Source organism: Pseudomonas syringae, assembly GCF_001698815.1.
GTDB lineage: Bacteria > Pseudomonadota > Gammaproteobacteria > Pseudomonadales > Pseudomonadaceae > Aquipseudomonas > Aquipseudomonas syringae_A.
Genome location: NZ_LGSI01000005.1, coordinates 1 through 56,706, shown reverse-complemented (window position 1 = coordinate 56,706; position 56,706 = coordinate 1). Strand labels below are relative to the sequence as shown.

The 56,706-nt window shown below is 58.7% G+C and carries 50 protein-coding genes, 1 tRNA gene and 2 pseudogenes; 22 read left to right on the top strand and 31 right to left on the bottom strand.

Features of this window, described 5'->3' with window-relative positions:
- Nucleotides 1–61 precede the first annotated feature (61 nt).
- Nucleotides 62–1,840, top strand: coding sequence for an acyl-CoA dehydrogenase C-terminal domain-containing protein (locus AFK24_RS01210; RefSeq protein WP_065831505.1), 1,779 nt, complete (start codon nt 62–64; stop codon nt 1,838–1,840).
- A gap of 267 nt (nt 1,841–2,107) precedes the next feature.
- On the opposite strand, the gene AFK24_RS01205 is transcribed toward AFK24_RS01210, so the two are convergent.
- On the bottom strand, nt 2,108–3,019 hold the full coding sequence (locus AFK24_RS01205; protein ID WP_065831504.1) for a LysR family transcriptional regulator: 912 nt from the start codon (nt 3,017–3,019) through the stop codon (nt 2,108–2,110).
- Nucleotides 3,020–3,200: 181 nt separating this feature from the next.
- Between AFK24_RS01205 and AFK24_RS01200 the strand changes: the two genes are divergently transcribed.
- The 3 genes from AFK24_RS01200 to AFK24_RS01190 all read left to right on the top strand — a co-directional run bounded on the left by AFK24_RS01200 (nt 3,201) and on the right by AFK24_RS01190 (nt 5,546).
- Complete coding sequence (locus AFK24_RS01200; protein ID WP_065831503.1) at nt 3,201–4,412, top strand: aminotransferase class III-fold pyridoxal phosphate-dependent enzyme; 1,212 nt, start codon at nt 3,201–3,203, stop codon at nt 4,410–4,412.
- A 180-nt stretch (nt 4,413–4,592) separates the two neighbouring features.
- Nucleotides 4,593–4,754 carry a YqaE/Pmp3 family membrane protein gene (locus AFK24_RS01195; RefSeq protein ID WP_020290879.1) on the top strand — a complete coding sequence of 54 codons (162 nt, stop codon included), beginning with the start codon at nt 4,593–4,595 and terminating at the stop codon, nt 4,752–4,754.
- Between the two features lie 531 nt (nt 4,755–5,285).
- Nucleotides 5,286–5,546, top strand: a complete 261-nt coding sequence (locus tag AFK24_RS01190; protein ID WP_065831502.1) for a DUF3077 domain-containing protein — start codon at nt 5,286–5,288, stop codon at nt 5,544–5,546.
- 231 nt (nt 5,547–5,777) lie between these two features.
- Here the strand turns inward: AFK24_RS01190 and AFK24_RS01185 are convergent, their stop codons facing one another.
- The 11 genes from AFK24_RS01185 to AFK24_RS01140 form a co-directional block, all read right to left on the bottom strand.
- On the bottom strand, nt 5,778–7,613 hold the full coding sequence (locus AFK24_RS01185; protein ID WP_065831501.1) for a S9 family peptidase: 1,836 nt from the start codon (nt 7,611–7,613) through the stop codon (nt 5,778–5,780).
- Nucleotides 7,579–8,766, bottom strand: coding sequence for a pyrroloquinoline quinone biosynthesis protein PqqE (gene pqqE, locus AFK24_RS01180; RefSeq protein ID WP_170826273.1), 1,188 nt, complete (start codon nt 8,764–8,766; stop codon nt 7,579–7,581). The genes AFK24_RS01185 and pqqE overlap by 35 nt, the downstream gene beginning before the upstream one ends.
- Nucleotides 8,738–9,013: a pyrroloquinoline quinone biosynthesis peptide chaperone PqqD gene (gene pqqD, locus AFK24_RS01175; RefSeq protein ID WP_065831500.1), complete on the bottom strand. Its 276-nt coding sequence runs from the start codon at nt 9,011–9,013 to the stop codon at nt 8,738–8,740. The genes pqqE and pqqD overlap by 29 nt, the downstream gene beginning before the upstream one ends.
- Complete coding sequence (gene pqqC / locus AFK24_RS01170) at nt 9,010–9,765, bottom strand: pyrroloquinoline-quinone synthase PqqC (RefSeq protein ID WP_020290883.1); 756 nt, start codon at nt 9,763–9,765, stop codon at nt 9,010–9,012. Before pqqC ends, pqqD begins: the two co-directional genes overlap by 4 nt.
- A gap of 139 nt (nt 9,766–9,904) precedes the next feature.
- Complete coding sequence (gene pqqB, locus AFK24_RS01165) at nt 9,905–10,816, bottom strand: pyrroloquinoline quinone biosynthesis protein PqqB (RefSeq protein WP_065831499.1); 912 nt, start codon at nt 10,814–10,816, stop codon at nt 9,905–9,907.
- Between the two features lie 97 nt (nt 10,817–10,913).
- A complete protein-coding gene (gene pqqA, locus AFK24_RS29635) occupies nt 10,914–10,985 on the bottom strand; it encodes a pyrroloquinoline quinone precursor peptide PqqA (protein WP_008365141.1) in 72 nt (23 codons plus the stop codon).
- 155 nt (nt 10,986–11,140) lie between these two features.
- The gene (gene pqqF / locus AFK24_RS01160) at nt 11,141–13,468 is read right to left on the bottom strand and encodes a pyrroloquinoline quinone biosynthesis protein PqqF (protein ID WP_065831498.1); all 2,328 of its coding nucleotides are present in this window, start codon (nt 13,466–13,468) and stop codon (nt 11,141–11,143) included.
- A 226-nt stretch (nt 13,469–13,694) separates the two neighbouring features.
- Nucleotides 13,695–14,300 (bottom strand): nitrilase-related carbon-nitrogen hydrolase, encoded by a 606-nt coding sequence (locus AFK24_RS01155; protein WP_065831497.1) that lies wholly within the window; start codon nt 14,298–14,300, stop codon nt 13,695–13,697.
- Nucleotides 14,301–14,316: 16 nt separating this feature from the next.
- On the bottom strand, nt 14,317–15,996 hold the full coding sequence (locus tag AFK24_RS01150) for a flavin monoamine oxidase family protein (RefSeq protein WP_065831496.1): 1,680 nt from the start codon (nt 15,994–15,996) through the stop codon (nt 14,317–14,319).
- Between the two features lie 199 nt (nt 15,997–16,195).
- Entirely contained in the window at nt 16,196–16,657 is a 462-nt protein-coding gene (locus AFK24_RS01145) for an Lrp/AsnC family transcriptional regulator (RefSeq protein ID WP_065831495.1), read from the bottom strand.
- 33 nt (nt 16,658–16,690) lie between these two features.
- On the bottom strand, nt 16,691–17,770 hold the full coding sequence (locus AFK24_RS01140) for an FUSC family protein (RefSeq protein WP_065831494.1): 1,080 nt from the start codon (nt 17,768–17,770) through the stop codon (nt 16,691–16,693).
- Between the two features lie 194 nt (nt 17,771–17,964).
- Between AFK24_RS01140 and AFK24_RS01135 the strand changes: the two genes are divergently transcribed.
- From AFK24_RS01135 to AFK24_RS01100, 8 genes are all read left to right on the top strand, one after another.
- On the top strand, nt 17,965–18,585 hold the full coding sequence (locus AFK24_RS01135) for a YjfI family protein (RefSeq protein WP_065831493.1): 621 nt from the start codon (nt 17,965–17,967) through the stop codon (nt 18,583–18,585).
- Between the two features lie 16 nt (nt 18,586–18,601).
- On the top strand, nt 18,602–19,309 hold the full coding sequence (locus AFK24_RS01130; protein ID WP_065831492.1) for a PspA/IM30 family protein: 708 nt from the start codon (nt 18,602–18,604) through the stop codon (nt 19,307–19,309).
- Between the two features lie 82 nt (nt 19,310–19,391).
- The gene (locus tag AFK24_RS01125; RefSeq protein WP_065831491.1) at nt 19,392–19,949 is read left to right on the top strand and encodes a rhomboid family intramembrane serine protease; all 558 of its coding nucleotides are present in this window, start codon (nt 19,392–19,394) and stop codon (nt 19,947–19,949) included.
- A gap of 59 nt (nt 19,950–20,008) precedes the next feature.
- The gene (locus AFK24_RS01120; RefSeq protein WP_065831490.1) at nt 20,009–20,689 is read left to right on the top strand and encodes a DUF2491 family protein; all 681 of its coding nucleotides are present in this window, start codon (nt 20,009–20,011) and stop codon (nt 20,687–20,689) included.
- Nucleotides 20,690–20,704: 15 nt separating this feature from the next.
- On the top strand, nt 20,705–21,130 hold the full coding sequence (locus tag AFK24_RS01115) for a DUF350 domain-containing protein (protein WP_065831489.1): 426 nt from the start codon (nt 20,705–20,707) through the stop codon (nt 21,128–21,130).
- A gap of 26 nt (nt 21,131–21,156) precedes the next feature.
- Complete coding sequence (locus tag AFK24_RS01110; RefSeq protein ID WP_065831488.1) at nt 21,157–21,894, top strand: DUF1190 domain-containing protein; 738 nt, start codon at nt 21,157–21,159, stop codon at nt 21,892–21,894.
- A gap of 14 nt (nt 21,895–21,908) precedes the next feature.
- Nucleotides 21,909–23,066 (top strand): glutathionylspermidine synthase family protein, encoded by a 1,158-nt coding sequence (locus AFK24_RS01105; RefSeq protein ID WP_065831487.1) that lies wholly within the window; start codon nt 21,909–21,911, stop codon nt 23,064–23,066.
- A gap of 322 nt (nt 23,067–23,388) precedes the next feature.
- Entirely contained in the window at nt 23,389–24,564 is a 1,176-nt protein-coding gene (locus AFK24_RS01100) for an MFS transporter (protein WP_065831486.1), read from the top strand.
- 5 nt (nt 24,565–24,569) lie between these two features.
- On the opposite strand, the gene AFK24_RS01095 is transcribed toward AFK24_RS01100, so the two are convergent.
- Nucleotides 24,570–26,201 (bottom strand): methyl-accepting chemotaxis protein, encoded by a 1,632-nt coding sequence (locus tag AFK24_RS01095; RefSeq protein ID WP_065831485.1) that lies wholly within the window; start codon nt 26,199–26,201, stop codon nt 24,570–24,572.
- Nucleotides 26,202–26,415: 214 nt separating this feature from the next.
- On the opposite strand from AFK24_RS01095, the gene AFK24_RS01090 reads away from it, so the two are divergent.
- Entirely contained in the window at nt 26,416–26,664 is a 249-nt protein-coding gene (locus AFK24_RS01090) for a hypothetical protein (RefSeq protein WP_065831484.1), read from the top strand.
- A 163-nt stretch (nt 26,665–26,827) separates the two neighbouring features.
- On the opposite strand, the gene AFK24_RS01085 is transcribed toward AFK24_RS01090, so the two are convergent.
- Complete coding sequence (locus tag AFK24_RS01085) at nt 26,828–27,070, bottom strand: hypothetical protein (RefSeq protein WP_065831483.1); 243 nt, start codon at nt 27,068–27,070, stop codon at nt 26,828–26,830.
- A gap of 205 nt (nt 27,071–27,275) precedes the next feature.
- Here AFK24_RS01085 and AFK24_RS01080 point away from each other — a divergent pair.
- The 3 genes and pseudogenes from AFK24_RS01080 to vapB form a co-directional block, all read left to right on the top strand.
- Nucleotides 27,276–27,518 (top strand): annotated as a pseudogene (locus AFK24_RS01080) (DUF2442 domain-containing protein); the annotation flags it as partial.
- Nucleotides 27,519–27,640: 122 nt separating this feature from the next.
- On the top strand, nt 27,641–28,345 hold the full coding sequence (locus AFK24_RS01075) for a CatB-related O-acetyltransferase (protein WP_065831481.1): 705 nt from the start codon (nt 27,641–27,643) through the stop codon (nt 28,343–28,345).
- An 86-nt stretch (nt 28,346–28,431) separates the two neighbouring features.
- A complete protein-coding gene (gene vapB / locus AFK24_RS01070; protein ID WP_065831480.1) occupies nt 28,432–28,662 on the top strand; it encodes a type II toxin-antitoxin system VapB family antitoxin in 231 nt (76 codons plus the stop codon).
- Nucleotides 28,663–28,841: 179 nt separating this feature from the next.
- Here vapB and AFK24_RS01065 read toward each other — a convergent pair.
- From AFK24_RS01065 to rpsU, 5 genes and pseudogenes are all read right to left on the bottom strand, one after another.
- Nucleotides 28,842–28,918, bottom strand: a tRNA-Ile gene (locus tag AFK24_RS01065).
- Nucleotides 28,919–28,933: 15 nt separating this feature from the next.
- Nucleotides 28,934–31,891, bottom strand: a pseudogene (locus AFK24_RS01060) (sensor domain-containing protein); the annotation flags it as partial.
- 408 nt (nt 31,892–32,299) lie between these two features.
- Nucleotides 32,300–34,150, bottom strand: a complete 1,851-nt coding sequence (gene rpoD / locus AFK24_RS01055) for an RNA polymerase sigma factor RpoD (protein WP_065831479.1) — start codon at nt 34,148–34,150, stop codon at nt 32,300–32,302.
- Nucleotides 34,151–34,217: 67 nt separating this feature from the next.
- The gene (gene dnaG / locus AFK24_RS01050) at nt 34,218–36,173 is read right to left on the bottom strand and encodes a DNA primase (RefSeq protein ID WP_065831478.1); all 1,956 of its coding nucleotides are present in this window, start codon (nt 36,171–36,173) and stop codon (nt 34,218–34,220) included.
- A gap of 529 nt (nt 36,174–36,702) precedes the next feature.
- On the bottom strand, nt 36,703–36,918 hold the full coding sequence (gene rpsU, locus AFK24_RS01045; protein WP_002551877.1) for a 30S ribosomal protein S21: 216 nt from the start codon (nt 36,916–36,918) through the stop codon (nt 36,703–36,705).
- 198 nt (nt 36,919–37,116) lie between these two features.
- Here rpsU and tsaD point away from each other — a divergent pair, with 198 nt between their 5' ends.
- Entirely contained in the window at nt 37,117–38,142 is a 1,026-nt protein-coding gene (gene tsaD / locus AFK24_RS01040) for a tRNA (adenosine(37)-N6)-threonylcarbamoyltransferase complex transferase subunit TsaD (RefSeq protein WP_065831477.1), read from the top strand.
- Between the two features lie 40 nt (nt 38,143–38,182).
- Here the strand turns inward: tsaD and plsY are convergent, their stop codons facing one another.
- The gene (plsY, locus tag AFK24_RS01035; protein ID WP_065831476.1) at nt 38,183–38,752 is read right to left on the bottom strand and encodes a glycerol-3-phosphate 1-O-acyltransferase PlsY; all 570 of its coding nucleotides are present in this window, start codon (nt 38,750–38,752) and stop codon (nt 38,183–38,185) included.
- 75 nt (nt 38,753–38,827) lie between these two features.
- Here plsY and folB point away from each other — a divergent pair, with 75 nt between their 5' ends.
- Together folB and folK are read left to right on the top strand one after the other, a co-directional pair.
- Nucleotides 38,828–39,181 (top strand): dihydroneopterin aldolase, encoded by a 354-nt coding sequence (folB, locus tag AFK24_RS01030; RefSeq protein WP_020290907.1) that lies wholly within the window; start codon nt 38,828–38,830, stop codon nt 39,179–39,181.
- Entirely contained in the window at nt 39,172–39,708 is a 537-nt protein-coding gene (gene folK / locus AFK24_RS01025; protein ID WP_065831475.1) for a 2-amino-4-hydroxy-6-hydroxymethyldihydropteridine diphosphokinase, read from the top strand. The genes folB and folK overlap by 10 nt, the downstream gene beginning before the upstream one ends.
- Nucleotides 39,709–39,837: 129 nt before the next feature.
- Here the strand turns inward: folK and AFK24_RS01020 are convergent, their stop codons facing one another.
- From AFK24_RS01020 to AFK24_RS00970, 11 genes are all read right to left on the bottom strand, one after another.
- Nucleotides 39,838–41,067, bottom strand: coding sequence for a multifunctional CCA addition/repair protein (locus AFK24_RS01020; RefSeq protein WP_065831474.1), 1,230 nt, complete (start codon nt 41,065–41,067; stop codon nt 39,838–39,840).
- 108 nt (nt 41,068–41,175) lie between these two features.
- Nucleotides 41,176–42,735, bottom strand: coding sequence for a SpoVR family protein (locus AFK24_RS01015; protein ID WP_065831473.1), 1,560 nt, complete (start codon nt 42,733–42,735; stop codon nt 41,176–41,178).
- Entirely contained in the window at nt 42,732–44,003 is a 1,272-nt protein-coding gene (locus AFK24_RS01010) for a YeaH/YhbH family protein (protein ID WP_065831472.1), read from the bottom strand. Before AFK24_RS01010 ends, AFK24_RS01015 begins: the two co-directional genes overlap by 4 nt.
- Before the next feature lie 122 nt (nt 44,004–44,125).
- The gene (locus AFK24_RS01005) at nt 44,126–46,048 is read right to left on the bottom strand and encodes a PrkA family serine protein kinase (protein WP_065831471.1); all 1,923 of its coding nucleotides are present in this window, start codon (nt 46,046–46,048) and stop codon (nt 44,126–44,128) included.
- Between the two features lie 288 nt (nt 46,049–46,336).
- On the bottom strand, nt 46,337–46,657 hold the full coding sequence (gene glpE, locus AFK24_RS01000) for a thiosulfate sulfurtransferase GlpE (RefSeq protein WP_065831470.1): 321 nt from the start codon (nt 46,655–46,657) through the stop codon (nt 46,337–46,339).
- A gap of 30 nt (nt 46,658–46,687) precedes the next feature.
- Nucleotides 46,688–47,569, bottom strand: a complete 882-nt coding sequence (locus AFK24_RS00995) for a symmetrical bis(5'-nucleosyl)-tetraphosphatase (protein ID WP_065831469.1) — start codon at nt 47,567–47,569, stop codon at nt 46,688–46,690.
- Nucleotides 47,569–47,949, bottom strand: coding sequence for a Co2+/Mg2+ efflux protein ApaG (gene apaG, locus AFK24_RS00990; RefSeq protein ID WP_020290915.1), 381 nt, complete (start codon nt 47,947–47,949; stop codon nt 47,569–47,571). The genes AFK24_RS00995 and apaG overlap by 1 nt, the downstream gene beginning before the upstream one ends.
- 104 nt (nt 47,950–48,053) lie before the next feature.
- Nucleotides 48,054–48,860 carry a 16S rRNA (adenine(1518)-N(6)/adenine(1519)-N(6))-dimethyltransferase RsmA gene (gene rsmA / locus AFK24_RS00985; RefSeq protein ID WP_065831468.1) on the bottom strand — a complete coding sequence of 269 codons (807 nt, stop codon included), beginning with the start codon at nt 48,858–48,860 and terminating at the stop codon, nt 48,054–48,056.
- Complete coding sequence (gene pdxA, locus AFK24_RS00980; protein WP_065831467.1) at nt 48,857–49,846, bottom strand: 4-hydroxythreonine-4-phosphate dehydrogenase PdxA; 990 nt, start codon at nt 49,844–49,846, stop codon at nt 48,857–48,859. Before pdxA ends, rsmA begins: the two co-directional genes overlap by 4 nt.
- Complete coding sequence (locus AFK24_RS00975; protein ID WP_065831660.1) at nt 49,843–51,165, bottom strand: peptidylprolyl isomerase; 1,323 nt, start codon at nt 51,163–51,165, stop codon at nt 49,843–49,845. Before AFK24_RS00975 ends, pdxA begins: the two co-directional genes overlap by 4 nt.
- Nucleotides 51,146–53,923 carry an LPS-assembly protein LptD gene (locus AFK24_RS00970; protein WP_065831466.1) on the bottom strand — a complete coding sequence of 926 codons (2,778 nt, stop codon included), beginning with the start codon at nt 53,921–53,923 and terminating at the stop codon, nt 51,146–51,148. Before AFK24_RS00970 ends, AFK24_RS00975 begins: the two co-directional genes overlap by 20 nt.
- 129 nt (nt 53,924–54,052) lie before the next feature.
- Between AFK24_RS00970 and AFK24_RS00965 the strand changes: the two genes are divergently transcribed.
- Genes AFK24_RS00965 through AFK24_RS00955 form a run of 3 tightly spaced genes read left to right on the top strand, consistent with a single transcriptional unit; the run spans nt 54,053 to nt 56,577 of the window.
- Nucleotides 54,053–55,078, top strand: coding sequence for an aminoglycoside phosphotransferase family protein (locus tag AFK24_RS00965; RefSeq protein WP_065831465.1), 1,026 nt, complete (start codon nt 54,053–54,055; stop codon nt 55,076–55,078).
- 60 nt (nt 55,079–55,138) lie between these two features.
- Nucleotides 55,139–55,810: an N-acetylmuramate alpha-1-phosphate uridylyltransferase MurU gene (murU, locus tag AFK24_RS00960; protein ID WP_065831464.1), complete on the top strand. Its 672-nt coding sequence runs from the start codon at nt 55,139–55,141 to the stop codon at nt 55,808–55,810.
- Entirely contained in the window at nt 55,810–56,577 is a 768-nt protein-coding gene (locus tag AFK24_RS00955) for a TerB family tellurite resistance protein (protein WP_065831463.1), read from the top strand. The genes murU and AFK24_RS00955 overlap by 1 nt, the downstream gene beginning before the upstream one ends.
- Nucleotides 56,578–56,706 lie beyond the last annotated feature (129 nt).

Sequence of the window (56,706 nt, the reverse complement as noted above, 5' to 3'; positions counted from 1 at the left end):
CCGCACAGCGTCTGCGGATCACTCTTTCAGGCGTACTGCTCCTGTTCTTGCGAGGTTTGCCATGGCTGACTACAAAGCTCCGCTGCGCGATATGCGTTTCGTCCTCAACGAAGTCTTCGACGTTTCCCGCCTCTGGGCGCAGCTCCCGGCCTTGGCCGAAACTGTCGATGCTGAAACCGTCGAAGCGATCCTCGAAGAAGCTGGCAAAGTCATCAGCAAGAGCATTGCGCCACTGAGCCGCAATGGCGATGAAGAAGGCTGCCACTGGAAGGACACCGTGGTCACCACGCCAGCCGGATTCGTGCAGGCCTATCAAACCTATGCCGAAGGCGGTTGGGTCGGCGTTGGCGGCAACCCGGAATTCGGCGGCATGGGCATGCCCAAGGCGGTCTCGGCCCAGGTCGAGGAAATGCTCAACTCCGCGACCCTGGCGTTCGGCCTGTATCCGATGCTGACCTCCGGTGCCTGCGTGTCGATCAACGCCCACGCCACTGAAGAGCTGAAGGCTACGTATCTGCCCAACATGTACGCGGGCATCTGGTGTGGTTCGATGTGCCTTACCGAGGCCCACGCCGGCACCGATCTGGGGATTATCCGCACCAAGGCCGAACCGCAAGGCGATGGTTCCTACAAAGTGACCGGCAGCAAAATATTTATTACCGGCGGCGAACACGACCTCACCGAAAACATCATTCATCTGGTGCTGGCCAAACTTCCGGACGCACCGGCTGGCCCGAAAGGCATCTCGCTGTTCCTGGTGCCCAAGTACATGGTCAACGCCGACGGCAGCCTCGGCGCGCGCAACACCGTTGCCTGCGGTTCCATTGAACACAAGATGGGCATTCAGGCATCCGCCACCTGCGTGATGAACTTCGATGACGCGGTTGGCTACCTGATCGGCGAGCCGAACAAAGGCCTGGCGGCGATGTTCACCATGATGAACTACGAGCGTCTCGGCGTTGGTATTCAAGGGTTGGCGTCCGGCGAGCGCTCTTATCAGAACGCTGTCGACTACGCCCGTGATCGCCTGCAAAGCCGTTCACCCACCGGCGCGCAGCAAAAGGACAAGATCGCCGACCCGATCATCGTCCACCCGGATGTGCGTCGCATGTTGTTGACCATGAAAGCCAGTAACGAAGGCGGCCGGGCTTTTTCGACCTATGTTGCGAACCAGTTGGACATCGCCAAGTTCAGCGAAGACGACGCTGCCCGCCAGCGCGCTGACGATCTGGTCGCCCTGCTGACACCGGTGGCCAAGGCCTTCCTGACTGATCTGGGTCTGGAAACCACGATCCACGGCCAGCAGGTTTTCGGCGGCCACGGCTATATTCGCGAATGGGGCCAGGAGCAACTGGTGCGCGACGTGCGCATCACGCAAATCTACGAAGGCACCAACGGTATTCAGGCCCTGGACCTGATGGGTCGCAAGGTCGTCGCCAACGGCGGCGCGTATTACCAACTGTTCGCCGATGAAATCCGCCAGTTCATTGCCGGCTCCGACGCTTCCCAGAGCGAGTTCACCCAGCCATTGAGCGCCGCCCTGGATACGCTGGACGAACTGACGCATTGGGTCGTGGATCGCGCGCGTACCAACGCCAACGAAATCGGCGCGGCGTCGGTGGAATACCTGCATGTATTTGGTTACACCGCCTATGCCTACATGTGGGCGATGATGGCCAAGGCCGCGTCGGGCAAAGAGGTTCAGGACGACTTCTACGCCAGCAAACTGGGTACCGCACGCTTCTATTTTGCCCGTCTGCTGCCGCGTATTCATTCGTTGAGCGCGTCGGTAAAAGCAGGCAGCGAATCGCTGTTCCTTTTGGAGGCGTCGCAATTCTGACGCAGCCTACAGCGTGTAAGCATTTGCTTACATGTCCTGGTGCTGATTGGCCATATCGCCCAACTGGATCCAAAGTTAATCTAAATCCATGGACGTAGCGCAGGAAGCGCACCAAGACATAACAGGGACACGTAGGGATGCCTGCCAGGATGGCGGGAAGAAATGGATGTCAGGGAAACAGTCTGTAAAGCCCCGCTTCGGCGGGGTTTTCTTTTTCAGGTCATTTGAAAACTACTACGTTCTTCAAACAACCTGAATGTCCGCAATTCAGTGCTCGCCGGGCGTCTCGCCACGATTGGTCTGCAACGCCTCTGCCAATACCCTCTGCAACAACTCCAGCGTGGCCTGTTGCCGCTGTGCATCGCGATACACCAGCCCGACTTTGAGCGGCACGCGTGGTTCGCTCAGGGGTTTCCACAGCAGCTCGGTGTTTTCCTGAAGGTGCTGCGCTCTGCCCGGTAATACCGTCACCAGTCTGGTATGCGCCAGGCTGTCGAGAATCCCCGTCATATTGTTCAACTCGGCCTGCACATGTGCCCGTCGCCCGAGGTTGGCCAGTTGTGTCTGCCAGATCTGTCGCACCTGAAACTCTTCGCCGAGCAGCAACATCGGCAGCTCTGCGGCCTGGGCCAGTGAGACTTTCTTGAATTCGCGCAGTGGATGATCGGCCGGGATCACCAGTTTCAATTCATCCTCATACAGCGGCAGGCCATGCAATCCCGGTTGGCGCGGCGGCAAGTAGCTGATGCCAATGTCCAGCGAGCCATTGAGCAGCCGTCGTTCGACTTCCATCCCGCTCAGCTCATAGATTTGCACCACCAGATGCGGCTGGGCCGTTCGCACGCGTTCGAGCATTTGCGGAACAAGGCCGGAATGCACGGTTTGCAGCACACCAATCGCCAAGGTGCGCAACGACTGCCCCTTGAAATTGCGCAAGGCTTCGCGGGCCTGCTGCAGACCATCGAGCAGTGGCACGGCGTGGTTGTACAGCGTATGCGCCGCGAGAGTGGGCAACAGGCGTTTGCTGCTGCGCTCGAACAGGCTGACGTCCAGGCTATCTTCCAGATGGCGAATTTGTTGCGACAGCGCAGGCTGCGACAGGGAAAGTCGTTCTGCGGCGCGCCCCACGTGGCCCTCTTCGTAGACCGCGACGAAATAGCGCAGTTGGCGAAAATCCATAAGTAAACCTTATTGAAAAAGCTGGAAAATCGAAATGGCTGGAAAACCGGAAACGGCATAGTCTAGCGCGTATTCAAAGGGCCACAGAGCCGGAAGTCGCGATGAGCAGCGTAAGAAACGATATCGCTTACATAGGAAAAGCGAAAAACCAAGAACCTGGTGAAAACCAAGGACTTCATCCATGAATCTGTTCAGGCTACTGCGCAACAATGTCGATGCGCAGGAACTGCCCTGCATTCAATCCGTGCACGTTACCGAACCTGAGGAGCGCAAAGTGTCGCGACCCGACCACTGCGATCCGGTATTCGTACGCGGTCAAGGATCATGGATGTGGGATGCGCAAGGTCGCGTGTATCTGGATTTCATGCAGGCTGGCGCGGCCAACAGCCTTGGCCACAGCCCGGCGGTCCTGCTCCAGGCGCTCAATGCTCAGGCGCAAACATTGATCAGCCCCGGCCCCGGCCATTCGCATCGCAGCGGGCTGGAGTTGGCGCGGCGCTTGTGTCTGAGCACTCGCAGCGATCAGGCCTGGTTCTTCAGCAGCGCCAGTCAGGCCTGCGAAGGTGCTATCGAGCTGGCCCGCAAGTGGGGCGAGGTGCATCGCGGTGGCGCTGGCGGAGTCATCACGGCCAGCCTCGGGATGCACGCGACCGCCGTTGCCAATCAGGTGCCGTTCAACGACCTGGGCGCATTGCATGCGGCGGTCGACGCCCAGACGGTCGCGATCATGCTGGAACCGATCCAGAGTCAGGCCGGCGTGATTGCGGCAACTCATGAATACCTGCAGGGCGTGGAGAAGTTGTGCCGGGAACTCGGGATCCTGTTGATTCTCGACGAAACCCAAACCGGTATTGGCCGTTGTGGCAGCTTGCTGTGCGAAGTCACCTATGGCGTGCGCGCCGATATCGTCGTCCTCGGCGAAGGCCTGGGCGGTGGTGTGCCGTTGGCGGCGCTGCTGGCTCGGGGCACGGCATGTTGCATTGAGGCCCCAGAGTTTCCCGGCGCTGCTGACGGCAATGCATTGATGATCGCCGCTGGCCTGACCGTGCTGCACAGCGTTCAGGAGCCGCAGTTTCTGCGCCAGGTTCGCGATTGCGGCGAGCACATGCGCGAGGGGCTGACGCGCCTTGCCCAGCGCTTTCGACTCGGCGAAGTGCGCGGCCAAGGCCTGCTCTGGGGCTTGAGTCTGGAGCAGGACCGGGCGGCGCAAGTGGTGGCGGCTGCGCAGTCCGAGGGCTTGTTGATCGATGCGCCGCAGCCGGATTGCCTGAGGTTTTCCCCGGCGCTGACCGTTAGCCAGGCCAATGTCGACGAGATGCTGCAACGGCTGGCCCGAGCATTGAGTCGAGTCAAAACCGCCCAATTGAAGGCCAGTCGAGGCTTGCTGGCCTGAGTCCCTAATTTCCGAACCGTCTCGCGTTATATGCGCGTCGCCCTGTGCCGGATCCGTTTGGCACGGGGCTTTTTTACATGCAGTAATGGCTCGTAGCCAGAGGTTAGGGAACCTCCGCCGTTTGTCGCAGGTCGATTAGCTGTGTGGCTTATGAGAGCCGCTTTAATCTGGAGCTACACCATGGACATCATTCGTATTATTTTCGCCATCCTGCTGCCACCTGTCGGTGTGTTCATGCAAGTCGGTTTCGCTGGCGCCTTCTGGCTGAACATCCTGCTGACCCTGCTGGGTTACTTCCCGGGCATCATTCACGCGGTCTACATCATCGCCAGCCGTAAGTAACACCGCCTGTCTTTCGTGGGACCGGATTCATCCGGGAAGGCACCAGTTCAGTTACCTCATCATGGCCTGACACACCGCCTTCGCGAACAAGTTCGCTCCCACAGAATCTTGCAGCGCTACGTACGTTCGAGGCACCGCTGACTCTCGTTGGAGCGAGGCTTGCCCGCGAAGGCGTTATCCCAGGCGATAAAGATGTCGACTGGAAGCACGATTCGCGGGCAAGCCTCGCTCCAACGGGTCGCCTTTGCGCTGGCCTCTCTGGTTGACCCTCGCCTAATCTCTCCTTATCCTCGCCAGCATCACGGCACATCCGTGATCGGGTTTGACGGCCTGGATTTTGAGAGTTTCCAACGCAGCCTCTTTCGTTTCGTTCGTGCACATGTCTGCGCGAGACGGACGTCTATGGCGGCTGTGTGTGGGGCACTTTCGGGTGCGCCGGGTTTCTCTCACCGGTCCGTCAACCTGCACACAGTTGCCACCCAATCGTTTGACGGTGATTGGTGGTGGCATGATCTTTGAGAGAGTCTGTAAATGAATAAACGTTTATCACCTGTCAGCTGCAATTCCGGACATTTTCTCGTCCAACCCAACATCACCCTGCAACACGCCCTCGAACAAGCCGTGTATCTGCTCGCCAGCGCTTCGACCTTGTCTGCCGAAACGTCGGATGCCGATCTGCAAACCTGCCGTTCTATGAATGGCGCGATTCAGCATCTGATCGACATGAGCCGGCATTTGATCGAGGCGTCGGTGGTGTTGACGGATTCGCCTAATCCCGCGCGATCGCTGTAGGAGCCAACTTGTTGGCGAGGCGTCGTTCCGGTTTCACTCGATTTCACGCCACGCGAACAAGTTCGCTCCTACCGATACTCTGCAGCGCCGCTGACTCCCGTTGGAGCGAGGCTTGCCCGCGAAGGCGTTATCCCAGGCGATAAAGATGCCGACTGGAAGTACGATTCGCGGGCAAGCCTCGCTCCAACGGGTTGCCTTTCAATTCGGCATTTGATCGATATGAGCCGGCAATCAACCCTGCCCGTCGATCACCCGCCGATAAAACGCCCATTCCTTTTCCAGCGCGTCCGCCTGGTTGGCTGCCTGGCGGAAGCCGTGGCGTTCGTTCGGGTAGAAGTGGGCTTCGGCCGGGATACCGTTGTCCTGCAGGGCTTTGAGCATCGCGCGGGTTTGTTCCGGGACGACCACGGCGTCGAGTTCGCCCTGGAAGAAAATCACCGGCACATGAATCTGCTCGGCATGCAGCAGTGGCGTTCTGGCGCGATAGCGTTCAATGTCTGTTTGCGGATCGCCAATCAGCCAGTCCAGGTAATCGCTTTCGAACTTATGCGTCGCCTTGCCCAGCGCCACAGGATCGCTGACGCCATAAAGGCTCGCGCCGGCGCGGAATACGTCGCGGAAAGCCAGCGCGCACAGCGTCGTATAGCCGCCCGCGCTGCCGCCGCGAATGAAGGCTTGCTCCGGATTGATCAACCCGCATTCGGCCAGATGCGCCACCACTGCGCAGGCATCCTCAACGTCCACCACGCCCCAGTTCAGGTGCAGGCTTTGCCGATAGGCGCGGCCATAACCGGTGCTGCCGCGATAGTTCAGGTCGGCCACGGCAAAGCCGCGCTGGCTCCAATACTGAATGCGCGGATCAAGTACCGGGTAGCAGGCGGAAGTCGGGCCGCCGTGAATGAACACCACCAAAGGCGGTTTTGGCCCGCCGTTCATGGCCGGATAGAAATAGCCGTGCGCTTCGGCGTCGCCGCTGGGGTAACGCAAGGATTGCGGGCGACTGATGCGTTCAGCGGGCAGCAGCGCCATGCCACCCGCGAGTACCTGAACACTGTGATCGTCACGGCTGATCGCCAGCACTGCGGACGGGCTGACGGCCGAAGCGGCGATGCAATACAGGAATTGATCGTCGACAGCCAGGCAGCGAAAACGGCTGTAAGCGCCGCTGAAATCTTCCAGTGAACCGTCAGCCGCGCGCAGTCCCAGCACGCCGAAACCGTCTTCGGACCAGCTGGCCAGATAACCGCCATTGCCCAGCGGCAGCCAGGTGCAGCCGCCCAATTGCCAAGGCGCGGGAGAATGATCGGCGTCGGCGGCCGGCAAAGGTTCGAGGCCTTCGGCGGTTTCCACCCATGGCTGCCAGAAACCGCCGCGATCCGTCAGGCAATGCAACCGACCTTGTAGGTCGAAGCGCGGTTGTTGCAGGGATTCTTCCGGGCCAAGACCATCGCCAGCGATACGACGCGCCGCCGTCCAGCCTTCAGTCAGGCGCTCAGCACACATCAGCGAGGTGGACGTCCACGGCTGATGCGGGCGCTGCCATTCGATCCAGGCCAGTCGTTGCCCATCGGGACTCAAGGTTGGCGCGGCGTAGAAGTCAGCGCCCTCGGCCAGCACCTGACGCTTACCGTCGGCAATGTCGAGGGCGACCAGCCGATGCGTGGCGTAATCTTCTTCGACTGCCAGAATCTGCCCGCCGGCAAAGCGGACGTCGCCGTAGCGCTTGTCGTCGAAGGTCAGTTGTTGCGGGGCATCACCGGTCAAAAGCTGGCGATACAGTTGCTGGTCGCTTTCGTTGACGAAGACCAGCGCGTCATCTGCGAGGCAGAAGGATCCGCCGCCATATTCGTAAACCCGGCTGCGCAAGCTGAAGCCGTCAGGCGTCAGGCAACTGGTGTGTCCTTCGAACCAGCGCCAGATGCGACTGGCGGCGTCTTGCGGTCGATATTCACTCCAGAACAAGCCCGCCGCGCTGACCTCCAGCTCGGCGAAGTCGATCCCTGCGGCAACCGCGTCGGCGGCACTGAGGGCGTCAGGATTTGGCGATAAGGCGAGAGTTTCGGTCATTGCGGAAGGCCAACTGCTCAATGGTCTTCGTAGCATACTCGGCTTCTTCCCGAGCTTTGAGAATCATTCCGTGGTTCGGTGATTTGCTGCACACCGGATCGGTATTGGCCGCATCACCGGTCAGCATGAAAGCCTGACAACGACAGCCGCCGAAGTCCTTTTCCTTCTCATCGCACGAGCGGCACGGCTCGGGCATCCAGTCGTAACCGCGAAACACATTGAAGCCGAAGGACTCGTACCAGATGTGCTGCATGCTGTGGTCGCGCACATTGGGGAATTTCACCGGCATTTGCCGCGCGCCGTGGCAGGGCAGGGCTGTGCCGTCCGGCGTGACGGTGAGGAAGATGCTGCCCCAGCCGTTCATGCAGGCTTTGGGGCGTTCTTCGTAGTAATCCGGCGTGACGAAGATCAGCTTGCACGGGTGATTTTCCGCTGCCAGCTTGTCGCGGTATTCATTGGTGACGCGTTCGGCGCGCACCAGCTGGTCTTTGGTCGGCAGCAAACCTTCACGGTTCAAATGCGCCCAGCCGTAGAACTGACAAGTCGCCAGCTCGACGAAATCCGCTTCCAGGGCAATGCACAGCTCGATGATCTGGTCGATCTTGTCGATATTGTGCCGATGGGTGACGAAGTTGAGGACCATCGGATAGCCATGCTTTTTCACCGCACGGGCCATTTCCAGCTTCTGCGCGAAGGCCTTTTTCGAGCCGGCGAGCATGTTGTTCACTTGCTCGTCGCTGGCCTGAAAACTGATCTGGATGTGATCGAGCCCGGCTTTCTTGAAGTCGATGATTTTCTGTTCAGTCAGGCCGATGCCGGAAGTGATCAGGTTGGTGTAGTAACCCAACCGGCGCGCTTCGGCGATCAGCTCGGCCAGGTCCTGGCGCACCAGCGGTTCGCCGCCGGAAAAGCCGATCTGCGCCGCGCCCATTTGCCGCGCTTCGGCCATCACCTTGAACCACTGTTCGGTGGTCAACTCCTGGCCTTGTTTGGCAAAGTCCAGCGGGTTGGAGCAATACGGGCATTGCAGCGGGCAGCGATAGGTCAGCTCGGCCAGCAGCCACAGCGGCAGGCCGATTTCGGGTTTGGGCGGCATTGCCAGAGTCGAAGCGCTAAGCGTCGAATCAGGCAAGTTCGATCCAGTGTTCGCCACGGGCGACCTCCATGAATTGCTCGACATCGGTGCCGAGCTCGGGAAAGCCTGGGAACTGCTGGTCCAGCGCATCAATGATCGCTGAAACACTGCGTTCGCCATCGATCAGGCCACCGATGGCGCTGGCACTTTCATTGAGCTTGATCATGCCTTCCGGGTAAAGCAGCACATGGCCATTTTGCGCGGGCTCGAACTGGAAACGATAGCCCTGGCGCCAGCGCGGGACTTGTTGTCGATCAAAACTCATAGGGCGATTCCCTTATGCCAGACTCGTTGGTCGGTCACGCTGTGATAGGGCGGGCGGTTCAGCTCGTAGGCCATGCTCATGGCGTCCAGCATGCTCCACAAAATGTCGAGTTTGAACTGGAGGATTTCCAGCATGCGCTGCTGGCCTTCGTAGGTCGTGTAATGCTTGAGCGTGATCGCCAGACCGTGCTCCACATCGCGCCGAGCCTGGCCCAGGCGGGTGCGGAAATATTCGTAACCGGTCGGGTCGATCCACGGGTAATGCTGCGGCCAGCTGTCCAGGCGCGACTGGTGGATCTGCGGCGCGAACAGCTCGGTCAGCGAACTGCTCGCCGCTTCCTGCCAGTTGGCGCGGCGGGCGAAGTTCACGTAAGCGTCCACGGCGAAACGCACGCCGGGCAGCACCAGTTCCTGAGAGCGCAGCTGGTCCGGGTCCAGGCCAACAGCCTGTCCCAGACGCAGCCAGGCTTCGATGCCGCCGTCTTCACCGGGCGCGCCGTCATGATCGAGCAGGCGCTGAATCCACTCGCGACGAATCTCGCGGTCTGGGCAATTGGCCAGGATCGCAGCGTCCTTGAGCGGGATGTTCACCTGATAGTAGAAGCGGTTGGCGACCCAGCCCTGAATCTGCTCGCGGGTCGCCCGGCCTTCGTACATCGCCACGTGGAACGGATGATAAATGTGGTAATACGCGCCCTTGGCGCGCAGAGCCTGCTCGAATTCAGCGGGGGACAGCGGCGTTGCTTCGCTCATTTGGGCTCCTGTTAATCGTCAGAATGGAATGAACGTTCCGTAGGAGCGGCTTTAGCCGCGAAGAGGCCGGTACATTCCCTGAATTTCTTTTAGTCCGGGAAGTAGCCCTCCCGGCTAAAGCCAGTCCTACAACATCTCGCTAGAGCTCGATACTCATCCCATCGAAGGCCACTTCGACATTGCATCGCGCCAGTTCGGCGCGTTCGGCGGAATCTTCGTCGAGGATCGGGTTGGTGTTGTTGATGTGGATAAGCACCTTGCGCTGCTTTGGCAGGCGTTCCAGCACTTCGAGCATGCCGCCGGGGCCGTTTTGCGCCAGATGGCCCATTTCCGTGCCGGTCCGGGTGCCCACGCCACGGCGCTGCATTTCGTCGTCGTCCCACATCGTGCCGTCCACCAGCAGGCAATCGGCGCCGCTCATTTTTTCCATCAGCGCGTCATCGACCTTGCCCAGGCCCGGTGCGTAGAACAGCTTGCCGCCGGTCTTCAGGTCTTCGACCAGCAAACCGATGTTGTCGCCCGGATGTGGGTCGAAGCGGTGCGGCGAATACGGCGGCGCGGCGCTGCGCAGCGGGAAGGGCGTGAAGCGCAGATTCGGGCAGGCCGGAATCACAAAACTGCCTTGCAGCTCGATACGGTTCCAGTCCAGGCCGCCGTTCCAGTGTTTGAGCATGGTGAACAGCGGAAAACCGGTGCTCAAATCTTCATGAACCATGTCGGTACACCAGACTTGATGCGGGCAACCTTCACGCAGGCTCAACAGGCCGGTGGTGTGGTCGATCTGGCTGTCCATCAGGATGATCGCGCTGATCCCGGTATCGCGCAGGGCGCGCCCCGGCTGCATGGGCGCGAACCCGGCGAGTTGCGCGCGGATGTCCGGCGAAGCGTTGCACAGCACCCAATTGACGCCGTCGTCGGACAGCGCGATGGACGATTGCGTGCGCGCTACAGCCCGCAGGCTGCCGTCACGAAAGCCCGCGCAGTTGGCGCAGTTGCAGTTCCATTGTGGGAATCCGCCACCTGCGGCGGAACCTAGAATCTGGATGTACATGTCAGCTCCATGCCGCGAGGTCGTGAAACGCAAAAATAAAAAAGGTCATGCCAATAAAAAAAGCCCCGGCGAACCGAGGCTTTGCACCGCGTCGTAATCAACGGCTTGCGAAGTACATGGTGACTTCGAAACCGATACGCAGATCAGTGTAAGCAGGTTTAGTCCACATAGAAGACTCCTTTTGGGTGATTGCAGCGGTGGGTAGGTACATCTTTAGTACACCCCGGAGGGCATATCGTTCGATGCTTAGGGAGCTATGTTACTTAATTTAACAATTCCTGGCTGTCATCATCCTGAACAAAACTTTTGCATTCCCGGTAATGATCAATATGTCCGGGAGGAGGAGTTGCTCAGGATCAGCCAGCCAGCGCTGGCTTTTTCCAGCTGATCCGCAGCCTTGAGCAGCGCGGTTTTTTGCTGATCCATGACCGCTGTGAACAGGCGATTCGGGTAATCCGCGCCGTGTCCGGCAAGATGCGCCTGCCAGAGCATTTCGGCTTCGCTGGCGCTCTCCATGCCGGCGCTGTCCAGCTGCGCCGCCAAGGTCTGTTGTTGCTGGGGAAGATCGGCGCTGCCGATCAACTCAGGGATTTGCGCAATGAAATCGGAGATGTGCTGGACCAATTCCTGCACCGAAGCGCTGGGCGATTGCACGCCGAACAGCAGTCCGCCTTGCCCGTCGATCTGTCGGAAACCGCTGAATACCGCGTAGCCCAGTTGCAGCTCGACTCGTAGATGCTGATAAAACGGACCCGAGGCCAAATGTGCCAGCATGCGCCACGCGGCTTCATCGGCAACGCTCAGGCTGGAAGCCGGGCAAAACAGTAATACAGCGCTCTCGGATGAATCCGACGCTTCTGATCGCCAATGCTTGCCGGGTTGCAGGGCGATTGCCTGCCGCGAGCTTTGATCCTTCCTGCCGGGCGTCAGCCCAAGCGCTGCGTTTGTCGCCAGCTCGGTTTGCTCCGACAGGCCGGTCGCAAAGCTTATCCAGCGGGTCGCCGCCCATAACACCTGAACATCCTGAATGATTTCCCCTGACGCGCTGCTCAAATAATGATCAGGCAGGGATTTGAGCAATTGCCGGATCGGGATCAGCGCCGGTTCCTGACTGAGATGCCCGTGCCGCGCCAGGGCTGCATCGTCTGGATGGCTCAAAAGCCGTAACGCCTGTTCGAGAATCATCGGCAGCGGCGCATTCAGCCCGACCAGCTTGAGTTGCCAATTATTACCGTACGCCAAGAAGGCCAGATTCACCCCCGCTTGTTTTGCATCTTCAGCAAGGGCGTGAAGCCTTTGCTCAAGCATTTGCCACAATGCCGGTTGGGGCGCAGGTAAGGTCCAGCGCAGGTAAATCGCGCCCTCAGCACCGCTATTGTCGCTTTGGGATGTCAGAAAAGGATTTGGCTCAGGTAGTTGCCAGTCGACTGTCTCGACGGCGAATTCCGAATGGGCGGTAAGTTGTCCCAATAGTGCAACCAGCGCTTCTCCGCCGCGTTCCGACAGGCCTTGCGGCGCTTTTCGGGCAAAGTGATGGGCCAGATCCAGAGCGCCGCAGGTGTCCAGACGACGTTGCTGAAGACGGTTGTAGTCGTCGCGAGCCTTGGGCCAGCAGGCTTTGAAAAACGTGAACCAGTCCAAAATCAACGCGATAGCTGGATGCGACCCCTCTGTGGGAACGAGCTTGCTCGCGATAGCACTGTCATGCCCGAGCACCATCTCGACCTTTATCAACAATTGCCCGGCAAACTGATAAAGCACCTCCGCCTTCAACGTTTCTGCCAGCCCCCGCGTGCGCAACTGCGCAGCCAATCCATCCGGATGCCCTGAGTTCAGGTGATGACAAAGAAACGCCGCTGCTTCGTCGGCAGCATCAGGGAGATTTTCCCAGGCAAAAAGCAGATTGCTCCGACCCGTTTTGTCGACTGACTGCACGAAAGTTGCGCGATCCATCAACCTGGGCGGTTCGATCTGCCGGACCGCGTCGCCCGAGACGAAGTACTCGCCATGGATCGAGGCCAGCGTTTTCAGCTCTTCCAGAGATTGCGGGCCGGTCAGGCATAAGGTCATTTGTCCGGCTTGGTAAAAACGTTGGTAAAAATCCCGCAACGCCTGCTGAAACGCCTGACGAGGTACGGGCAAGCTGAAGCGATTTCCTGCATGAAAGGCTTTCAGTGGATGAGTTGCACAGATTGGGTCCAGCAGCCGGATCTGCTCGCGCGCCTTGGCGTCTCGCGACCAGGCGATGAATTCGGCATGCAGCACTTCCCGTTCCCGCAGCTGATCTTCCACTGTCATACGCGGGTGGGCGAGCATTTCGCACAGACGATCCAGCCCTTCGCCGAACGCGGGCAATGGCAGCTCGAAGAAGAAGTCAGTGGTGCGCTCGCGGGTGCTGGCGTTGAGCTGCCCGCCGTTGCGCTGCACGAAGGTCATCAGCTTCTGGTCGTCGGGGTAACGCTCGGTGCCGAGGAAGAACAGATGCTCAAGAAAATGCGCCAGCCCCGGCCATGCGGTCGGCACGTCATGGCTGCCGGCCGCGACCCGCAACGACGCGGCCGCGCGTTTGAGCCTTGGCGCATGACACACCACCACGCGCAGGCCGTTGGCGAGCGTGAGGTGTTCAACGGCAGGCAGGCGAGAGGCGGGCATGGGATTTCCGATGGGGATCAGCGGGTCATGCTAGCGGAAATGGGCATAAACGAGTGCGGATTCTGTGGCGCAACCGTCTTGAACCTCAACACAGCCGGTAGGAGGGGACTTGTCCCCGAAGAGGCCAGCGCAAGCGCTGAAAATATTCCTCGGCAGACCCGACGCTTTCCCGGACAAGTCCGGTCCTACCGAGCCATACACGACACGGAATTACGATCTGATTGGATCACCCCTGACCCAATCCCGCATACAACCCCGGCCGTCGATCATTGAAATAGGTATTGATCGCCCTGGAGTCGGCCATCAATTGCCGATCCAGCTTGCCGCTGATGAGTTCTTCAACCCGCCCCGCGCCTGCCAGGCGGCGGGTGTTCTCGGGAAATTCGACGTCGTAGCAGATCAGCAATCCGAGCCGCCAACCGTTGAGTTCCACCACCGGGAATCGATCTTCTCCGACAGTAAACATCGACTTATCCAGCTCGCCATACAGATGCGTCTTACGGTAATTGCACAGGCTTTTACCGTGGGCATCGATCAGCTGCACCGAGTTGTAGATCTGGTCGCTGGCGTTGCGCTCGGGATATCCGTAAAGGATGGCGATGTGGTTAGCCTGGGCGATGGCCGCGACTTGCGCGGCCGCGAAGCCATCGCAAGGCTGCGCGAGCGCGCCGGCCGCTTGGGCGCCGATGTTGTAGCCGGTGAGGAACATTTCCGGGCAGACCAGCAAATCGGCGCCCAGACTCGCGGCTTCCCGGGCCTGGAGTTCCAGTCGTTGCAGGTTGCCGTTGATATCCAGCGGCAGCGGCGTGCATTGATAGAGCGCGATGTGCATGGCTTCAGCCTCCTGTTCAATCGGCCAGGGCGATGGGGCCTATTTCGTGAAACACATCGCCAGGGCCGGGATTTGCTGCGTGAGTCTTGCCGCCGAAGTGGGTCATGATGCCCCACACCGCATTCAGCGAGGTCTGTACCGCGCCTTCAACCCAGGCCGGCGTCCAGGAAACGTCGTCGCCGGCGATGAACATGCCGCGCTGTTCGCTGGGCATGTCCTGCTGCATGAAGTGCGCGTACATGCGTTGGTTATAGCGGTAATGCCCCGGCAATGCGCCTTTGAACGCGCCGAGAAAATGCGGATCGGCTTCCCAGGACACGGTAATCGGGTCGCCAATGATCCGCGCTGCGATGTCCACTTTAGGGTAGATCTTCTTCAGCGCATCGAGTGCCAGCTTCACGCGTTTTTCGATGGGCTGCGGCAGCATCTTCAGCGCGTCGCTCATCCACGAATACGACAGGCAGATAACGCCGGGCTTGTCGTCGCCGTTATCGAACAGGTACGTGCCGCGCGTCAGGCGGTCAGTCAGGGTCATGCTCATCAGGTCGCGGCCGGTTTCCGGGTCTTTGTCTTTCCAGAACGGCCGGTCGACCATGACAAAGGTTTTCGACGACTGCATATAGCGCGTGCGATCCAGAGCCATCCACATTTTTTGCGAGAACAGGCTTTCTTCACACTCGATCTGGGTGGTCAACAGCCAGCTCTGGCAGGTCGTGAGCACCGCGGCGTAGCGGCGAGTATCACCCCAGTTGTCGGTGACCTCCAAGCGGCCATCATCGGCGCGGGCAATGCGCTTGACCCCGGTGCGTGGCGCGCCGTGGTGCAGCGTTGCCAGGCTGGTGCCTTGCGGCCAGTGTGCGCAGCGCTCCGGGACGTGCTTCCAGATCCCCAGTGGCACTTGCTCGACGCCGCCGACGATCAGGTGTTGGTGATCGTCGCAGTTGGTCATCACGACGCGGAAGATTTCCAGCATCGAGTTAGGGAAGTCCGAGTCCCAGCCGCCGGTACCGAACCCGACCTGGCCGAACACTTCGCGGTGGTAGAACGACAGCTTGGCGAACGCCTTGGAAGTGGCGACAAAATCGTAGAACGTGCGGTCATCCCACAGCGGCACGAGGGTGTTCCACAGTTGCTTGAGGCGCGGCACGTCGCGGTCGCGAATGGCCTGCTGGATATCCTTGAAGCCCGAACCTTCCTCCAGCGCGTCGGCCCAGGCGTCAGCGACTTCCTGAAACAGCGCGGGCAAGTCCGACAGCTTTTGTGCGTAATACGTGGTGCCTTCCAGATCGATGACGGTGCTGCCGGACGCAGCGGTCAGCGGGTTTGGAAAGGGTTTTGATTCCAGGCCGAGCTTGTCCACATAGTGATAAAACGCCGTGGAGGACACAGGAAAGCGCATGCCGCCCAGCTCGGCGATGATCCCCTCGGTGCCTTCGAACGCCTGGGAGCGCAAGCGGCCGCCCATCTTCGAGGCTTCATATACCACTGGCTTTAGGCCCAGTTTCATCAGTTCATAAGCCGCCACCAATCCGGCAATACCCGCGCCGACAATCGCCACTTCAGCACCGTGATTTTCCACCGGAATGCTGCCCAGCCCGGCTGGATGCTCGATCCAGTCGTCAAAGGCAAAGGGGAAATCCGGACCGAAAATCGTGATCGGTTTTTTACCGTCTGCAGGATGGCGATTGTTGTTCATGACTGACCTTGTTTTGCCGGGACGCGAAAGCAGACAGTCTAGTTAAGTGTAGAGGCGTTAATAAGACGCAAAGTGTCGTCGTATTGCAGTGTTTTTGTGCGATGTGACGAGCTTGGTGGTCATTCATTGTCCGTAGGACCGGCTTTAGCCGGGAGGGCGTTCTCCCGGCTAAAGCCGGTCCTACGATCATGCGTACGCTTTACAGCGGCTGCCCGCGATCAATCTTGCTGCTGAGGATGATCGAGGTGGTGGTTTTCTCGACGCCATCGACGCTGCCGATCAGGTCGAGCAGTTGGTCCAGTTGTTCCGGCGATTCGGTGCGCAGCCAGGCCACGTAGTCGAATTCGCCGCTCACCGCACACAGCTGCTGCACTTGGGCGAGGGTGCTGAGGCGGCGCAAGACTTCCTTGCCGGAGCGCGGTTGCACGGTAATCCCGACATAGGCCTGCAAGCCGCCATCCACCACCCGCTGACTCAAACGCACGCCGTAACCGGTGATGACCTTCGCGCTTTCCAGGCGCGCCAGTCGGGAGGTCACGGTGGTGCGGGCGATGCCCAGTTGCCGGGCAAGCATGGCCACGCTTTCCCTGGCATTGAGCTGCAAGGCGGCGATCAGTTGGCGGTCGATTTCATCCAGGACAGGCGGGCGTACGGTGGACAATTCGTTCTCCTACAAAAGCAGCGGGCGGTTTCGTCAGATCTTCCAGCGCTTGGCCGTCTTGGCCAGTCGCTGTTGCAACCCATCGAGGTTACTAGCCAGTTGCAGCATCAACAGGTGATAGCCGGTCAACTCGGTGGGCACCGGACTGCTCGGCATCGGCAAGGGTGTGTTGCCGTCGGTTTTGCGATCCAGGCGCTCGGTGGCGCCGGTTTGCAGCGCCCGGGCCATGCCGATCAACTGGCGCCGGGTCTGGCGGTATTCGGCATCCAATCGCGCTTTCCACTCTTCGCCAGCCACTTTATCGAGGTCCGCAGGGCGAATGTTGGACAGGATTTCAAGGGTGCTCAGGCACATGCGGAAATGGCCCTGGATGGCGTCCAACTCGACCATGGAAATCCGCACTTCCTTGGACACCGAAGGCATCAATGAGCGCAGTTGCAGCATGGTGGCGTTCAGGCGAGCCATCAACTTGAGATGCTCATCGGCAGTGATTGGCTGGCCCTGATTGATACGCCCGTAAACCTTGGCACAATCGCGCAAACCGCTGGCCAGGTTGTAGCGCCAGGAAAACGTGGCGTACAGCGGCAGCGCGAAGGAAAACGCCAGCGCCAGAACGATGCCGATCAGGATATCCACCGTGCGCCACAGGCCGTCGCTCAGCGGATTGTCGCCATGCCCGGCGACGATGAACAGCGTGATGGCCGACAGCAGCGCGGTATAACCGCCCTTGCCGATGGCGTGATAAGCGAAGAAGCCGCAGGCCAGCGACATCATCAGATACGTCAGCAGCGGCAGTTCGAAATAGTCCTGCTGCCAGACCACCGCCAGCCCCAGTCCCGCACCGATCAACGTGCCGTAAGCCCGCTCCACGGACTTCTTGCCGATATTGCCGTGATGCTGCAAACCGCCGATCACGATCAGCATGGTCACCGATGCCCACTCGCCGTGGGGCAGATTGATCCCGGTGGTCAGCAGAATCGAAACCAGCAGGCCGACGACGATGCGTCCGGCATGGATATAACGCGCATGGCGATAGCGACGATAGGGGTCCAGCAAAGGACGCAAGATGCGGCGAAGCCAAAAGGGTAGCCAGGAGGAGCTGGAAGTTGTCATGCAGTAAAGGACCGCGCAGGGCGGGAATGAATCCCGGACATCAATGAGTGAATTGTCGTCAGTAAGCCATATATGGCGGGCATTGTGGATTGTTGAGGAAAATTCTGACGCATTTTGTATCACATGTGAGGTGTTGTGCATCCTGCAAATTGAGCGTAGTGTGCCTCACATGTGATGTAAGCGAGGACGCCGAAATGGCTCGGAAAACTTCAACCGACTACATGCGTGAAATGCGTGCCCGGCTGACGGGTGCCGGCTATGTGAAAAGAGAGCTATACGTTCTCCCGGAAAACGCAGATGTCCTCAGAACCATAGAAAAAGTGTTACGCCAGCCCTATTTGGGCAACCGGATCAAACTGGAGGAATTCATGACCGAAAATACGAACTGGACGATCGATACGCTTCACGCGGCGCTTGTCGAGCTGGACGCCGTGAAGAGTAACGAAATCGAGCTGAATCTGATTCAGGGCACCGAACCAAGCCTGAGCCTGACCATGCACAACTTTGGCGGGCTGCCCATCGCCATCGCCATTTCCGGCGATCAGGTGCTGGTGGATTCGGTGCTGGTGTACGCCTCGCAAGTCAAGGATGTCGCGACGTTCAACGACACCGTGCTGCGCAGCCGCGACATCTTTCCGTTGTCCTCCATCGGCATCGAAACCATGCCCAATGGCGAAACGGTGTACAGCATGTTCGGCGCACTGAGCGCTGCATCGTCGCTGACCGTGATCGTCCACGAAGTGCTGACGCTGGCGGATAACGTGATTCGCGCCGCTGATGCCTACGAAGATTTTTTAACAGTTGATCCACAGTAATCGGGAGTCAAATCGAATGAGTCTTTGGAAAAAAATGGTTACGGCTCTGCGTGGTGGAGCTTCGGAAGTTGGCGAAGCAATCGTTGACGCTCAGGCATTGCGCATTCTTGATCAGGAAATCCGCGACGCGGACGCCTCCATGCTTGCCGCGCGCAACCAGCTGATTCAGATCAAAGCCAAACACAAGCTGTCCGTGCAGCGTGTTGAAGAGCACAACAAGAACATCGCCAACTGGGAACAGAAAGCAGTTGCGGCGATGAACCAAGGTCAAGACGGTCTTGCTCTGGAATGCGCGGAAAAGGTTTCCGAACTGACCGCCCTGCGCGATCAGGAAAAAGCCGCCGCCGACCAGTTTGGTGTGCAGGTCACCAAGTTGACCACGCAGGTCACCAAGGCTGAAAGCCAGATCAAGGGTCTGCGTCAGCAGGCTGACATGGCCAAGGCTCGCGACAGCGTGCAGAAGGCGCAGATCAACGCCGCTGCCGCCACTGGCGGTGCCAACGGTCGTCTGGAAACTGCAGTCGGTTCCCTGGCGCGCATCAAGCAGCGTCAGGACGAACAGGACGCCAAGCTCGAAGCCGCAGAAGAACTGGACGCTGCTGCCAACGGCGGTGATCTGGAACGTCGTCTGCAGGAAGCCGGCATCGGCGCGAAAACTGGCGGTGCAGCCGATGTACTGGCCCGCCTGAAAGCCCAAAGCCAGACTGACAAACCTGCTCAGTAAGCTGTGACGAGGGGGCATGCGGGTTTCCGTCTGCTCCCTTTTTTTTGCCTGCAGTTTTTGCCTGCATTTCAGTGGAGTACACATGGCGATCGGACAAGGCCTGCGGGTAATCCTGGGTTTGGCGGCAGTGATGATCGCGGTTCAGGTGATCAACACCTTCACGGCCAACAGCCTTGTTTACCACGGCCTGTTTCCACGGACGTTGTCGGGGCTGCAAGGCATCGTGTTCTCGCCGTTTCTGCACGGCTCGGTGCGGCACTTACTCAGCAATTTGCTGCCGTTCGTGGTGCTGAGCTGGCTGGTGGCAACCGAAGGCCTGCAACGGTATATCCGCGTGGTGCTGCTGATTTCACTGCTGGGCGGTCTGATGGTCTGGGTGGTCGGCCGACCGGTATTACACGTCGGCGCCAGCGGTCTGATTTTCGGCCTGTGGACTTACGTGCTCGCCCGCGCCTGGTATCAGCGCAGCCTGATCAGTTTTGGTGTCGCGATCATTGCACTGCTGGGCTACAGCGGATTGATCTTCGGTTTCATTCCGGTCCCCGGCATTTCAGTTGAATCGCACCTTTGCGGGGCATTAGCCGGTATCTTCGTGGCCTGGCTCATGCACTCCAAACGCCTGGTGGGTGCGGACGTATAAAAGGCTCAGGCTGGCGGAAATTTTTATATCGCATCGACGCGACTTGAAGGAAAAGCATTATGAGCTGGATCAAACGAGTTCTGGGTATGGAAGCACCGAAGCCAGCGCCGGGTTCATCGCCTGGCATGTCCCCTGATGTAGCCACGCTCGCGGCAAACCCGTTCGGGCTGGCCTCGGGTCGCATGCTCGATCTGGATGACTCTCTCAAACTCATGCTCGACGGCCATTCTGAGCTGGTCGTGCCAAACGAAGAGGTGGTTTGGTCGGTGGGCCAGGTGGATCTTGGGCAATCCATGCGCATGGTTCGCTTCTACTTCGAGGATGAAGATTACTGGCTACAAGTCGTGATGAACGGTCCTACAGCAGAGGACGTGCTCGACGTCATCCTGTTCGGTTATAACAGCGTCGTGACTATCAGTAGCGAAGCGGAACTCAAGCGTCTGGTCGGCCCGGACTCGAAAATTGGCCTGCCGATCTACGCCCACGAAGGCTATGAATACGAGCGGCAGTGGGGCACGGAAGAAGGGCAGACCGAATTCACGCCGATGAGCGAAGTGGTGACCAGCCCCGAAGAGTCCTACCGGATTCAACACCTGAGCATGTTGTATGCGCGGGACACGGGCCTGGTTGATCGCCGCGAGTTTCTGCTGCTGTCGGTCGAAGAGGATGAGGAGGGCAACATTTCCCTCACCACGTCGATTGGTGTCACTTTGCAATCCACCGACTTCACGGTCATCTAAAAGGAAGTAAAAACCATGCTTGAAGCGCTTCGCATGTCCCTCAACGCACAGTCAGTGCTCAGCTTCGTCGTCTACATCGTCGTCGCTGCGATTCTGTTCGGGTTGTTCCAGTTCGCCTACACCCGACTGACCCCGCACAAGGAATTTGCCCTGATCCGTGAAGGTAACGTCGCGGCGGCCGTTGCCCTGGGCGGTGCGTTGATCGGCTTCGCCCTGCCGGCGAGCAATATCATTTCCTACAGCGTCAGCGTGCTCGACGCTGTGGTCTGGGCGCTGATTGCCGCCGTCGTGCAATTGCTCACCTTCACCATGACCAGTCTTGTCTTGAAAGGCTTGTCGGTTCGAATCGCCAGAGGCGAAATGGCTGCTGCCATCTATGCCGCCAGCGTTGCAATCAGCGTCGGGTTTCTCAACTCGGCCTGCATGACGCCGTCGACCTGATTGCCAGCTATCGAAAGGAGTATTCGATGAGACGTAGTTCTATAAAGCTGGTCCTGGCCAGTACTTTGCCGTTGGCGCTTGCTGCATGCAGCAAGTCCGAGGAAACGGTGGAGGTCAACACCCAGCAGACGTTCCCGACCGTTCAGGCTTGCGTGGAGCAGAAAGTCCCGGTGGATATCTGCTCGGATGCCTACATGAATGCCCTGGCGGACCATCGGCGCATTGCCCCGACGTACGACAGCGCCGCTGCCTGCGACGCGGACTTCGTGCCGGATTACTGCCAGCAGACTTCAGACGGCAAATTCATGCCCAAGCTGGGCGGCTTCGAACTGTCGTTGTCTGGCGAGGTTCCCAAGTCCCAGGTCGCTGCGGCTCAGGCACAGGGCGGCGGTGAAGGTGGCGGCGGCGGAGGCGGTTTCAGTGGCACCAGCCTGCTGACCGGTTTGCTGATCGGCAACATGCTCAGCGGCAATATGGGCGGCGGGCGCTATTACTCGCAGCCGATCTACCAGACCCGCGACTCCCGTGGCGCCTACCAAAGCTCCACGCTCTCGAAGCAGATCGAACAGGGCAAGACGTTCGGTCAGTCGACGCAGGCCCGCTCGAGTTCGACCGGCAGTTATTCGCAAAGCACCCTGGGGCGTAATCTGGGCAAAGGCTCGTCGGTATCGTCGTCCATTTCCCGTGGCGGTTTCGGCAGTCAGGCGAGCGCGCGCAGCGGTTGGGGCGGCAAGAGCAGCAGCGGCTCCAGTTTCGGCGGCTGACAGGAACGTTATCCATGAAAAAAATCAGCATCGAAGAGCGCCCGGACTGGCGTGCGACCGCCGAGCGTGAGGGATTCAATTTCCACACCATCGACGGCGAGCGTTACTGGGATGAGCGCGCGTACTACCAGTTCACGGAAGAGCAGATCACCCGAGACATCGAAGCGCCGACCCAGGAGCTTCATGCGATGTGTCTGGATGTGGTCGAAAAGGTAGTGGAAAGCGAAGAGCTGCTGACCCGGCTCGCGATTCCTCCGGCGTTCTTCGATCTGGTTCGCACTTCCTGGAAGGAAGGCCATCCGCATCTGTATGGCCGTTTCGACTTCAGCTACGACGGCGTCAATCCTGCCAAACTGCTGGAAGGCAACATGGACACGCCGACCTCGGCTTATGAAGCGGGGGCGTTTCAGCTGATCTGGCTGGAAGAACAGATCGCCCGTGGCGTTTTGCCTGCGCGAGCCACGCAGTTCAACTCAATGGCCGAAGATCTGGTGCGCGCTTTCGCAGCGATCAAGGACGGCGGGCCGTTCTATTTCTCGGCCATGTCCGGCTCCATTGAAGATCGTGGCACCACGGATTTCCTGCGCAAGATGGCCGAACATGTCGGCATCGAGACACGTCATATCGACATTGAAGACATTGGCCTCACGCCGGACGGTCGCTTCGTCGATCTTGAAGGCCGCTGGATCGAGCGCATTTTCAAACTGCATGCGTGGGAACATGTATTCCATGAGCCCCACGGCCAGGCCATTCCGGGCTGCGATACGCAATTCATCGAGCCGGCCTGGAAATCCATCATTTCCAACAAAGGCATCCTGCCGCTGCTCTGGGAGTTCAACGAAGGACATCCCAACCTGCTGCCATCCTTTGTCGACCAAGACCCGCGCGCGCCGGTGCCCAAGGGCTGGGTTCGCAAACCGTACTTCTCCCGGGAAGGCGCCAACATCGAAATCCGCACGCCCGGCGATCAGGTGATCTTCGAAGACGGCCCCTACAACGACGCGCCCTACATCCTGCAGCAATTCGCCCCGCTGCCAAAATTTGGCGACAGCTACACGCTGATCGGCTCATGGGTGGTGGGCGACGCCGCATCCGGCATCGGGATTCGCGAAGACGACAGCCTGATCACCAAGGACAGCAGCCGGTTTCTGCCGCATGTGGTGCTTGACTGAGGTTGGGGTTATTTGCAGCGAAGCTGATTTTTAAGTCCCAAATAGGGAACAAAAGGTCCCTTTCTGGGACCTCTTAACGTTGAGACAGTTTTCTTGATGCGAATGTGGTGCACTAACTTCCCGCGAGTCAGTGGCCCAGACCGACCGCGTTATCGTTCTTCGCGGGCAAGCCTCGCTCCAACGAGTTGAGTGTTTGCTGCGTGACAGCGCGGTGTCTGCACGACAAGACGCCTCTCATCTAGCGTCAGACCCGAAACCCTCCGGCACGCCCTTCACCTTTTCCGTATGATTACGCGCCCATTCCTGTAAGAAAGAACCCTTCATGCCATTTGTTGTTTACCTCCTGGGCCTTACGATTTTTTCGCTGACTACGGCCGAGTTCATGATTGCGGGCATGATGCCGTCGCTGGCGGCGGCGCTGGATGTCTCGGTTGGGCAGGTTGGTTACCTGATTTCGCTGTACGCCGTCGGCATGGCTATTGGCGGGCCGGTATTGACTGCTTTGGTGCTGGCGCTGCGTATGCAGAACAAACCGGCGTTGTTCTGGTTGCTGATGCTCAACGTTGTGGGTGCCGTGCTGGCTGCGATGGCGCCGACGTATGAGGTGCTGGCTGTAGCGCGGGTGTTGATGGGCGTTGCCAGTTCGGCCTGCATCGGTGTATCGCTGACTATCGCCGCACATCTGGTCGAGCCACACGCTCGAGGCCGCGCCGCCTCTTTCGTCCTTGGCGGGCTGATGTTTTCGCCGGTGCTGGGCGTACCGGCAACCGCGCTGATCGAGCAGCACTTCGGCTGGCGCGCCAGTTTCTGGGCGATTGCCGTGCTGTCGATGATCTGCACCGCCGTGGTTGCGCTGCTGGTTCCTGCTTCGAAAAGCCGCGCGGTGGTCAGCCTGGCGGCGGAGTTCAAGTCCGTCCTGAACGGCAAACTGTGGGCGGCCTACGTCACCAGCGGCCTGATCATTGGTGCGACGTTCACGGCATTCACTTATTTCTCGCCGATCTTCACCGAGGTCACCGGCTTCTCGGCGGCCTCGATTCCATGGATGCTGGCCCTTTACGGCGTCGCCAATATTGTCGGCAACATGGTGGTCGGGCGCCTGGCCGACCGGCATACCTTGCCCGTGCTCGCCGGTGGTTTGGCCTTGCTCTGCGCAGGGCTCGCGGTTTTTGCACTGTTCGCGGAAAACACCGTGGTCAGCATCGGCGCCTTCTTGGTCATTGGTTTGACGGGGGTGTCGCTGAATCCGGCGATGGCGGCGCGAGTCATGCGTGCGGCCTCGCCGGGACCATTGGTCAACACCATGCACACTTCGATCATCACCGCAGGTCTGGCGTTGGGCACTTGGGCGGGGGGAGCCGGTATCGACGGAGGTTACGGCTTGCGTTCGCCGCTGTGGGTGGGCACGGCGCTGGCGCTGGCTGGGTTGCTGAGCCTGGCGCCGTACCTGGTCAGCCGTCTGAATCGGCCTGTGATGACTGAGTGTCCACAGGCCTGATCCGTTTACATCCTGAAGCGAATGACCAACTGATTAAGCCCGACCGCCAACTGCGACAATTCGCTGCTCGCGGCGGAAGTCTGGTTGGCGCCTGCGGCGGTCTGCACCGACAAGTCACGAATGCTGGTCAGGTTGCGGTCAACTTCCCGCGCAACCTGCGCCTGCTCTTCAGTGGCTGATGCGATGCTGATGTTACGTTCGTTGATCTGCACGATTGCCGCTGTGATGTCGGCCAGGGCGTGACCCGCCGCCTCGGCGATGTCCAGGCTGGCACGGGCGCGCTCACTGCTATGACTCATCGCGCTCACGGCCTTGCTCGCGCCGCCTTGAATCGATGCGATCATTTTCTCGATCTCGGCAGTGGACTGCTGGGTACGATGCGCCAACGCCCGAACCTCATCGGCAACGACCGCAAAGCCACGTCCGGCTTCACCGGCCCGCGCGGCTTCAATGGCGGCGTTGAGCGCCAGCAGATTGGTCTGGTCGGCGATACCGCGAATCACATCCAGCACGCCGCTGATGCCCTGGACCTGAACCGCCAGCCCGTCGATCTCTGTGGCGGTCACGCCGACGGCTTGATGCAGCTCATGAATCACACTGACCGTTTCGTCTACGCGTTGACGACCATGGGCCGCTGACTGACTGGAATCCTGCGCTGCGGTGGACGCCAGCACGGCATTACGCGCCACTTCTTCAACCGCTGCGCTCATCTGATTGATGGCGGTGGCGGCCTGATTGATTTCATCGTTCTGACGCTGCACACCGCGCAAGGCGTCTTCGGTCACTGCTGTCATTTCTTCAGAGGTCGATGCCAGCTGATTCGAAGAATCACCCAGTTCGCCCAATGTTTGTCGCAGGTTCTGCTGCATGATCGCCAGCGCCGCGAGCAGTCGGCCCGGTTCATCGCGGCCGTCGGCAGCAATCGGCTTGCTGAGGTCGTTGGCAGCAATCTGCTCGGCAATCGCCAATGCTTTGGCGATGGGTGCCGTCAGGCTGCGGGTGAAGAGCGCGGCCAGCGCCAGAGTGGCAGCCAGTGCCACCAGGATTGCGGCGATGGTGACGTTGCGAGACTGCGAGTAAGTCTCATCGGCCGCCGAATCGGTCTGCGCCACGCTGACATCGACCAGACGAGAAACCTCGTTGATGTCCTTGGCCAGCAGCTCGGCTGCCTGGGTCATTTCGCCGGTCGACTGGGTCAGGGCGGTAATAACGTCTTCACGTTTCTGGGTCACGGCATCCAGATAGCGCGCATGCACACCCAGATAACTGGTCATGTTCCGCGTCATGCTGGCGAACGCCTGCCTGCCTTGGTCGCTGGTCATCAACGGCTCAAGCTTGCGAACGTCAGTTTCAAGGCCGCTGCGTGCGCCCATGACTTTTTGACGCGCAGAATCGGCGGTGTCAGCGTCCTTGGCCATACGCAAGCTGCCGTTCCACAACCGGATGGTCAGCAGATCGGCTTTGATCCCGTCGACCGCCTGCACCGTTGGCAACACATTGTCTTGCAGCTGCTCCCTGGACTCTTTCAGGCGCGAAGACTGGGCAAGTGAAAACAAGCCGAAAACCGTCACCAGCAAGGCAAAAAAGCCGAAGCAGAGCAGTGAGCGGGGTGCGATGTTGAGGTTTCTCAGATTCATGCCAGGGCCCTGCGGAAATGGAAAAGCGATTACAGACTATCGACATGAAACGTTTCAGCTTGAGAAGAAATGAAACCCGATGGATGGAAATCCTGCGCCAGGCGATTGGTGTGAACCTTGCAGAAGCCCTGTTCAAGCGTTCGGAACAACGGAAACCTGACGCTGCGCCACTTCCCACATATACGCACCGACGTGCTCTGCGAGGAGCAATGTCATGGAGACAGTTTTGAGCACCCTCGAAGAAATTGCAGCAAACCTAATGGCGCTCGAACTGCGGGCGGACCGAACCCAGGCAAAGCTTTTCGCACTGGATGACGCGGGCTGGGAAGAACTCATGCCGAGGTCCAGAGCCGAAGCCCCTGACTATTTCCCGGCACAGACATTCGCCCCGGATCTGCTTGTGCAGATGCCGCCACGAAGCAAGATCACGGTATTGCGTCTGATAAAGGGTGGGCTGTCCTGAGGCCATGACTCGGCATTTTGCTTAGCGTAGGGTTGTTCAAGTTCAGTTAGATTGAAGCAGCAGTAATGGAGCGTCCGGACGACACTCCATTACCTTGGTGTTGGTCTGGAGACAGCTGATAAGCAACGAGCTGATTTCCCGACACCTACCCCTCGTCAAAAATTCAGCGCGGGTTCGGCGCATCATCAAACTCGGCGTTATCGACATCAACGTCAGTCATGTCCTGCTGCGCGTCGGCATCGTCATCGCTATCTAGCGGCACTGCGCCTTCGTTATCCGGCAACTCATCCACACCCGGTTGATCACTTGGGTTCAGATCAGTACGCCCAGGGCTCAACGGATCGGGAGACGTCGGAACCGGATCATCACCCCCCATTGCGCCTTGCAGTTTTGTATCGGTTTTCATAACCACCTCCGTTGCTTGCGCTTGCGTGCATGGTTGTTGGAAGTCAGGGAAGGGCACTGGTTCGGGGTATTTTCTGGGGGGATGGCTGAGTTGCTGAAGAATCGCTAGTGGTTGTGCTTTATTGAAGGATCGCCAGATTGGCGATACGTTTGGTTCTCTAAAAGTCGCCAGCTCATTAAATTGCTTTGCTGGAGGAGTGGAATTTATCGCATCCATGAAACGCCCCCGCGTGCAGGCCGTGCAGGCACGTCCGGGTTTTATGCTGGTCCTCACATTTGTTGATGGGCAGCGTTTTCACTTGGACATGAGTCAGGACGTCGCCAACTACCCCGGCCTGAAACCCTTGCAGGATCGCAAAGCTTTTGCCAGTGCAAGTCTGGGGGATGACGGTTGGACGGTTGAGTGGCCTCAGCTCGACATTCAAATTGGCGCAGATACGCTTTACCTAAGCCTCAGTCCCTCGACGCTTTTCATGCTTTAAATTTAAGAATCCTCTGACAGACCCCGCCCTCCAAACCTTGTTAAAACGGAACATCTCAACCACGTCCAAGCCAACAAGGAAGCGGTCAGGTGTTCTACCTCAAGAATCTTTATTGGAAGCGCTGGATCAGGCGGCACGGCTGCAAGCTGGCTCGTGGGCTGCTGTCGGTGCAGGGCAAAACCGAGCTATTGATCGAAGTGGGCGTCAGGCTCGGTGACGTGGATATTACAGCCAGCTGCGTCAGGGTTGGCGCTCACACCTACATACGTAGCGGTAGCCATCTATCCCTGGTGTCATCTATCGGTCGTTTTTGCTCCATCGGCGGCGATGTTTTTATCGGTCAGGAGAAGCACACTCATCCAACCAATTGGCTGAGTACCCATCCGTTTCAGTACACTAACTCGCCACTGTCTTATCACGCGCCAACCGAGCTGACTGTCATCGGGCACGACGTGTGGATCGGGCACAGCGCGACGATCATGGAAGGCGTGACGGTCGGTACCGGGGCCGTCATAGGAACCGGAGCGATGGTCACGAAAGACGTGCCGCCTTATGCGGTAGCCGTCGGCGTTCCGGCCAAGGTTGTGAAATATCGATATCCGCCAGAGGTCGTTGAGCGATTGCTGGCGTGCAAATGGTGGGAGATGGCTGTTGAGGATCTGCACAAGCTACCGCTGGATGATTCAGTGGCGTGCCTCCAGATGCTGGAAACAGCGCCGCGATTTGCATTGAGCAGGTTTCAGTTAATGAAGGTCACGCGGAAAGGGGTCGTGTTGTTGTGCCTGTCGGATTGATCGCCACTAGTGATGGATCGATAGGGTGTACGGCCGCGACGCATAAGGCTGATGCCTGTATCCGACATATATAAAGGAGAGGTGTTATGCGTACCGTCTCAATTTTCAAAAACGGTAAAAACCAATCGATTCGCTTGCCTGATGATATGGCTTATGAAGGTATTGATGAGCTGGAGATCACTCGCATTGGGGACACGATTACCCTGCGGCCAGTGCGTCCGAGCTGGCTGTCACTGGCTGAACTGCCTAAGGCTGATATGGACTTGCTGCAAGATCGGCCGAGCGTTTTCATTGATGAAGGACGGTTTGAGTTGTAAATGCCGCTACGGAGTCCAGCATGGAAAGCTAGCGCTTATTTCGTGTGAATGGTGGTTGCGGGCAGTCAGAAATGCGCGTGGTAGCGAAAATCAAGGGGGCCATTTTTTGGATTTTCCGTTGTGAAAACAACATTCAGAAGCCAAAACGGCGAAAGCCGCGCAATGCGCGGCTTTCAAGATGGTGGGCCCACACGGACTCGAACCGTGGACCAAGGGATTATGAGTCCCCTGCTCTAACCAACTGAGCTATAGGCCCTCAGTAGGCCGCGGATTATAACGGCGGTTTCGCGGCTGTGCTATCCGAATAGTCTGAAAGACTCATAAGAAGAAACCGCGCGCTGAATTCGTCAGGGTGCAGCGGAGGGCTGATCAGGTAGCCCTGGATCTGTTCGCAGCCTTCGTCGGTGAGGAATTGCCGTTGTTCCACTGTCTCGACGCCTTCGGCGATGACGGTCAGTTGCATGCTGCGGCCCAAGGCGATGATGGCTCGGGCGATGGCGGCGTCGTGGGGGTCGTCAGGCAGGCCGCGGATGAACGATTGATCGATTTTCAGGATGTCCAGTGGCAGGCGTTTGAGATAGCTCAGCGAAGAGTAGCCGGTGCCGAAGTCGTCGATGGCGAGTTGTACGCCGAGTTTTTTCAGTTTGTGCAGGACGCTAAGGGCTTCTTCGGCCTGGCTCATGATGAAGTTTTCGGTGATTTCCAGTTGCAGGTAGCCGGGTTTCAACTGGTTTTTCGACAGCAGCTGTTCGATGCGCGCCAGCAGGTTGGGTTGTCGCAGTTGTGCGCCAGCGAGGTTCACCGACAGCGAGCCAAACGGCTTGTAGGTTTTGTTCCATTCGCACATTTGCTGGCAAGCCTGTTCGAGCACCCAGTCGCCGATTTGCAGGATCATGCCGTTCTCTTCCGCCAACGTGATGAAGTGCTCGGGATGCACCTCGCCAAAGGTGGGATGGGTCCAGCGCAAGAGGGCTTCGGCGCCCACCAGTTTGTGGGTAATCAGGCTGACTTTGGGTTGGTAGCTCAGGCTCAGTTCATTGCGCTCGATGGCTCTGCGCAGTTCATGTTCCAGCGCGATGCGCTCGCTGGCCTGGGAGGTCAGGTCGCGGGTGTAGCTTTCTACTCGATTGCGACCTTTGGCTTTGGAGCGATACATGGCGGCGTCGGCGTTTTTGACGACGGTGGCGACGTCTTCGCCATCAGTCGGGAACAGGCAGCTGCCGATGCTGGCGCTGATGAAGAACTCGTGTTCGCCGGCCTGGAAGGGCGCGGTGAAGCAAATCAGCAATTTGGTCGCGATGATCTCGGCGTCACTTGAGTTTTGCAGCCCCGGCAGCAGGATGATGAATTCATCGCCGCCAAGGCGCGCCACGGTGTCGATGTCTCGCAGGTGTTCCTTGAGGCGCTGGGCGATGCCTTGGAGCAGCAAGTCGCCGACCGGATGGCCGAGGCTGTCATTGATATGTTTGAAGCGGTCCAGATCCAGGAACAGCACTGCGCCGAGACTGTTGGATTCCAGGCTGTGAATCAGCGCTGCCTGCAGACGGCTCTCAAAAAGGGTGCGATTGGGCAGGCCGGTCAGGGGGTCGTGGTGCGCTTGATAATCGAGTCGAGCCTGCGCGTGCTTGAGGCTGGAAATATCCGCGAATACCGCGACGAAGTGGGTGATGAACTGATCCCTGTTTCGTACAGCGCTGATCGTCAGCCAGCTTGGGTAAATCTCTCCGTTCTTGCGGCGATTGCTGATTTCGCCCTGCCAATGACCTTCGGCGGTGAGCTGATACCACATGGCCGCGTAGAAAGCGCTGTCGTGCAGTCCGGACGCGAGCAGCCGAGGCGTCTGGCCGATGGCTTCGTGTTCGCTGTAACCGGTGATTTCACTGAAGGCCCGGTTGACGGCGTTGATGCGTTGGCGGGTATCGGTGATCAGCACACCTTCGGCAGTGCTCTCGAAAACGGTGGCGGCCAATTGCAACTTTTCCTGCATCTGCTGGCGCTCGGTGATGTCCCTGGCGATGGTCAGCATGCAATCTTCGCCGGCAATCAGCAGCGGGCGCGAGGAGATCTCGCATACCCGGATCTGGCCGTCCTTGCGCCTGATGTGGCTGCGAAAGTCGCGAACATAGCCATCCCGGTTCAAAAACTTCAGCAGTTGTTCGCGCTCTTGCAGATCCACCCAGATTCCCATAGTGATGGTCGAGCGGTCGACTGCGGTGGCGCCGTCATAGCCAGTGATCCGGGTGAAGCCTTCGTTGACTTCAACCAGCAAGCCGTCGCTCTGGCGGGTAATCAGCATGCCGTCTGGCGAGGAGTGGAACGACTTGGCGAACTTCTCTTCCGACAACTGCAACTGCTGCTGGGCCTGCTTGAGCTGCGTGATGTCGCGAACCACGACCACCACGGCCCGAGTGGAATCCAGATCGAAAGGTTCAGCGGACAGCAGCCCGGAAAAGGTCTGGCCGTTCTTGCGTCGAAACGGCATTTCAAGGTTGCGGATACTGCCGCTTCGCAGGCGCTCAAGCAGGCCCGGACCAATGCCGGGAACACCCCAGATATTGAGTTCGGTGGGGGTTTTGCCGATCACTTGCTCTGCGCTGAGTCCGATTTGTTCGACGAACGCTTTGTTGGCTTCCAGAAAGCAGCCGTCGCTGAGGCGGGCGATCACGAGGATATCCGGGCATTGGGCGAACACCGAGGCGAACTTCTCCTCGGACAGGCGCAGGGCTTCCTCGGTTTGCTTGGTCTCGCTGATGTCGATCATCAGTCCGCGCATCAAGGGCTCGCGGCCGTGACGGATCAGGCTGACGATATCGCGAATCCAGAACATTCGGCCGTCGGCGCTGAAGACCCGATAGTCGACGCTGTGATCGTTGCCGTTGTGGGTTTCCCTGTCGCAAAGATGTTCGGTGTGGGGGAGGTCATCCGGGTGAACAATGCTGCGCCAGAAGCCGGGTTCCATCCATCTGGCGAGCGGATAGCCCAGCAATCGTTCGGCCTGAGGCGAGACGTAGTTGTAGGTGTAGTCGCGGACGTTGGCTTCCCAGGCAATGGCCGAGAGGCTTTCTACCAGGCCGCGATAGTGATACTCGCTGCTGCGCAGTTCCTGTTCCAGGGCGACCCGGCGGGAAATTTCCGAACTGAGCTTTCGGTTGGTGCGAACCACGATCGCCAGCACCGTGGACAAGAGCAGCAGGCCGGGCAAGCCGTAGAGTAGAAAGTTCTCCCAGAATCGAGGGCGTTCAGGGCTTCTACCTGTGCGGACGGCCTGATCCACTGTGCTTTGCGGAGCGGTAGCGCTGGCCAGGAGTTCGTCTTCGTGAAAAACCAGTGATTTCAGCGTTGATCTTTGAAACTCCGGGACGGGCGAGAGCGTGCTGATGGCTATGTCGAGGTCATGACGAACGCTGGACCAGATACGTTCAGGATCTGTAAGGGTCAATGCGTTGGCAACGAACGGCAGGCCAATCAAGGAAGTAAAGATAATGGCCGGCAGTCGTGACATGGCAGCCTCAAGGGTCGCAGATAGCATGAGACGAGTGTAGCCGTACTGAGAAAAGCGTGACACGGGATGTAAAACTTATTAGCCAGAATGCAAAACCCCCAGCAAGGCCGGGGGTTTTGGTGTCAGCTTGTAAGCTTATTCGTCAAGGAACGAGCGCAGATGCTCGCTTCTTGTCGGGTGACGCAACTTGCGCAGAGCCTTGGCTTCAATCTGACGAATCCGCTCACGGGTCACGTCAAATTGTTTGCCTACCTCTTCCAGCGTGTGGTCGGTATTCATATCGATACCGAAACGCATACGCAGGACTTTGGCTTCCCGGGCAGTAAGGCCCGACAGCACTTCGCGGGTTGCTTCTTTCAAGCTTTCAACGGTAGCGACATCGATTGGCGACTGCATGGTCGAGTCTTCGATGAAGTCACCCAGGTGCGAATCTTCGTCGTCACCGATCGGGGTTTCCATGGAGATCGGCTCTTTAGCGATCTTCAATACCTTGCGGATTTTATCCTCAGGCATTTCCATGCGTTCGCCCAGCTCTTCCGGGGTCGGTTCGCGACCCATTTCCTGCAACATCTGCCGGGAAATACGGTTGAGTTTGTTGATCGTCTCGATCATGTGTACCGGGATACGAATGGTACGGGCCTGGTCGGCAATCGAGCGAGTGATCGCCTGACGGATCCACCAGGTGGCATAAGTCGAGAACTTGTAACCACGACGGTATTCGAACTTGTCTACCGCTTTCATCAAGCCGATGTTGCCTTCCTGGATCAAGTCGAGGAATTGCAGGCCACGGTTGGTGTACTTCTTGGCGATGGAGATAACCAGACGCAAGTTCGCTTCAACCATCTCTTTCTTCGCGCGGCGGGCCTTGGCCTCACCGATCGACATGCGACGGTTGATGTCCTTGATTTCGGCAATCTTCAAGCCTGTCTCTGTTTCCAGAGCGGTCAGCTTTTGCTGGCAACGCTGAATATCAGGTTGCAGGCGACCAATGGCTTCAGCGTATTTGCTTTTGCCTTTGGCCAGCGCCTCACTCCAGCTTTCGTCAACTTCGTTGCCAGGGAACTGGCGAAGGAAGTCAGCGCGGGGCATACGTGCATCACGTACACACAGCTGCATGATGGCGCGTTCCTGAGCACGCAGGCGCTCAAGTGCACTGCGGACACGCTCGACCAGACCTTCAAACTGTTTTGGAACCAGTTTGATCGGCATGAACAGCTCAGCCAGTGCAACCAGCTCGGCCATTGCCAGCTTGTTGCCACGACCGTGCTTTTTCAGGGCCTTGCGGGCGACTTCCATCTGATCGGAAACGGCGCCGAAACGCTGTTGAGCAATGACCGGGTCCGGACCGCTTTCGACTTCTTCTTCGTCGTCAGTGGAATCGTCCTTCTCTTCCTCTTCCTCGTCGCCTTCAGCAGCCTTGACTGTTTTAGGGTCGACAGGCGGCGGCACCTCGGCTGGCGGCGCAATGCCGTCATCCGGGTCGATGTAACCGCTCAGGACGTCAGAGAGGCGACCGCCTTCGGTCGTGACACGTGTGTACTCGGAGAGAATATGGTCGACCGTGCCAGGGAAGTGCGCAATTGCGCCCATCACTTCACGGATACCTTCTTCGATACGCTTGGCGATTTCGATTTCGCCTTCGCGGGTCAGAAGTTCGACCGTACCCATTTCACGCATGTACATACGCACAGGATCAGTGGTGCGACCAATGTCGGTTTCAACCGCTGCCAACGCTGCTGCCGCTTCTTCTGCGGCTGCTTCGTCGGTGTCGGCATCGGCCAGCATCAGGGCGTCCGCATCCGGGGCACTCTCGTGTACCGGGATCCCCATGTCATTAATCATGCGGATGATGTCTTCCACCTGCTCGGGATCTGAAATATCCTCAGGCAGGTGGTCGTTGACCTCTGCGTAAGTCAGATACTTCTGCTCACGACCCAGGGTAATCAACTCTTTGATACGAGACTGCTGTTGCGCTTTTCCGGACATAACACCCTATCCACTGAAGGTCTTGGCGGGCAAAAAACAAGCCGAGGATTATACCCGAGCTATGACCTCACGCGCCAGTTGAGGTCGGGGTTTGTGCAGGAACATTACGAATTAGCAGGTCACGCAGCTGAATTTTCTCTTCAGCGCTCAACTCGGTCTGACGTGCCTTCTTGATCAGATGTTCCAGGCTACGCTCGCGTTGGCGGGCGGATAAACTAGTTATAGTGTCGAAAAACTGCTGTTCAAGGTTATCGGCCTCGATCAGCCATTCCTTCTCTGCCAGTGCTCGCAACAGGCGACCTTGTTCGGTGCCGTGCCAGCGTGCAATCAATTGCAGTGATCTTAAGTTGGGGTTTTTTTGCAAAGCTTCAAGCAAAGCCACCAACAATTGTGCATAAATGTGATCTTCTGCCGCGAAATGACTGGCATCTTCGACTTTTGCTGCCAGCTCCGGATGATGCAGTAACGTCCGTAAAGCTGTCAGTGTTGGTGGTTCGACGGTGGTCGGCGTGCGCGGGACACGTGGTTCGTAGTCAGGTCGCTTGCCTTTTTTGTCCCACGGCTTCTTTTCCCACTTTTTCTGGCCCTGGCCGGCGGCTTTCTTCGCCGTCCAGTCCTGCTGTCCTTCATACCCGCCGGGTTGCTGATAATCAGCATAGTCGGGCATTGCGTCATAATCGATGTTCGGGTCGTAGCTGGGTGGCGCTTCAGCGGGAGCGTTCTGCACCAACTGACTGACGGCCTCGCTGTTGAGTCCGGTTATTTCCGTGAGGCGCTGACGCATCAGGGTCTTGAGGTTCGCGCCGGGCACTTTGTCGATCAGTGGCGCGGCAAGCGTGGCCATGTGGGCCTTGCCTTCCAGCGAGCGCGGATCGGCTTCCTTGGTCAGCTGCTCGAAGAAGTAATCGGCCAGCGGTTGCGCATGTTGATTGATGCGCGCCTTGAACGCATCGGTGCCTTCGGAGCGCACCAGGGTGTCCGGGTCTTCGCCTTCGGGCAAAAACAGGAAGCGGGCGCGACGTCCATCCTGAAGGCTGGAAAGCGTCGCTTCCAGGGCGCGCCATGCGGCGTTGCGGCCAGCCTGGTCGCCGTCGAAACAAAACAGCACGTTCGGTACCACCCGGAACAGGCGCTTCAAATGTTCTTCGCTGGTGGCGGTACCCAGCGTGGCGACCGCATTGCGCAAGCCTTGCTGGGCCAGCGCGATGACGTCCATATAGCCTTCGACAACGATGATTTCGTCGAGGCTGCGGTTGTGCTTGCGCGCTTCGAACAGGCCGTACAGTTCCTGGCCTTTGTGAAATACCGGAGTTTCCGGTGAGTTCAGGTACTTGGGCTTGTCGTCGCCCAATACCCGGCCACCAAAGGCAATGACTCGCCCGCGACTGTCGCGGATCGGAAACATCACACGATCACGAAATCGGTCGTAACGTTTGCCGGTTTCCGCGTTTTCAATCAGCAGTCCGGCATCAATCATGGCTTTTTGCTGGAGCGTGTCGCTGCCCAGATGCTTATGCAGGTTATCCCAGCCGGGCGGGGCAAAGCCGAGGCTGAAGTCCCGAGCGATTTCGCCGGACAGGCCGCGGCCTTTCAAGTAGTCCACCGCCGACTTGCGGGTCGGATGACTCTTGAGTGCCTGGCGGTAAAATTCCGCTGCGGCGGTCAGTAGCGGATACAGCGGCGAGTCGGTCGGTTGGCGGGGTTTCTGGCCTTTGACGCTCTGCTCGCGGGGTACTTCCATGCCGGCGGCTTTGGCAAGGTCTTCGACGGCCTGGGGGAAATCCAGGTTGTCGTGATCCATGATGAAGCCGAGGGCATTGCCGCCCGCGCCGCAACCGAAGCAGTAATAGAACTGCTTGTCAGGGCTGACGCTGAACGACGGTGTCTTTTCTTTGTGGAACGGGCAACAGGCGCTGTAGTTCTTCCCGGTTTTCTTCAATTGCAGACGTGAGCTGACAACATCGACGATGTCGGTGCGGTTCAGAAGGTCGTCAATGAAGCTCTGAGGAATAAGCCCGGCCATGGAATTCTCTTCATCAAGCGTTTCGCCGCGAACATCGTGGCGAATCCAGAATACAGCGACGGTTGGCTGGTTGGCAGATCATGCCTGAAAGACATGCGCCATTGAGCACCAGTGCCGACTCATCATTATCTGGAAGAGTAGCTGCCAGCAAATCCACCTGTGGGTATCTATCTAGATCAGGTAGTCAGGGGCTTGGTATTTTTGTGTTCGGCTGCGGCTGCGAGTTGGACGTCGGCCTGCGGCCTCGGTTTTCGCTCTGCGGTCGAGAAGGACGCTGCCTTGGCTGAACTTCTTGCGAAGGTCATCAAGGCATACTCGTCATGCACCCTGATTTGCTCTCGTCGGTATCGACGAAATCAAAGTGGCCCGAATTCAGGCTGGACGTGCTTTGACGGAGTGTTTATGCCGGATGTGATCGCGTGTGCGACTCAAACAGCCTCAGTCAATGTAGCGTTATGCTGTGCTTTAACTGCCGCTAGCCCGGCTTTGAGGCCGGGCGTTGCAGAAGCTTGCGACGGACGTCTGTAAATTAATACAGGCGAACGGCGCGGCGCTGTTCGCGCTGTACTTTCTTGGCGTGACGCTTAACAGCGGCTGCTGCTTTACGCTTACGCTCAGAAGTCGGCTTCTCGTAAAATTCGCGGCTACGAACTTCAGCCAGAACACCGGCTTTTTCGCAGGAGCGCTTGAAACGACGCAGAGCTACGTCGAAGGGTTCGTTCTCTTTAACTTTGACGGCTGGCATCCAGAGCTACCTTCATTTATTACCGGGGTCAACGCCTCGTGCAAAAACTGCACATAAGTACGTCGGTTTTTAAGGGTTGCGGATGTTAACCCCTCATTGAGAGGAATGCAAAGCCTCTGATCGAAAACCGCTGGTCGGGGCCTTGGGTGGCGACTATTATGCGCGCCTTCGAATTCAGCCTCTACAAGGCGCAAACCCATGCTAGTACTGGGATTAGAAACTTCTTGCGACGAAACCGGCGTCGCGCTCTACGACAGTGAGCGCGGCCTGCTTTCCGATGCATTATTCAGTCAGATCGACTTGCACCGCGCCTACGGTGGCGTGGTGCCAGAGCTGGCTTCGCGTGATCACGTCAAGCGCATGCTGCCCCTGATTCGTCAGGTTCTGGCCGACGCCGGTGCGGTCGCCGAAGATATCGATGCCATCGCATACACAGCAGGGCCGGGGCTTGTAGGCGCGTTGCTGGTCGGCGCTTCCTGTGCTCAGGCACTCGCATTCGCCTGGGACATTCCGGCGCTGGGTGTGCATCACATGGAAGGCCATTTGCTGGCGCCGATGCTCGAAGAGCAGCCGCCCGAGTTCCCGTTCGTCGCTTTGTTGGTTTCCGGTGGTCATACGCAGCTGGTTCGCGTTGATGGCATCGGCCTGTATCAGCTGCTCGGCGATACTCTGGACGACGCTGCAGGCGAGGCATTCGACAAGACTGCCAAGATGATGGGCATGCAATATCCCGGTGGTCCGGAGATCGCAGCATTGGCAACCAAGGGTGTGGCGGGGCGTTTCGTCTTCCCAAGGCCCATGACCGATCGGCCGGGTCTGGATTTCAGCTTCAGCGGCTTGAAAACCTCCGCCCTGAATACCTGGCAGCAGTGCCAAAGCGCTGGGGACGACAACGAGCAAACCCGTTGCGACATCTCGCTGGCCTTCCAGACGGCGGTGGTGGAGACTTTGACCATCAAGTGCAAGCGAGCCCTCAAACAGGCCGGGATGAAGCGCTTGGTAATCGCTGGCGGCGTCAGCGCGAACAAGGCGCTGCGCACCTCACTGGAAAAAATGCTCGGTGATCTGCACGGCAATGTGTTTTATGCGCGTCCTGAATTCTGTACCGACAACGGCGCGATGATCGCCTTTGCCGGTTGCCAGCGTTTACAGGCCGGGCAGAAAGAAGATTTGAGTATCACGGTGCAAGCGCGCTGGCCAATGGAGCAGTTGTCCGGGCTGTAGGCCACGCTTTGCCAACCTGAGCGGTGTTCACCGGGCGCATTCAAAAATGCCGTTCGCGCCCTGCGAACAGGTCGCGTAGATTGCCTCGGTGGCGCCAGACGATCAGTAGCGTCAGCACGCTCATGGGCAGCAGCGCCAGCGGTTCTTTCCAGGCCAGCAGTGGCAGGGTCAGCGGCGTCGCAATCAACGCAGCCAGCGAGCTGGTGCGGGTCATGTAGAACACCAGCGCCCAGGCGCTGATTGCCAGGGCCGCCGCCGGGGCATACAGGCCCAGCAGCATGCCGGCCGCCGTGGCGACGCCTTTGCCGCCGCGAAAGCGGAAGTACAGCGGGAAGAGATGGCCGAGCACGGCGCAGAGTCCGATCCAGGCTTGTTCCCGGGGATTCATGCCGCAAAGCCCGGCAATGAGTACCGGGATCAGGCCTTTGCACAAGTCGCCGATCAAGGTGAGGATCGCAAGCTTCTTGCCGGCCAGGCGCAACATGTTGGTGGCGCCGGCGTTGCCGGAACCACTGGCACGCGGGTCCGGGCTGCCAGTGAGGCGGCTGAGCAATATGGCGAAGGACAGCGAGCCAAGCAGGTAGGCGAAGATCGCCAGTAACCAAAACATGCTAACCATTCCGGGCGAGGAAGCCCTGATTCTAACGGCGCATCGCGCCCTTGTCGTGCAGTGGAGAGTAAGTGCTTGGACAGAGTTTTCATCGAAGGTCTGGAAGTTGACACGGTGATCGGCGCCTATGACTGGGAGCGCGGCATTCGCCAGTGCCTGCGTCTGGACCTGAGCTTCGGCTGGGACAACCGGCCCGCTGCTGCCGGCGATGATCTGAGCAAGGCGCTCGACTACGCCAGCGTCTCGACGCGCATTCAGGCATTTGCCGAGCAGGCACAGTTCCAGTTGGTCGAGACCTTCGCCGAGCGTTTGGCCGAAGTGCTGATGAGCGAATTCAATATCCCTTGGTTGCACCTCAAGCTGACCAAGCCCGGCGCTGTTGCGGCAGCTTCTGGTGTGGGCGTGGAGATCGAGCGCGGATGTCGCTAACCCGGATTTACCTAGGTCTCGGCAGTAACATCGAGCGCGAAAAGCACCTGGTTGCGGGGCTCGAAGCGCTGGACGGATTCGTCAGCGAAATCACTTGCTCGCCGGTGTTCGAGAGCCTGCCGGTGGGCATCAAGAGCGGCCCGTTTTTCAATCTGGTGGTGACCGGTCTGACCGATCTGCCCTTGATGGAACTGGACCGCCGCCTGAAATTCATCGAAGCCGACAATGGCCGCTACGCCCCGGAGCGCAAGGGTTTGCCGCTGGATATCGATGTGTTGCTGTACGGCGATCAAGTCGGCAACTTCGACGGTTTGATCCTGCCTCGGGCCGAGATTCTCAAAAATGCTTTCGTGCTGTGGCCTTTGTCGCTGATTGCGGCGGATCGTTCGCATCCTGGTGTAGGCATCTCATTCGAGAAGCTGTGGGCAGATGCGCAGATCGAGCAAGAATTGTGGCCGGTGGCGTTCGAATGGCGGGGCGGGCAGTTGACGCCGGAAGGGTTGTTGCAGGCGTTTCCCCGGCAATAAATACGATTCTGTTGGAGCGAGGCTTGCCCGCGAAGAACGATAACGTGGTGGATCTGGTCCATCGAGGCGTCTGGTTCGCGGGCAAGTCGGAATCGCCGCCCGCTCGCTCCAACGGAGCTGTACACGTTCTCAGCTGTTGTACTCCGCCTTGTAAATCTTCAGCGCATCCAGCCGCTCTACCTTGAGTGCTTCGCCCAGTTCCTGGCCCTTAAGGCCTTTCTCCAGTAATGGCTGGACCGAAACAGCGCGTGCCGCCTGGGCCGAGCCGCGCAGGTAATCGGCTTGTGGATAACTACGCTCCTCGAAGCCGTGACGTCCCCGCGCGTCCATCTCGCAAGCCACGATGAAATCTTCGAAGCGTTGCGGGCGGCGATAGACGTCGAAGCTGTGCAGCAGGTCCAGCAAGGTCGAGGGTTTCAGTTCAAGGGCGCGGTGGCCATGGGTGTGATATTGCCCGACCAGCAACGCCAGTTCCTGACATTCCCTGGGTACCCGAAAGCGCGTGTTCATGGCCTTGATCAGGCGCAGGCCAGTGTGTTCATGGGCGATATGCCGTGGCCAGTCGGCCTCCGGCGTCAGGCCTTTACCGACGTCGTGCAGCAGGCACGCCCAGCGTACGCTCAGCGGTTGTTGGTGTTTGGCGGCTTGTTGCAGAACGCTGAGGACATGCACGCCCGTGTCGATTTCGGGATGGTGGGCCTCCGGCTGCGGGACGCCGAACAGCGCGTCGATTTCCGGCAGCAGCTCTTTCAGCGCGCCGCATTCACGCAGCACTTCGATGAACACCTGAGGCTGGCTTTCCATGAGTGCGCGGGAGATTTCTTTCCAGCTGCGTTCGGGTGTCAGCGCTTCAAGTTCCCCTGATGCGCTCAGTTGGCGCATCAACTCCATGGTCTCTGGGGCGATGCTGAAACCGTCTGGTGCATAGCGCGCGGCAAAGCGTGCGACGCGCAACACACGCAACGGATCTTCGGCGAACGCCGGAGATACGTGACGTAAAATTCGCCCTTCAAGGTCGTGTTGGCCGCCGTAAGGATCGGTCAGATTGCCGTCTTTGTCTTCGGCAATGGCGTTGATTGTAAGGTCGCGGCGGATCAAATCTTCTTCGAGGGTGACTTCCGGGCTGGCATGAAAAACGAAGCCGCCATAACCGCGTCCGCTTTTGCGTTCGGTGCGGGCGAGGGCGTATTCCTCACCGGTAAGCGGGTGCAGAAACACCGGGAAATCGGTGCCGACCGGGCGATAACCCTTGATCAGCATTTCTTCAGTGGTCGCGCCAACCACGACCCAATCGACATCGGTAACGGGTTTCCCCAGTAGGCGATCGCGAACGGCGCCGCCAACTTTATAAATCTGCATAAAAAACCTCCGTAAGCGCGACAGGATAAACCTTGCGTCGCCCTCGCGGAGGTAAAACCTAATCAATATCAGCCAGCGTTCAGAAAAGCACGCTGGCGGATCTGGCTCCTAGAGGTGAACTACCGCCAAATCAAGCCGGGGATATTCACTGTCGTGCTCGCCCCGGGGTGGCACGTGATGAGTCTTCACGATCTGGTCGCCTTGCACGGTTTCCAGATGAATATCGAAACCCCATAGCCTATGCAAATGTTTGAGTACCTCGTCGGTCGAGTCGCCCAATGGTTTACGGTCGTGTTGCTGGTGGCGCAATGTCAGTGACCGGTCGCCACGGCGATCAATGCTGTAGATCTGGATGTTGGGTTCGCGATTGCCCAGGTTGTACTGGGCCGCCAGGGTTTCACGAATAATCCGGTAGCCGGGTTCGTCATGGATCGCAGGCACCAGCAGATCGTCTTTCTGATCGTCATCCATGATGCTGAACAGCTTCAGGTCACGGATGACCTTGGGCGACAGGTATTGCAGGATGAAACTCTCGTCCTTGAAGCTGCTCATGGCGAACTTCACTGCGGTCAGCCAATCGGTGCCGGCAATGTCGGGGAACCAGTGGCGATCCTCTTCGGTGGGCTCCTCGCAGATCCGCCGGATGTCGCGATACATCGCAAAACCGAGGGTATAGGGGTTGATCCCGCTGTAGTACGGACTGTCGAAGCCGGGTTGATAGACAACGCTGGTGTGGGACGTCAGAAACTCCATCATGAAGCCGTCAGTCACCAGGCCTTCGTCATACAAGTCATTCATCAGAGTGTAATGCCAGAACGTTGCCCAGCCTTCGTTCATCACCTGGGTCTGGCGCTGCGGATAGAAATACTGCGCGATCTTGCGCACGATTCGCACGACCTCACGCTGCCAGGGCTCCAGCAATGGCGCGTGTTTTTCGATGAAATACAGAATGTTTTCCTGCGGCTCGGCAGGGAAGCGTGCGTTGTCCTCCTTGCTGTATTTGTCCGCGCTTTTCGGAATGGTGCGCCACAGATCGTTGATCTGTTTCTGCAGATGCTCTTCACGATCCTTCTGGCGACGACGTTCTTCTTCCGCCGAGATCGGATAAGGGCGCTTGTAACGGTCGACGCCGTAATTCATCAGGGCATGGCAGGAATCGAGCAGATCCTCGACGGCGTCGATGCCGTGGCGCTCTTCGCATTGCATGATGTACTGCTTGGCAAACACCAGGTAATCGATGATCGAGCTGGCGTCGGTCCAGGTGCGAAACAGGTAATTGCCTTTGAAGAAGCTGTTGTGGCCATAGCAGGCGTGGGCCACGACCAGGGCTTGCATGCAGATGGTGTTTTCTTCCATCAGATAAGCGATGCACGGATCGGAGTTGATGACGATTTCATAGGCCAGACCCATCTGGCCGCGTGAGTAGGATTTTTCCGTGCTCAGGAAGTGCTTGCCGTAGGACCAGTGGTGATAGCCCAACGGCATCCCCACCGAGGCATAGGCGTCCATCATCTGTTCAGCCGTGATGACTTCAATCTGGTTGGGGTAGGTATCCAGGGCGTAGCGGTCCGCAATACGGCTGATCTCGCGGTCATAGGCCTGGATGAGTTCGAATGTCCACTCTGAACCCGTGGAGAGGGGTTGGCGCTTCTGCTCTCTAGCGGTCATGTCACTAACCTGCGCTGGAAGAGTTCACGGAATACCGGATAGATATCACCGGCAGAGACCAGCTGCTGCTGGGCAAACGTATCGGCAAAGGCTTCGCCGATGCGCTCGTATTCGAACCACAAGGCCTGATGTTCCCGTGGGGTAATTTCCACGTAAGTGTAGTACTGCACAAACGGCATGATTTGCTTGATCAGAATTTCGCGGCAGATTGGCGAATCGTCGTTCCAGTTGTCGCCGTCCGAGGCCTGGGCGGCGTAGATATTCCATTCGTTGGTTGGATAGCGTTCAGCCATGATCTCCTGCATCAGTTTCAATGCGCTGGAAACGATGGTGCCGCCGGTTTCTCGTGAATAGAAGAACTCTTCTTCGTCGACTTCCCGGGCGCTGGTGTGGTGGCGGATGAACACCACTTCAATCTTGTCGTAATTCCGTTTCAGGAACAGATACAGCAGGATGAAGAAGCGCTTGGCGATGTCCTTGGTCGCCTGGGTCATGGACCCGGAAACGTCCATCAGGCAGAACATCACAGCCTTGGAGCTAGGGTTGGGCTGTTTGACCAGCAGGTTGTATTTGAGGTCGAAGGTGTCCAGGTAGGGCACCCGTTTGATCCGCGCCCGCAGCCTTTCGATTTCGACTTCCAGCTCTTGAATGTCGCCGAAATTATCCGGTTCTTCGCGCTTCATGCGCTCAAGTTCGCTGATTGCTTCCTTAAGCTTGCCACGGCTGCTGCCGGACAGCGCGATGCGTCGCGCATGGGCTGAACGCAAGGTGCGGATGATATTGATGCGCGAGGGATTGCCCTCATTGCTGATACCGGCCCGGACTGTCTTGAACGTGTCGGTCCCGGTCAGATTGCGTTTAACCAGATTGGGTAGTTCGAGATCTTCGAACATGAATTCCAGAAACTCTTCCTGAGTGATCTGGAATACGAACTCATCCATGCCTTCGCCGGAATTGCTCGCCTTGCCTGGGCCTTTGCCGCCACCGCCACCTTGTGGGCGAGCGATATGTTCGCCGGTGGTGAATTCTTTGTTGCCGGGATGGACCACCGTCTGCTTGCCGCCACGACCATGGTGAAGCACCGGCTCGTCAATGTCGCGACCCGGAATGCTGATTTGTTCGCCGTGCTCCATGTCAGTGATGGAGCGCCGGCTGACGGCTTCTTCAACTGCTTTTTTGATGTGGTCACGGTAGCGCCGCAAAAACCGCTGGCGGTTCACCGTGCTCTTGTTCTTGCCATTGAGACGTCGGTCGATCACATAGCTCATAGGCCCCTCCGGGGAGCTTCAAGTCGTAAGCCTCAAGCTGCAAGCGAATGCGCCGTCAACTCCCAAGTCCGGGACTCAACCGCTTTTCCCTTGCAGCCTGTAGCTAGAAGCTTGCAGCTGCTTCACTGCGACTTCCGGACCCGTAGGTACCATTCGGAAAGAAGCCGTACCTGTTTGTCGGTGTAGCCCCGCTCGACCATTCTGGTAACGAAGTCGTTGTGTTTCTGTTGATCCTCTTTGCTGGCTTTGGCGTTGAAGCTGATGACCGGCAGCAAGTCCTCGGTGTTGGAGAACATTTTCTTCTCGATCACGACACGCAGCTTCTCGTAACTGAGCCAGGTTGGATTTTTGCCATTGTTGTTGGCGCGGGCACGCAATACGAAGTTGACGATCTCGTTGCGGAAATCCTTCGGATTGCTGATCCCGGCCGGTTTCTCGATTTTTTCCAGTTCTTCGTTCAATGCCACGCGGTTGAGGATTTCTCCGGTCTCCGGATCGCGGTATTCCTGATCCTGAATCCAGAAGTCGGCGTAAAGCACGTAGCGGTCGAAGATGTTCTGGCCGTATTCGCTGTAGGACTCAAGGTACGCAGTCTGGATTTCCTTGCCGATGAACTCGATGTAGCGCGGCGCCAGATATTCCTTGATGAAGCGCAGATAGCGCTCGCGGGTTTCGGCCTGGAACTGTTCCTGCTCGATCTGCTGTTCGAGTACGTACAGCAAGTGCACCGGGTTGGCGGCGATTTCGTGCGGGTCGAAGTTGAAGACCTTGGAGAGAATCTTGAACGCGAAACGCGTGGAAAGGCCGTTCATGCCCTCATCGACGCCAGCGTTGTCGCGGTATTCCTGGATCGACTTGGCCTTTGGATCGGTGTCCTTGAGGTTCTCGCCGTCGTACACGCGCATCTTGGAGTAGATGTTGGAGTTTTCCGGCTCTTTAAGGCGCGACAAAGTGGTGAACTGCGCAAGCATTTTCAGGGTGTCGGGTGCGCAGTGGGCCTTGGACAGCGAGCTGTTGAACAGCAGCTTGTCGTAGATTTTGATCTCGTCGCTGACGCGCAGGCAGTACGGCACCTTCACGATGTAGATACGGTCGATGAAGGCTTCGTTGTTCTTGTTGTTGCGGAAGCTGTGCCATTCCGATTCGTTGGAGTGGGCCAGCAAGATGCCGGTGAACGGAATCGCGCCCAGGCCTTCGGTGCTGTTGTAGTTACCCTCCTGGGTGGCGGTGAGCAGTGGGTGCAGCACCTTGATCGGCGCCTTGAACATTTCGACGAATTCCATCAGGCCCTGGTTGGCCCGGCAGAGTGCGCCTGAGTAGCTGTAGGCGTCGGCATCGTTTTGCGGGAATTCTTCCAGCTTGCGGATATCGACCTTGCCGACCAGCGCGGAAATATCCTGGTTGTTCTCGTCACCTGGTTCGGTTTTGGCGACGGCGATTTGATTGAGGATGGATGGATAGAGTTTTACGACTTTGAACTGGCTGATGTCGCCCCCGAACTCAGCCAGACGCTTGGTCGCCCAAGGCGACATGATGGTGCTCAGGTAGCGTCGGGGAATACCAAAGTCTTCCTCGAGAATCGCCCCGTCTTCAGTGGCGTTGAACAGCCCCAGCGGCGACTCGAAAACCGGCGAGCCCTTGATGGCGTAGAACGGCACTTTTTCGATCAGTTGTTTGAGTTTTTCAGCCAGCGATGACTTGCCGCCACCGACCGGGCCGAGCAGATACAGGATTTGTTTTTTCTCTTCCAGGCCCTGAGCGGCATGGCGGAAATACGACACGATCTGATCAATGCATTCTTCCATCCCGTGGAAGTCGGCAAAGGCAGGATAGCGACGGATCACTTTGTTGGAGAAGATTCTCGATAACCGAGAATTGACCGACGTGTCGACCAGCTCCGGTTCGCCAATGGCCAGCAAGAGGCGTTCTGCCGCAGACGCGTATGCGCTGCGATCCTGTTTACAGAGCTCTAGATACTCCTGTAAGGAGAGCTCCTCCTGGCGTGTCGATTCAAAGCGTTGTTGGAAGTGGCTAAAAATACTCATGACGTCACCTCGCTCGATACGTAGAGCCGGCGGCGGATCGTCAGTCGATGCTGGCAGCAGCTGTGAATCCAGTTGCCGTTTACCCCCCAGAACACCATAAAAGTAGCTACCGATGACCCACGCGCCGGTGTACCGGCTCTCCCCTGATTACGGATGGCCTGAGGCTAAGGATAGTTCGGAATCGGAAAGATAAAGAAGGGATGAACAATAAGTCAGGCCAACCGTTCGTCAGTTGGCCCGCCAACCCCCGCAGGACGCGGGATCAGCTGTAATAAAAAATATTTTTGCTCAGCCTTGGGCTGTTTCAGTCGGGAAGGTGCTGCGCCATAGCTCGAATCCGCCGTCCAGGCTGTACACATCCGAGAAACCCTGGCTCACAAGGTAGGCCGCAGCGCTCTGGCTGGAATTACCGTGGTAGCAGACGACCACCAGGGGTTTGTCCAGGTCGGCTTCGCGGATGAAGTCCGAGATGGAGTGGTTATCCAGGTGCAGTGAATTGGGTATGTGGTTGCTGGCGAATGTCTGCGGGTCGCGTACATCCACAAGCACAGCGCCTTGTTCGCGCAAGGCTTGAGCCTGTTCGGGAGGAATGCGTTTGAACTCGGTCATGTCTGGCTCCTGTTTGTGGGTGTATTGATTCTAGCGCCCGGCCGGGATGACAGGACTTTGGGTAATGGTCCTGGCGGTACCGGATTCTGCGTTGCCCTGGGCGTCGCAATCGCAATGATGCCGTTGCAGCGTATCGACATTGAGCAGCGTCATGGCTGAACCCCAGACGCAGCCGGTGTCCAGAGCGAAGACGCCGGGCTCGTTACAGCGGCCTTCCAGCGCAGCCCAATGGCCGAAGATGATCTTCACGTCCCGGGTCTTGCGTTCCTTGTGGCTGAACCATGGGGCATAGCCGGGCAGGGCGGTATCTGCACCTTCCTTGCCTTTGAGGTCGAGCTTGCCTTCGCTGGTGCAAAAGCGCATACGAGTGAAGTAATTGGTGATCACGCGCAGGCGCGTCACGCCATGCAGTTCGCTGTCCCACTTGGTGGGTTCGTTGCCGTACATGCCGTCGAGGAACGGCTCGTAGAGCAGATCGTCATGCAGAGCGGTTTCGACTTCAGCCGCGTGCTTGAGCGCTTTCTTCAGCGTCCACTGCGGCGGGATGCCCGCATGCACCATCGCGACGTTACGCTCGGCATCGTAATGCATCATCTTTTGCTGGCGCAGCCACGCCAGCAGGACATCGCGATCCGGCGCGTCGAGAATCTCGCGCAGGGTGTCGCCTTTCTTCAGGCGCTCGATCTTGCGTGACACCGCCAGCAGATGCAGGTCGTGATTGCCCAGTACGCAGATCAGGGACTCGCGGATGTTGTACAGGAACCGCAAGGTCTCGAGGGATTGCGGGCCGCGGTTGACCAGATCACCCACCAGCCAAAGACGATCTTTGGCCGGGTCAAACTGCACATGGTTCAGCAGGCATTGCAGCGGTTCAAGGCAACCTTGCAGGTCGCCAACGGCATACACCGCCATCAGTGCAGAGCCCCCGGCACAGCAAGGCGGAACGGCGCGATCACGGCGTCGAAGCGTTTACCGTCTTCGGCGAGCATCTGGTAAGTGCCCTGCATGTTGCCGACCTTGGTGGTCATCACTGTGCCACTGCTGTAGGTGTGGCTTTGGCCGGCATCGATCAAGGGTTGCTGACCGACGACGCCATCGCCGCGCACTTCCTCGACATGGCCATCACCGTCAGTGATCACCCAATGCCGGGACAGAAGCTTGGCAGGTAACTCGCCGCTGTTATGCACAGTCACGGTATAGGCGAACGCAAAACGGTTCTGATCGGGTTGCGACTGTTCTGCGAGGAAGCGCGTGACGACGCTGACGTCGACCTGGTAACGGGAATCAGACATGCAGTAGGCCTTGAAAGCAAATGCGAATAAAAACCGGACATTCGGATGGCTCAGTCTAGGACATGTGGGCGGGATAGACTAATCGCCCACACGTCCGGCGTGCATCAGGCCTCGACCGGCTTCTCGCTGAGTTTGTCTGCCAGGCGCACAAACGCGGCCAGATCCAGTTGCTCCGGACGCAGGCTGCCGTCCACGCCAGCGGCGGTAATGTCGTCGCTGGTGAGCAGCAACTTGAGCGTGTTGCGCAGGGTCTTGCGCCGCTGATTGAAGGCTTCGCGGACGACGCGTTCAAGCAGGCGGTGATCCTTGGCTGGATGCGGCAGGGTTTCGTGCGGGACCAGACGAACAATGGCCGAGTCGACTTTCGGTGGCGGATTGAACGCGCCTGGACCGACGTTGAACAGATGTTCCACCCGGCAGTGGTACTGAACCATGATCGACAAGCGACCATAGTCGCCTCCGCCGGGGCCTGCCGCGAGACGCTGAACCACTTCTTTCTGCAACATGAAGTGCATGTCGCGGATCAGGTTGGCGTTTTGCAGCAGATGAAAAATCAGCGGCGTGGAGATGTTGTAGGGCAGGTTACCCACCACGCGCAGGCTGTTGGCCGGCGCGTTGAGGCTGGTGAAGTCGAACTTCAGCGCGTCGCCCTGATGCAGGTTGAAGTTCGGCTTGTTGCCGAACTGGTGAACCAGGATCGGGATCAAGTCCTTGTCCAGCTCAACCACATCCAGTTGCGCGTTACTGTTGAGCAGGCCTTCGGTCAGGGCACCCTGGCCCGGCCCGATTTCCAGCAGGCGGTCTTCTGGCTTTGCACGGATGGCGCGCAGGATTTTGTCGATCACGCCAGCGTCGTGCAGGAAGTTTTGCCCAAAGCGTTTGCGCGCCTTGTGTTGGAATTGCTCGGTCATGAATGGGTCTCGGCCATCTGATAGGCGGTTTCCAGGGCGACTCGCAGGCTGCCGGTGTCGATTTTGCCACTGCCCGCCAGATCCAGCGCGGTGCCGTGGTCGACAGAAGTACGAATGATCGGCAGGCCGAGGGTCACGTTGACTGCGGCGCCGAAACCTTTGTATTTCAGCACGGGCAAGCCCTGGTCGTGGTACATCGCCAGCACTGCGTCGCAGTGCTCCAGATATTTTGGGGTAAACAGAGTGTCGGCGGGCAGCGGGCCACGCAAATCCAGGCCCTCGCTGCGCAGACGCTCCAGAGTAGGTTCGATGATGTCGATTTCTTCGCGGCCCAGATGTCCGCCTTCGCCAGCATGCGGGTTCAGCCCGCACACCAGGATGCGTGGACGCGCGATGCCGAACTTGTTGACCAGATCGGCGTGCAGGATGCGGGTTACGCGCTCCAGTCGCTCGGCAGTGATCGCATCGGCCACGTCGCGCAAAGGCAGGTGCGTCGTCACCAGCGCGACACGCAAGTCGCCGGTCGCCAGCAGCATCACCACCTGTTCGGTGTGAGTCAGCTCGGCAAGGAACTCGGTATGTCCGGAAAACGGAATGCCGCTGTCATTGATCACGCCTTTATGGACCGGCGCGGTGATCATGCCGACGAAATCGCCGTCGATGCAGCCTTGTCCGGCACGGGTCAGTGTTTCCACGACGAACGGGCCGTTGGCCGTGTTCAGCTGGCCGGCCACGACAGGCCCGCGCAATGGCGTATCCCAGACGTAAAGGCTGCCGACTGGCGAAGGCTGATCCGGGAAGGCATCGGGCGTGACGCAAATCAGGTTGACGGCCACGCCCAGTTGCGCGGCCCGCTCGGTGAGCAGGTCGCGGCTGGTAATGGCAATCAGGGGGTGCGGCTGAGGCTGCGTGGCGAGCAGCAGGCAAAGGTCAGGACCAATGCCGGCCGGCTCGCCGGGTGTCAGAGCGAAACGCTTTGGTTTCACTGCGCAGCCTGGGCGGCGCCAGGGAGCTTGATTTCAACGTAGGCTTCGTCGCGGATCTGACGCAGCCAGGTTTGCAGCTCTTCATCGTATTTGCGGTTACGCAACACGGTCAGGGCTTGCTGATCACGGGCCTGGTTGGTGCTGTCAGTGGCGCGACGGCCAAGGACTTCCAGAACGTGCCAGCCATAAGAAGTCTTGAACGGCTTGGACAACGTGCCTTGCGGCGTGTCGTTCATCACCTGACGGAATTCTGGAACCAGCGAGTTAGGATCAACCCAGTTCAGATCGCCGCCGTTGAGTGCCGAGCCCGGATCTTCAGAGAAGCTCTTCGCCAGTTCGCCGAAGTCATCGCCATTCTGGATGCGGTCGTAGATTTTCTGCGCCAGACGCTTGGTTTCTTCTTCGCTGCGGATCTCGCTTGGCTTGATCAGGATATGACGCACATGCACTTCATCGCGCATTTGAGCCTGGCCTTCACCGCCGCGTTTTTCCAGCAACTTGAGAATGATGAAGCCACCTGGAGTCCGTGCTGGAGGCGTTACGTCGCCAATCGGCATGGTCCCGAGCATGTCACCAAACGGCGGTGGCAGTTGAGCGGCTTTACGCCAGCCCATGTCGCCGCCTTCCAGGGCGCTTTCGCTGGCGGAGTTGGCAATTGCCATCTGACCGAAGTCAGCGCCTTGCTTAAGCTTGCCGTAGAGGTCTTGAGCCTTGCGGGCAGCGGTCTGGATCTGGTCCGAAGAAGCGCTGTCCGGCGTGGCGATCAGGATGTTGGCCAGATGGAACTCTTCCGACAGCTGAGCCTTGCCCTGGCCGGAAGCAAGGAAGTTCTTCACTTCCTGCTCGGAGACCTGGATGCGCTCGGCAACCCGGCGCTGACGCACCCGGCTGATGATCATTTCGCGACGAACCTGCTCGCGAGCATCGTTGAAGGACAGCCCGTCACGGGACAACGCGGCGCGGAACTGGTCCACGCTCATGTTGTTGCGCTGGGCAATGGTGCCGATGGCCTGGTTCAGCTCTTCGTCGGTGATCCGGATGCCGGAGCGTTCACCGATCTGCAACTGCAGGTTTTCCAGGATCAGACGATCCAGAACCTGCGGCTGCAGTGCTTCTGCAGGTGGAACGCCCGAACCGCGTTTGGCAATGGTCTGTTGAACCTCGCGGACACGTTGGTCCATCTGGCTTTTCATGATCACGTCGTTATCGACAATGGCCACCACGCTGTCCAGCGGCTGGACCGCAGCATGCGCTGCAGTCCCCAGGAGTAACGCGCCCAGCAGCAGCGGGCGCAGACAATCAGAAAGCTTGGTCTTCACGTTCACGATAACCTTGAATGCCTTTGTCGAGGAAACTCTCTACTTTGGCGCCGGTAACGCCACCAAGTCCCTTCAACACAATTTGTAGGAATACGCCGTGGTCGCCTTTCTCGTTCTGAGGAGCGTCCTGGCTGAACTCGTCGTAGTCGACCCAGTAGCGGCTGATCAAACGCAGTTTCCAGCAGCAGTTGTCATACTCGAAGCCACCGAAGGCTTCCAGCGTGCGGTCGCGGTTGTAATCGTACTGCCAGCGGCTGATGGCGTTCCACTGCGGCACGATTGGCCAGATAACCGAGAAGTCATGCTGCTGGATCTTGTAGTAGTCCTTGACGTAGTTCGCGCTGCCCGGGGTGCCGTAATCGCCACCACCCACGCTCCACTTGCCGGTAGTCTGGTCGTAACGCACCAGGTCATTGCGGTAGCGGTAGCCGAGGTTGACGACCTTGTTCGGGTTGTCTTCCGGCTGGTAGTGGAACATCGCGCTGCCGGAACGAGTGCTGTGGCTGTCCGGATCCCAGTTGAAGTCCGAATTGACACGCCAGTCGCGGTTGAAGCGGTATTCGTATTCCAGTGCATACGGCGAGACGTTCGCTTGTGCGTCGTCGCGCGTCTTCCAATCGATACCCGGCAGCTGGACCTTACGATCGGCGAAGTACAACGCCTGACCGATGCTGAAACGTTGACGTTCAAAGCCGTTGTCTTCGATCCAGCGGTTGGTGATGCCCAGAGACAGCTTGTTTTCGTCGCCGATGCGGTCGGAACCGACGAAACGGTTGTCACGAAACAGCGACGCATAGTTGAAGGTCGTTTCAGCCGAGTCGAAAACCGGAATATCGGTCTGGTCTTTCTCGGGAACATAGAGATAGAACAGCCGCGGTTCCAGGGTCTGGCGGTAGTTCTTGCCGAACCACTGCGTGTTGCGGTCGAAGTACAGGCCGCTGTCGACGCTGAAGATAGGCACGCTGCGGTTTTCGCTGCTGTTGAACTCTTCGTCGGCGAGCAGGGTTTGCTTGCCGCGACCATCCAGATCCAGTTGATACTGGGTGTAGACGTATTTCAGCTTCGGCGTCAGGAAACCGTAGGTCCAGTCCATCGGCAAGCTTACCGATGGAGCCAGATTCAGACGGTCGCCGTTTGCACGAGCCAGGCCGACAACGTTGGTGTCCAGACGAGGGCTTGCAACGCCGTCCTGGTCAACGTAGTTGCCAGTTTCCAGATCGCGATCAAAGCGAACCAACTCCGTCTCGTAGTTGAAGTGCAGGCCGCCCGGGGTGTAAGGCAGGGCACCGTTGAAGGTGATCTGCGGCAGGCGGTTGTACGGGGTGATGTTGGCGACGGTTGCCAGCTTGTAGGCCTGGGCGTTGACGGCTGCCGTGTAGGTGTCACCACGGTAGGTCAGGGAACCCTGCTGGTTGATGTAGTCGCGGCTATCGACGCCGATCTGATCGCTCTGCAAATCCTGGAAGTAATAAGGATCGCTGACGTCGGTGTAGTCGACCTGAGTCAACCAGCGCGAGTCGAGGCCACCCTTGTGCTGCCAGTTGATCATCCAGCGGGTTTTTTCGTAGTCGCTCTGCAGGCGGCGTTCGTCTTCATCATCGTTCAGGTAAGCGCCGCCGAACTGACCTTCGCTGCTTTTGGTCAGGTAACGGAATTCGCCTTCCATCAACAGGCCACGTTTGGCCATGTAACGAGGATAGAGCGTGGCATCGTAGTTCGGTGCCAGGTTGAAGTAGTAAGGCGTAACCAGCATGAGGCCGGTATCGCTGCCAGTGCCGATGGTCGGCGGCAGGAAGCCTGACTGGCGACGGTCGTCGATCGGGAAGTAGATATACGGCGTGTAGAGTACCGGTATGTCCTTGACCCGAAGGGTGACGTTGGTCGCGGTGCCGAAACCGGTCGCCGGGTTCAGCGTGATGTTGTTGCCTTTGAGCGTCCACGCGTTGCTGCCCGGTTCGCACGTGGTGTACGTACCGTCCTTCAAACGAATGATCGCGTTCTCGGCACGCTTGGCGTACAGGGCATTACCGCGAATATTCGATTTGTGCAGCACGTACTCTGCGTTGTCGACCTGGGCTTCGCCGGTGTCGAGTTGCAGCTCTGCGTGGTCGCCGACGATCAAGGCACCGTTGTCGCGCAAACGGACATCGCCGTTCAGCTCGCCACGGTTTTCGGTCTGATGAAGGCTCGCTTCCTGAGCCTGGACCTGCATGCTGCCCTGACGCAATACAACGTCACCGGCGAGCGTGGCGATCTGCTCTTCCTGCTGGTAGCGAGAAGCCTTGGCGCCGATGAACATCGGCGCTTCGCTCATCTTCGTCTTGTCGTCCATGCCAGGCCGGATCGGCTCGACATAGGCGCCCGAGCAATAAGGACCGGTTTCGGCCAATTGCGCAGGAGTCAGTTTTTCGCGAGGAACCCAATCAAGGTGGCTGTAGTCTGCACTACGCGACTTCAGGCCTTTGCCCTTGGCTTCGGTTACCAGTTTGGTGGTAGCGGCAGCAGGTTCACTGGTGGAGCCACTGTCCGAAGTGACCGTGCCGTTGGAACTGACCGACGTCGTGCTATGCACGGGCCGCGGAGGCAATTCGAGGGCGTTGGTTTTCGGCGCGCAATCCCAGGCGCCCGAAGCAGACACTGAACAGTCATACTGTTCCGCTGCGACCGCGAACTGAGTGGCAAGAGGTTGCATCGCCAGCAAACTGCCGGTTACGAGCAACGGAAATTTTTTACGAAACGCGGGGGATTTCAATGCCATCTTATTAATCCGGGCTTCCTGCGCGCCATCTGCCCGCGGGGGGGCCGCACGCCTCTCGATGGGCTGAAAAAGATGTCGGATAATAAAGCATGACCCGCTTGACGGCTAGCGCCGTCGGAGACCCTTGCAATGCCAGATCAAGATGTACGCCTGCAACACCTCGAAACTTGGCTCGATGAGCAACTTCCCGCGCTGTTCGCGGCGCAAGGCTGGGGCGCGATTCCCCCGGCCACGTTGACTGCGGCCAGCAGTGACGCGAGTTTTCGCCGTTACTTCCGTTGGCAGGGGGGCGAGCGAACTTTTATTGTGATGGATGCCCCGCCACCCCAGGAAAACTGCAAACCCTTCGTGGATATCGCACATTTATTAAATAAATCAGGGATTAATGTTCCGAAAATTTATGCCGAAGACCTGACGCAGGGCTTTTTGCTGCTCAACGATCTGGGTCAGAAAACCTGGCTCGACGTGCTCAATGCAGACAACGCCGACGCTTTGTTTGCCGAAGCGCTCGATGCGCTGCTGGCTTTTCAGCAGTTGCCGATGGATGCGCCGTTGCCCAGCTATGACGTGGCATTGCTGCGTCGCGAGCTGGAGTTGTTCCCGCAGTGGTATGTCGCTCGGGAGTTGGGCATCGAGTTTGACGCGGAACAGCAGGCCATGTGGCAGCGAGTCAGCGATCTGTTGATCAACAGCGCGCTTGAGCAGCCCAAAGTGCTGGTCCATCGCGACTATATGCCGCGCAACCTGATGCTCAGCGAGCCCAATCCCGGCGTGCTGGATTTCCAGGATGCGGTGTACGGCCCGGTGACCTACGACGTGACGAGTCTGTTCAAGGATGCGTTCCTCAGCTGGCCTGAAGAGCGCGTGCAAGGCTGGCTGAAGCTCTACTGGGACAAGGCGCAGGCCCTGGGCATCCCGGTGCAGGACGATTTCGCCGCGTTTGTGCGTGCTAGCGACTTGATGGGCGTGCAGCGGCATTTGAAGGTGATCGGGATTTTCGCGCGCATCTGCCATCGTGACGGCAAGCCGCGCTACCTGGCCGACGTACCGCGATTCTTTGCTTATATAGAAGCGGTGTTGTCCCGGCGTCCCGAGCTGGCTGAACTGGGTCAGTTGCTGACCTGCCTGAAGCAGCCGGTGCCGCAAGCTGTATGAAGGCCATTGCTGCAAAGACGATGACTACAAGAAGGTAACGATTGTGTTGAAGAGGCTTGCATGAAAGCGATGATTCTCGCTGCGGGAAAAGGCGAACGGATGCGCCCGTTGACCCTGCACACGCCAAAACCCCTGGTGCGCGCTGGCGGCGTGCCTCTGATCGAATACCATTTGCGCGCCCTGCACCACGCCGGGTTTCACGATGTGGTGATCAACCACGCGTGGCTCGGTCAGCAAATCGAGGATTATCTGGGTGACGGGCAGCGCCTGAACCTGAATATTCGCTACTCCCCGGAAGGTGAACCGCTGGAAACCGGCGGCGGCATCTTCCGCGCCCTGCCAATGCTGGGCGACAAGCCTTTTGTGGTGGTCAACGGCGATATCTGGACCGACTACGACTTCGCCCGTTTGCGCATGCCCATCGCCGGGCTCGCGCATCTGGTGCTGATCGATAACCCTGGCCACAACCCCAGCGGTGATTTTGCCCTGGTCGACGGGCAGGTTCGCGATGACGACTCGGCAAGCTCGCGGCTGACCTACAGCGGCATCGCCATTTTGCATCCGCGACTGTTTGCCGGTTGCGAGGCCGGAGCGTTCAAGCTGGCGCCGTTGTTGCGGCAAGCCATGGCGCAGGGTCAGGTCACCGGTGAGCATTTCAGCGGGCGCTGGGTGGATGTTGGTACTCACGAGCGGCTGGCTGAAGTCGAGCGACTGCTTGCGGTGGGCGGCTGATGTTGTGGCCGGGCACGTTGCTGGGGGCGGGCGCAGGTTATCTGATCGCCAGCATTCCGGGCGCCATGCTCGGCGCATTGCTGGGGCAGGCACTCGACCGACGTCTGGCCCTGCAAAGCTGGGCCGAACTGCGCGCTCGATTGGGCGGTCGGCAGGTGCCCCGCGACGATGAACTGCTGTTCCTGTTGCTGGGGCGGTTGGCAAAACGCGATGGCCGTGTCGTCGAGCAGCATATCCAGCAGGCCCGCGTGGAAATGCGTCGGCTGGACATGAGCGAACCGGCGCAGCGCCGCGCTATTGCGGCGTTCAACCGGGGCAAGGACGGTCGCGATCATCTGCGCGGTTACCTGCGGCGCTTCCAGACCCAACCCCATGCCGCCGAAGGTTTGCTGCGCGCCTGCTGGCGCATGGCCTGGGCCAACGGCAGGGCAACACGCAACGAGCGCGAGCTGATTGTGCTGTGGGGCAAATGGCTGGGTTGGCCAGCAGCGAAAGTCGAAGCTCTGGCCGCTGAACATGACACCCAGAGAAAGCCGCTGACCAGCAAGGTCAACGACTATCAGCACGCACTGACGTTATTGGGTGTGCAGGCGGATTCCGAACCTGCGCATATCAAACGCGCCTATCGGCGTCTGCTCAGTCGCAACCACCCGGACAAGATCGCCGGTTCCGGCGCGAGCCAGATCCAGGTCCGCGACGCCACCGACCGCACTCGGGAATTGCACAGCGCCTATACCTTGATCAAGGAACGGCGCGGGTTTCGGTGAACGTTGCGTTGCCCGCGATTTCTGCATTGCTTCAGTAGGACCGGACTTGTCCGGGAAGCGTTGGTTCGGGCAATCGAGGTGGGTCAGGTAGATCACGGTTGCTCGGCTGGCCAATCGGGGACAAGTCCC

What these genes read in the sequence shown, in the direction of transcription:
- AFK24_RS01210 (WP_065831505.1), top strand. Translation starts at nt 62, where the DNA reads ATGGCTGACTACAAAGCTCCGCTGCGCGATATGCGTTTCGTCCTCAAC.
- AFK24_RS01205 (WP_065831504.1), bottom strand. Translation starts at nt 3,019, where the DNA reads ATGGATTTTCGCCAACTGCGCTATTTCGTCGCGGTCTACGAAGAGGGC.
- AFK24_RS01200 (WP_065831503.1), top strand. Translation starts at nt 3,201, where the DNA reads ATGAATCTGTTCAGGCTACTGCGCAACAATGTCGATGCGCAGGAACTG.
- AFK24_RS01195 (WP_020290879.1), top strand. Translation starts at nt 4,593, where the DNA reads ATGGACATCATTCGTATTATTTTCGCCATCCTGCTGCCACCTGTCGGT.
- AFK24_RS01190 (WP_065831502.1), top strand. Translation starts at nt 5,286, where the DNA reads ATGAATAAACGTTTATCACCTGTCAGCTGCAATTCCGGACATTTTCTC.
- AFK24_RS01185 (WP_065831501.1), bottom strand. Translation starts at nt 7,613, where the DNA reads ATGACCGAAACTCTCGCCTTATCGCCAAATCCTGACGCCCTCAGTGCC.
- pqqD (WP_065831500.1), bottom strand. Translation starts at nt 9,013, where the DNA reads ATGAGTTTTGATCGACAACAAGTCCCGCGCTGGCGCCAGGGCTATCGT.
- pqqC (WP_020290883.1), bottom strand. Translation starts at nt 9,765, where the DNA reads ATGAGCGAAGCAACGCCGCTGTCCCCCGCTGAATTCGAGCAGGCTCTG.
- pqqB (WP_065831499.1), bottom strand. Translation starts at nt 10,816, where the DNA reads ATGTACATCCAGATTCTAGGTTCCGCCGCAGGTGGCGGATTCCCACAA.
- pqqF (WP_065831498.1), bottom strand. Translation starts at nt 13,468, where the DNA reads ATGCCCGCCTCTCGCCTGCCTGCCGTTGAACACCTCACGCTCGCCAAC.
- AFK24_RS01155 (WP_065831497.1), bottom strand. Translation starts at nt 14,300, where the DNA reads ATGCACATCGCGCTCTATCAATGCACGCCGCTGCCGCTGGATATCAAC.
- AFK24_RS01150 (WP_065831496.1), bottom strand. Translation starts at nt 15,996, where the DNA reads ATGAACAACAATCGCCATCCTGCAGACGGTAAAAAACCGATCACGATT.
- AFK24_RS01140 (WP_065831494.1), bottom strand. Translation starts at nt 17,770, where the DNA reads ATGACAACTTCCAGCTCCTCCTGGCTACCCTTTTGGCTTCGCCGCATC.
- AFK24_RS01135 (WP_065831493.1), top strand. Translation starts at nt 17,965, where the DNA reads ATGGCTCGGAAAACTTCAACCGACTACATGCGTGAAATGCGTGCCCGG.
- AFK24_RS01130 (WP_065831492.1), top strand. Translation starts at nt 18,602, where the DNA reads ATGAGTCTTTGGAAAAAAATGGTTACGGCTCTGCGTGGTGGAGCTTCG.
- AFK24_RS01125 (WP_065831491.1), top strand. Translation starts at nt 19,392, where the DNA reads ATGGCGATCGGACAAGGCCTGCGGGTAATCCTGGGTTTGGCGGCAGTG.
- AFK24_RS01120 (WP_065831490.1), top strand. Translation starts at nt 20,009, where the DNA reads ATGAGCTGGATCAAACGAGTTCTGGGTATGGAAGCACCGAAGCCAGCG.
- AFK24_RS01115 (WP_065831489.1), top strand. Translation starts at nt 20,705, where the DNA reads ATGCTTGAAGCGCTTCGCATGTCCCTCAACGCACAGTCAGTGCTCAGC.
- AFK24_RS01110 (WP_065831488.1), top strand. Translation starts at nt 21,157, where the DNA reads ATGAGACGTAGTTCTATAAAGCTGGTCCTGGCCAGTACTTTGCCGTTG.
- AFK24_RS01105 (WP_065831487.1), top strand. Translation starts at nt 21,909, where the DNA reads ATGAAAAAAATCAGCATCGAAGAGCGCCCGGACTGGCGTGCGACCGCC.
- AFK24_RS01100 (WP_065831486.1), top strand. Translation starts at nt 23,389, where the DNA reads ATGCCATTTGTTGTTTACCTCCTGGGCCTTACGATTTTTTCGCTGACT.
- AFK24_RS01095 (WP_065831485.1), bottom strand. Translation starts at nt 26,201, where the DNA reads ATGAATCTGAGAAACCTCAACATCGCACCCCGCTCACTGCTCTGCTTC.
- AFK24_RS01090 (WP_065831484.1), top strand. Translation starts at nt 26,416, where the DNA reads ATGGAGACAGTTTTGAGCACCCTCGAAGAAATTGCAGCAAACCTAATG.
- AFK24_RS01085 (WP_065831483.1), bottom strand. Translation starts at nt 27,070, where the DNA reads ATGAAAACCGATACAAAACTGCAAGGCGCAATGGGGGGTGATGATCCG.
- vapB (WP_065831480.1), top strand. Translation starts at nt 28,432, where the DNA reads ATGCGTACCGTCTCAATTTTCAAAAACGGTAAAAACCAATCGATTCGC.
- rpoD (WP_065831479.1), bottom strand. Translation starts at nt 34,150, where the DNA reads ATGTCCGGAAAAGCGCAACAGCAGTCTCGTATCAAAGAGTTGATTACC.
- dnaG (WP_065831478.1), bottom strand. Translation starts at nt 36,173, where the DNA reads ATGGCCGGGCTTATTCCTCAGAGCTTCATTGACGACCTTCTGAACCGC.
- rpsU (WP_002551877.1), bottom strand. Translation starts at nt 36,918, where the DNA reads ATGCCAGCCGTCAAAGTTAAAGAGAACGAACCCTTCGACGTAGCTCTG.
- tsaD (WP_065831477.1), top strand. Translation starts at nt 37,117, where the DNA reads ATGCTAGTACTGGGATTAGAAACTTCTTGCGACGAAACCGGCGTCGCG.
- plsY (WP_065831476.1), bottom strand. Translation starts at nt 38,752, where the DNA reads ATGTTTTGGTTACTGGCGATCTTCGCCTACCTGCTTGGCTCGCTGTCC.
- folK (WP_065831475.1), top strand. Translation starts at nt 39,172, where the DNA reads ATGTCGCTAACCCGGATTTACCTAGGTCTCGGCAGTAACATCGAGCGC.
- AFK24_RS01020 (WP_065831474.1), bottom strand. Translation starts at nt 41,067, where the DNA reads ATGCAGATTTATAAAGTTGGCGGCGCCGTTCGCGATCGCCTACTGGGG.
- AFK24_RS01015 (WP_065831473.1), bottom strand. Translation starts at nt 42,735, where the DNA reads ATGACCGCTAGAGAGCAGAAGCGCCAACCCCTCTCCACGGGTTCAGAG.
- AFK24_RS01010 (WP_065831472.1), bottom strand. Translation starts at nt 44,003, where the DNA reads ATGAGCTATGTGATCGACCGACGTCTCAATGGCAAGAACAAGAGCACG.
- AFK24_RS01005 (WP_065831471.1), bottom strand. Translation starts at nt 46,048, where the DNA reads ATGAGTATTTTTAGCCACTTCCAACAACGCTTTGAATCGACACGCCAG.
- glpE (WP_065831470.1), bottom strand. Translation starts at nt 46,657, where the DNA reads ATGACCGAGTTCAAACGCATTCCTCCCGAACAGGCTCAAGCCTTGCGC.
- AFK24_RS00995 (WP_065831469.1), bottom strand. Translation starts at nt 47,569, where the DNA reads ATGGCGGTGTATGCCGTTGGCGACCTGCAAGGTTGCCTTGAACCGCTG.
- apaG (WP_020290915.1), bottom strand. Translation starts at nt 47,949, where the DNA reads ATGTCTGATTCCCGTTACCAGGTCGACGTCAGCGTCGTCACGCGCTTC.
- rsmA (WP_065831468.1), bottom strand. Translation starts at nt 48,860, where the DNA reads ATGACCGAGCAATTCCAACACAAGGCGCGCAAACGCTTTGGGCAAAAC.
- AFK24_RS00970 (WP_065831466.1), bottom strand. Translation starts at nt 53,923, where the DNA reads ATGGCATTGAAATCCCCCGCGTTTCGTAAAAAATTTCCGTTGCTCGTA.
- AFK24_RS00965 (WP_065831465.1), top strand. Translation starts at nt 54,053, where the DNA reads ATGCCAGATCAAGATGTACGCCTGCAACACCTCGAAACTTGGCTCGAT.
- murU (WP_065831464.1), top strand. Translation starts at nt 55,139, where the DNA reads ATGAAAGCGATGATTCTCGCTGCGGGAAAAGGCGAACGGATGCGCCCG.
- AFK24_RS00955 (WP_065831463.1), top strand. Translation starts at nt 55,810, where the DNA reads ATGTTGTGGCCGGGCACGTTGCTGGGGGCGGGCGCAGGTTATCTGATC.